This window comes from Janthinobacterium fluminis, from assembly GCF_028595325.1.
In the GTDB taxonomy this organism is placed as follows: Bacteria; Pseudomonadota; Gammaproteobacteria; order Burkholderiales; family Burkholderiaceae_D; genus Janthinobacterium; species Janthinobacterium fluminis.
Genome location: NZ_JAQQXR010000005.1, coordinates 1 through 55,072 on the forward strand (window position 1 = coordinate 1; position 55,072 = coordinate 55,072).

A 55,072-nucleotide genomic window follows, 5' to 3' on the forward strand; every position below is an offset into this window, starting at 1 on the left:
CCCAGGCGCCGGGGGCGGCGTCGGCGGCCGCCTCGGCCTGGGCGGAGGCGGCCAGCAGGCCCGCCTCGGCCGCGGCCAGGCGGCGCCCCAGGCGGCGCGCCCGCCACAGCGCGGCGCCGGCCAGCAGCAACGCCGCCAGCGCCGCCGCGTAGCCCGGCAGGGCCGGGTCGCGCGGCGGCTGGTAGAGGAAGCCGTCGAGGGAGAAATCGGCCGGCAGCATGCCCAGCGTCGTGTAGGCGGCGGCGATGGCGCGCCAGCGCTGCGGGTCGCTGTGGCCCAGCTCCGTCACGTTCTGCGCCAGCAGGGCCGTCATGTGCTGGGCTTCGTAGAGCAATTGCTCGCGGCTGTGGCTGTCCGGATAGCGCGCCCGTATCAGGTCGGCGATCTCGTCCTGGTGGGCCATCGCGTAGGCCCAGCCGCGCAGCGTCGCCGCGCGCAGCGCCTGGACGCGCCGCGGATGCTCGCGCAACTCGCTTTCGGTGGTGTACAGATTGTCGCCGTAAAAGTCGATGCCGGCCTGGCGCGGCGCGATCAAGTCGTAGCCGATGTGGCTGCGGTCGAGCACATACGGCGCCTCGTTCAGGTAGACGGTCATGGCGTCGACCTTGCCGCCGATCAAATCGTCGAAATTGTAGCTGTGCGTGACTTGGCGCACCTCGCCCAGATTGATGCCGCGGGCGCGGAAATAGGCGCGGATCTCATCGTCGCCGCTGGCGATCATCATGCGGCTGCCGGCCCACTGGCGGCGCGGGCTGCCGTCGTCGAGGCGGCGCACGGCCAGCGCCGTGGCCGAATGCTGGAAGATGGGCGCCAGCACGACGAGGGGCTGGCCGGCGCCGCGCTTGAGCAGCAAGTCACTGCCGCCGACGCCGTACTGGGCGGCGCCGTCGAGCACGCTGTGCACGGGGTCGCTGCCGGGCACGGCCTCGCGCAGCGTCACGTCGAGGCCGGCGGCGCGGTAATAGCCCTGCTCCTGGGCCGCGTAATAGCCGGCGAACTGGAACTGGTGGCGCCATTTCAGCTGCAGCGTGACCTTTTCCGCCGCTTGCGCGCCGCCGCCGGCCAGCAGCGCGCAGGCGAGCGCCCACAGCGGCAGGCGCCGGCGGCGGGACGCGCGGAGAGGCGGAGGGCGGCGTGGCGGCAAGAGCATCCCTTTCAAGGGCGGGGTACGGTTCAGGGGCTTTTTCCCGAGCAACTATAGCATCGAATATTTAGCCGCAGGGTTTACTTTTGCAAGCTTTCGCCACTCCGGAGCGATGGCCGACGTTTGGCGGCTTTGGGGGCGGTTTGGCCGGCGTAGCGTGACATTTCGTGAGAATTGCCGGGCCCGGCTCAAGCGAAGCTGCCGGCGAACTGGTAGCGGTGGCCCGGGTGCCACATGGTCGCGATCGACGCCACCTGGCCGCCGGAGCGGGTCTGGCGGCGCAGCACCAGGCAAGCCTGGCGCGTGTCCACGGCCAGCATCTCGGCGATGTCGCGCGGCGGCGACAGGGCCTCGATGCTGTAGGTGGCGCCCTGCAGCGGCGCGGCCGACATCAGGTACTCGTTCGGCGTGACCGTGGCGAAATCCTGCTGCATGTACTCGGGCGCGCACAGCGGGTTGACCCAGCGGTCCTCGACCTGGATCGGCACGCCGTTCTCGTAATGGACGATGAGCGAGTGGAACAGCGCCAGCTCGGGCGCCAGGTCGAACTGCCGGGCCAGCAGGTCGGAGGCCCGGGCCCGCTCCAGCAACTGCAAGCTGCTGCGGTGCACGTGGCCGCGGGCGCGGATCTCGTCGGCGATGCTCTTGATCTCAAGCAAAGTGGCCTGGTATTTCTGCTGGGCCACATAGGTGCCCGAACCCTGGCGGCGCGTCAGCACCTGCTCCGTGGTCAACTCGCGCACGGCGCGGTTGACCGTCATGCGCGAGACGCCGAACTGCTTGACCAGCGCCTGCTCGGACGGAATCACATCGCCCTCCTTCCAGCGCCCGGCGGCGATCTCGGCCAACAAATAGTCCTTGATGCGCTGAAAAATGGGGGTGTTTTCCTGCGAAACTTGATCGTCCAATATACTCTCCGAATGCCGCCTGCGGGCGGTGCCGGTAGCGATTCTAGCACCGCGGGGCGGCGCCGCGATTCAAAAGCAAGCGGCGGGATGAAACGGCGCGGCCGCTCCGCTATCATCCGGAGCTAGCCCACCAACCTCCGGGAGCAAGCCATGAGCAGCACCGCCTACGCCAGCGACGCGCAACGCTGGGCCGCCGTACAGCAGCGCGACAGCGGCGCCGACGGCGTCTTCTACTACTCCGTGCGCAGCACCGGCGTCTACTGCCGGCCCTCGTGCGCGGCGCGGCCGGCGCTGCGCCGCAACGTCGCCTTCCACGCCAGCCGCGAAGAGGCCGAGCAGGCCGGCTTCCGGCCCTGCCTGCGCTGCAAGCCGGACCAGCCGCCGCTGGCCGAGCGGCGCGCCGCCGCCGTCGCGCAAGCCTGCCGCCTGATCGACGCGGCCGAGCAGGCGCCGGACCTGGACGCGCTGGCGGCGGCGGTCGGCATGAGCCGCTTCCACTTCCACCGCATCTTCAAGGCGCAGACCGGCATCACGCCGAAAGCCTACGCGGCGGCGCGGCGCGGCGCGCGCGTGCGGGCCGAGCTGGCGCAGGGCGGCAGCGTCACCGACGCCGTCTACGCGGCCGGCTACAACTCCAGCGGGCGCTTCTACGCCGGCGCGGCGGGGCTGCTGGGCATGAGCCCGCGCGCCTTCCGCGCCGGCGGCAGCGGCGCGGCCATCCGCTTCGCCATCGGCGCCTGCGACCTGGGCGCCATCCTCGTCGCGGCCACCGAGCGGGGCATCTGCGCCATCCTGCTGGGCGACGACCCGGACGCGCTGGCGCGCGACCTGCAAGACCGCTTCCCGCGCGCCGAACTGCTGGGCGCCGAAGCGGACTTCGAACAGACGGTGGCGCGCGTCGTCGCCCTCGTCGAAGCGCCGGAAATCGGCCTCGACCTGCCGCTCGACGTGCGCGGCACGGCCTTCCAGCAGCGCGTCTGGCAAGCGCTGCGCGAGATCCCGGCGGGGCGCACCGTCAGCTACGCCGAACTGGCGGCGCTGGTGGGCGCGCCGAAGGGCGCGCGGGCCGTCGCCGGCGCCTGCGCGGCGAACGCCCTGGCCGTCGCCATCCCCTGCCACCGCGTCGTGCGCAACGACGGCAGCCTGTCCGGCTACCGCTGGGGCGTGGAGCGCAAACAAGCCCTGCTGGCCCGCGAGGCCGGCAAATAAACAACATTGGGGTCAGGTCTAGACATGGCGGTTTTTGTGTAAGCAACATTGGGGTCAGGTCTAGACATGGCGGTTTTTGGGCGGCGGAGGGCCCTTATTTCCGGAAAAAGTTTTTGGAAAATCGTGCTCTGTCCCCGAAAAAAGCGGTTGACTTAGTTGTATAGACAACCTATCCTGCAAGGACGCGAGGGGCGTTTCCGCCCACTCTCACCGCCCACCCGAGGAGACGATATGAGCAAAGAGATGCATAGCCTGGAGCAAGATCCCCGTTACGACGCCAGCCGCGAGGTGCGCGCCCCCCGCGGCACCGAGCGCGTCTGCAAGAGTTGGCAGGCCGAGGCCGCCTATCGCATGTTGCAAAACAATCTGGACCCCGAGGTGGCGGAGAATCCCAAGCATCTGGTGGTGTATGGCGGCATCGGCCGCGCCGCCCGCAACTGGGCCTGCTTCGACCAGATCCTCGCCTCGCTGCGCGAGCTGGAGGACGACCAGACGCTGCTGATCCAGTCGGGCAAGCCGGTCGGCGTCTTCCAGACCCACGAGAACGCGCCGCGCGTGCTGATCGCCAATTCCAACCTGGTGCCGAAGTGGGCCAACTGGGAGCATTTCAACGAGCTGGACCGCCAGGGCCTGTTCATGTACGGCCAGATGACGGCCGGCAGCTGGATTTACATCGGCACCCAGGGCATCGTCCAGGGCACCTATGAAACCTTCGCCGAGGCCGGGCGCCAGCATTTCGGCGGCGACTGGGGCGGCCGCTGGATCCTCACCGCCGGCCTGGGCGGCATGGGCGGCGCGCAGCCGCTGGCCGCGACGATGGCCGGCGCCGTCTCGCTGAATATCGAGTGCCAGCAGAGCAGCATCGACTTCCGCCTGCGCACCCGCTACCTGGACAAGCAGGCCGCCAGCATCGACGAGGCGCTGGAGCTGGTCAAGTACCACACCGAGCGCAAGGAGGCCATTTCCATCGGCTTGCTGGGCAACGCCGCCGAGGTGCTGCCGGAGCTGGTCAAGCGCGCCAAGGCCGGCGGCATCGTGCCGGACCTGGTCACCGACCAGACCTCGGCCCACGATTTGATCAACGGCTACCTGCCGCGCGGCTGGAGCGTGGCGGACTGGAAGGCGGCCCAGCAGGACCCGCAGCGCCACGCCCGCCTGACGGCCGCCGCCGCCGACTCCTGCGCCGCCCACGTGCAGGCGATGCTGGACTTCCACGCGATGGGCGTGCCCACCGTCGACTACGGCAACAACATCCGCCAGGTCGCCTTCGACCACGGCCTGGCCAACGCCTTCGATTTCCCCGGCTTCGTGCCGGCGTATATCCGGCCGCAGTTCTGCGAGGGCCGCGGCCCGTTCCGCTGGGTGGCGCTGTCGGGCGATCCTGAGGATATCTACAAGACCGACGCCAAGATCAAGGAGCTGTTCCCCGAGCAGACCCAGGTGCACCACTGGCTCGACATGGCGCGCGAGCGCATCGCCTTCCAGGGCCTGCCGGCGCGCATCTGCTGGCTGGGACTGGGCGAGCGCCACCTGGCCGGCCTGGCCTTCAACGAGATGGTGCGCAGCGGCGAGCTGAAGGCGCCCATCGTCATCGGCCGCGACCACCTCGACACCGGCTCGGTGGCCAGTCCGAACCGCGAGACGGAGAGCATGAAGGACGGCACCGACGCCGTGTCCGACTGGCCGCTGCTGAACGCGATGCTGAACACGGCCGGCGGCGCCACCTGGGTGTCGCTGCACCACGGCGGCGGCGTCGGCATGGGATACTCGCAGCATTCCGGCATGGTCATCGTCGCCGACGGCAGCGACGCGGCGGCCAAGCGCCTGGCGCGCGTGCTGGTCAACGACAGCGGCTCGGGCGTGATGCGCCACGCCGACGCCGGCTACGAGACGGCGGCCGCCTGCGCCAAGCGCAACGGCCTGAACCTGCCGATGATCAAGTAAGCGCCGCACACCTTATATATACCCATATCTAGAGAGAGACCATGAACAACACCACCACAAGCTGGACCCTGAAACCGGGCGCGATGACGCTGGCCGACCTGCGCGCCGTCTGGGCCGCGCCGGCCAGGCTGGTGCTGGCCGAGCAAGCCTATCCGGTGATCGAGGCATCGGCCGCCGCCGTGCGCGCCATCGTCGCCAAGGGCGACGCCGCCTACGGCATCAACACCGGTTTCGGCCTGCTGGCGAAGACCCGCATCCCCGACGACAAGCTGGAACAACTGCAGCGCAACCTGATCCTGTCGCACTCGGTGGGCACCGGCGAGCTGCTGTCGGACGCCGTGGTGCGCCTGATCATGCTGATGAAGATCGGCAGCCTGGCGCGCGGCTTCTCCGGCGTGCGCCCGCTGATCGTCGACACCCTGATCGCGCTGTACAACGCCGGCGTCATGCCGGCCATTCCGGCCAAGGGCTCGGTCGGCGCCTCCGGCGACCTGGCGCCGCTGTCGCACATGACGCTGGCCATGCTGGGCGTGGGCGAGGTGCGCGTCAACGGCGAGATCATGCAGGCCGCCGACGCGCTCAAGGCGGCCGGCATCGCGCCGGTCGTGCTGGCGGCGAAAGAGGGCCTGGCGCTGATCAACGGCACCCAGGTGTCGACCGGCCTGGCGCTGCACGGCCTGTTCATGGCCGAGCGCCTGCTCGAGGCGGGCATGGTCACCGGCGCGCTGTCGCTCGACGCCGCCAAGGGCAGCGACGCGCCGTTCGACGCCCGCGTCCACGCGGTGCGCGGCCAGCCCGGCCAGATCGCCGCCGCGGCGATGTACCGGCAGCTGGTGGCGAACAGCGCGATCCGCGCCTCGCACCTGGTCGGCGACGAGCGCGTGCAAGACCCGTACAGCCTGCGCTGCCAGCCGCAGGTGATGGGCGCCTGCCTGGACCTGATCGTCAACGCCGGCCGCACGCTGCTGATCGAAGCGAACGCCGTCACCGACAACCCGCTGATCTTCCAGGAAGCCGGCGACGGCCTGGCGAAGATCGTCTCGGGCGGTAATTTCCACGCCGAGCCGGTGGCCTTCGCGGCCGACACGCTGGCGCTGGCGATCGCCGAAATCGGCGCGCTGTCGGAGCGCCGCATCGCCCTGCTGATCGACGCCACCCTGTCGGGCCTGCCGCCGTTCCTGGTGCGCGACCCCGGCGTCAATTCCGGCTTCATGATCGCCCACGTGACGGCCGCCGCGCTGGCCTCGGAGAACAAGTCGATGGCGCATCCGGCCAGCGTCGACAGCCTGCCGACCTCGGCCAACCAGGAAGACCATGTCAGCATGGCCACCTACGCCGGGCGCCGCCTGGACGACATGGCGCACAACACCGCCGTCATCGTCGGCATCGAACTGCTGGCGGCCGCCCAGGGCATCGACTTCCACCGTCCGCTGAAGACCTCGCCGCACCTGGAGCATGTGCACCAGCAGTTGCGCCAGAAGGTCGCCTTCTTCGACGCCGACCGCTTCTTCGCGCCGGACATCGAGGCGGCCAAGCAGATGGTGGTGCGCGGCGAGTTGAGCGCCTCCTGCCACAGCCTGTTCGCCCCGCTGTACGCCTAAAACCCAAGCAGACCAGCCCGGGCCGCGGCGCTCCGGGCGCAAGGAGACTTTAGATGGACTTCCGATTTAACGCAGGCAGCATTCCCCTGCTGGTGTCGATGCCGCACGTCGGCACCGACATCCCGGACGAGGTCGCGGCCCGCCTCACGCCCGCCGCGCTGGACAAGGCCGACACCGACTGGCACCTGGTCGAGCTGTACGGCTTTCTGCGCGAGATGGGCGCCTCGACGCTGGCGGCGCGCTGGTCGCGCTACGCGATCGACCTGAACCGCCCGCAGGAAAACACCAATTTGTATCCGGGCCAGGACAGCACCGGCCTGTGCCCGCTCGACACCTTCCACAGCGAGCCGCTGTACCTGCCGGGGCAGGCGCCGGACGAGGCCGAGGTGCAAAGGCGCCTGCGGCGCTACTGGCAGCCCTACCACGATCAGTTGCGCGCGGAGCTCGAGCGCATGCTGGCCATCCACGGCACCGTGGTGCTGTGGGACGCCCATTCGATCGCCTCGGTGGTGCCGCGCTTTTTCGACGGCAAGCTGCCCGACCTGAACTTCGGCACGGCCGACGGCGCCAGTTGCGCGCCCGGCTTGAGCGCCGCCGTGACGGCGCCGGCGCTGGCGCAGCAGCGCTTCACGACGGCCGTGAACGGCCGCTTCAAGGGCGGCCACATCACGCGCCACTACGGCCGGCCCGGCGCCAACGTGCACGCCATCCAGCTGGAGATGTGCCAGTGCCTGTACATGGACGAGGCGGCGCCGTTCGGCTACCGCGCCGACCTGGCGGCGCAGGTGCAGGACCTGCTGCGCCAGATGACGACGGCCGCCGCCGATTGGGCGCGCCGGTGAGCGCGCTGTTCGCGCGCCACGCGCTGCTGCCGGACGGCTGGCAACGGGACGTGCTGCTGGAGTGGCATGAAAACGGCGACTTGCTCCAGGTGCGGGCCGGCGCGGCCCAGCCCGCCGGCGTCGAGGCGGCCGCCTACGTGCTGCCCGGCATGGTCAACCTGCATTCGCATTCCTTCCAGCGCGCGCTGGGCGGCCTGACGGAGAAGGCCGGCGACGGCCCGGACAGCTTCTGGACCTGGCGCGACCTGATGTACCGCTTCGCGCGCAATATCACGCCCGAGCATATCGAGGCCATCGCGGCCCAGTTGTTTACCGAATGCCTGCGCCACGGCTACACAGCCGTGTGCGAATTCCACTACGTGCAGCGCGATCCGGGCGGCGCCATGTACGCGCGCCCGGCCGAGACGGCCGAGCGGGTCATCGCCGCGTCGCGCCACAGCGGCATCGGCATCACCATGCTGCCGGTGCTGTACAGCTATTCCGGCTTCGGCGAAGTGGCCTTGAAGCCGGAGCAGAACCGCTTCAAGACCGGCCCCGACGACGTCCTGAACATCGTCGCCGCGCTGGAGCCGCTGCGCGACGGCCAGACCGAAGTCGGCTTCGCGCCGCATTCGCTGCGCGCCGCCACGGTGGCGCAGATCAACGAGGTGCTGGTGGCGCTGCCGCCGCAGCGGCCGGTGCACATCCACATCGCCGAGCAGCAGCAGGAAGTGGCGCAGTCGGTGGCCTGGTGCGGACGCCGTCCGGTGCAGTGGCTGCTCGACCAGGTCGCCGTCGACCGGCGCTGGTGCCTGGTGCACGCCACCCATCTGATGCGCGACGAGGTCGACAATCTGGCCGCCAGCGAGGCCGTCGCCGGCCTGTGCCCGACCACCGAGGCGAACCTCGGCGACGGCCTGTTCCCGCTGCCCGAGTTCATCGCCGCCGGCGGGCGTTTCGGCATCGGCAGCGACAGCCATATATCGCAGGGCGCGGTGGAAGAGCTGCGCTGGCTGGAATACGGCCAGCGCCTGCAGCACCGCAGCCGCAACGTCGCGCACACGGACGGCCAGCGCCACGTCGGCGACTTCCTCTGGCAGGGCGCCCTGCAGGGCGGGGCGCAGGCATCCGGCCGCCGCCTCGGCGCGCTGGCGCCGGGCAAGCGCGCCGACCTGATCGTGCTCGACGACGACCATCCCAACCTGTGCGGCGTCGCGCTGCAGGACGTGCTGGGCAGCTTCATCTTCTGCGGCAACGACAACCTGGTGCGCGACGTGCTCGCCGGCGGCCGCTGGGTGGTGCGCCAGCAGCGCCACGTGGCGCAGGACGCCATCACCGCGCGCTACAAGCGCACGCTGGCCGAACTGCGGCGGTTCTGAGCATGGCCCAGTTCATCGCCCATGCAAACCTGCTGGCCACGGCGTGGAAAAACGGCGCCGGCAGCACCACGGAAATCGCCGTCTTCCCGCGCGGCGCCGGCTTCGACGACTTCGACTGGCGCATCAGCCTGGCGAGCATCGCCCGCAGCGGCGCGTTTTCCGTCTTTCCCGGCATCGACCGCAGCCTGTGCCTGGTGAGCGGCGAGGGCGTCACGTTGACGCTGGACGGCGCGCGCCGCGTCGCCCTCAACGCCGCCAGTCCGCTGATCCGCTTTCCCGGCGAGGCGGCGGTGCACGCCGACGTCGCCGCGCTGACCACCGACTTCAACGTGATGACGCGGCGCAGCCGCTGCAGCCACCAGTTCGAGCGCCTCGCCGCGCCGGCCGAACTGGCGCGGCGCGGCCAGACCACGCTGCTGTTCGTCGCCGACGGCGCCGGCGTCGTCGCGCGCGGCGGCGGGCAGCAATTCAAGCTTGGCCGTTTCGACGCGCTGCTGCTCGACGCCGGCGACGCCACGCACTGGTCGCTGGACGCGGACGGCGGCGCGAGCGTGTTCGTGACCGACCTCATCACCTGACCAAAGAAGGCCGCAATCATGCAGAATTGGGACGTGCTCTACACGAATGTTCACCTGGCGACGATGGCCGACGGCTACTGCGAAATCCTTGACGGCGCCATCGCCGTCAAGGACGGCAGGATCGCCTGGCTGGGGCCGCGCGCCGAGCTGCCGGCCAGCGCCTGCCGCGTCGTCGACGGCGCGGGCTGCTGGCTCACGCCCGGCCTGATCGACTGCCACAGCCACATCGTCCACGCCGGCAACCGCAGCGACGAATTCGAGGCGCGCCTGAACGGCGCCACCTACGAGGACATCAGCAAGGCCGGCGGCGGCATCATGTCGACGGTGCGCGCCACCCGCGCCGCCAGCGACGCGGAGCTGCTGCGGCAAAGCCTGCCGCGCGTGGCCAGCCTGCTGGCCGAGGGCGTGACGACGCTGGAAATCAAATCCGGCTACGGCCTGTCGCTGGAGTCGGAAGAGAAAATGCTGCGCGTGGCGCGCCGCGTCGGCCAGGTGCTGCCGGTGACGGTGGCCACCACCTTCCTCGGCGCGCACGCGCTGCCGCCGGAGTACGCCGGCCGCGCCGACGACTACATCGACGCCGTGTGCGAACAGATGCTGCCGGCGCTGGCCGGCGCCGGCCTGGTCGACGCCGTCGACGCCTTCTGCGAGCGCATCGGATTTTCCGCCGCGCAGACCGAGCGCGTGTTCCGCGCCGCGCGCGCGCACGGCCTGCCGGTCAAGCTGCACGCCGAGCAGCTGTCGGACCAGGGCGGCAGCGAACTGGTGGCGCGCTACGACGGGCTGTCGGCCGACCACCTGGAGTACCTGACGCCGGCCGGCATCGCCGCGATGGCGCGGCACGGCAGCGTCGCCGTGCTGCTGCCGGGCGCCTACTACTTTTTGCGCGACACGCAGCCGCCGCCGGTGGCCGCGCTGCGCGCCGCCGGCGTGCCCATGGCCGTGGCCACCGACTGCAACCCGGGCACCTCGCCGATGACTTCGCTGCTGTTGGCGATGAACATGGTTTGCACGCTGTGGCGCCTGACGCCGCAGGAGGCGCTGGCCGGCTGTACCCTGCACGCCGCCCGCGCGCTGGGGCTGCAGGAGCAGGTGGGCAGCCTGGCCGTCGGCAAACGCGCCGACTTCGCGCTGTGGCGGATCGCCCGTCCGGCCGACCTGTCGTATGCGATCGGCTTTAATCCCTGCTGCGGCGTCGTCAATGGCGGCGTCTGGCGCGCGCCGGTGGTAAGCTTGCCGCTCTGACCAAAGCCCTTGCGTCGTCCGCCCGCCTGGCGCCGGCGGCGCCGCGACGCAGCGGCCGGTCGATACCTGCGGAGTACGCGTGCGCGCCAAACCTGTATTCGCCTGTTTCCTCGCCCTGATGCTGTGCGTCGGCGGCGCGGCGGCCGACACCCTCAAAATCGGCTCGAAGCGCTTCACCGAGTCCTACATCCTCGGCGAAATCCTGACGCAGACGGTGGCGCCGCTGGCGCCGGCCGAGCACCGCCAGGGCCTGGGCAACACGGCCATCGTGCTGGCCGCGCTGCGCGCCGGCGACATCGACGTCTACCCCGAATACATCGGCACCATCGCCGGCGAAATCCTCAAGCACGCCACGGCGGTTCCGCTGGCGCAGATCGAACGCGAACTGGCCCCGCTCGGCCTGGGCGTGGCGGTGCCGCTCGGCTTCAACAACAGTTATGCGCTGGCGCTGCGCGCCGACGCGCCCGCCATCACCCGCCTGAGCGAGCTGACCGGCCACCCCGGGCTGAAATTTGGCCTGTCGCATGAATTCATCGGCCGCGCCGACGGCTGGCCCGGCCTGGCGGCGCGCTACGGCCTGGCGCAGCGTCCGCGCGGCCTCGACCACGGCATCGCCTACACGGCGCTGGCGCAGCGCCAGGTCGACGTCATCGACATCTATTCGACCGACGCCAAGATCAGCCAGTACGGCTTGCGCGTGCTGGCCGACGACCTCGGCTACTTTCCCCGCTACGACGCCGTGCTGCTGTACCGGCTCGACGCGGTGCGCCGCCTGCCCGCCGCGTGGCGGGCGCTGCAGGGGCTGCAAGGGCGCATCAAGGAAGCGGACATGATCGCCATGAACGCGGCCGTCGAAATCGGCGGCAAGAGCTTCGCCGCCGTGGCGGCGGACTGGCTGGCGTCCGGCAAGGCGGCCGCGCCGCGGCAGGGCGGCGCGGCGGGGCCGGGGCTGCTGGCGAAAATCGTCGACGGCAATCTGTGGACGCTGACGCGCCAGCACGTCACCTTGGTGCTGCTGTCGGTCGTGCTGGCCTGCGCGGCCGGCATTCCGCTCGGCGTGCTGGCGGCGTACTCGCCGCGCCTGCGGCAAAGCGTGCTGGCGCTGGTCGGCGTGCTGCAAACCGTGCCCTCGCTGGCGCTGCTGGCGATGCTCATTCCGCTGCTGGGCCGGATCGGCACGGCGCCGGCGCTGGTCGCGCTGTTCGTCTATGCGCTGCTGCCCGTCGTGCGCAACACCTGCACCGGCATGCTGCAGGTGCCGCAGGGCCTGCGGCTGGCGGCGCTGGCGCTGGGCTTGCGCCGGCGCCAGCGCCTGCTGCATGTGGACTTGCCGCTGGCCCTGCCGGTGATTTTGGCCGGCGTCAAGACGGCCGCGGTGATGAGCGTGGGGACGGCGACGATTGCCGCCTTCATCGGCGCCGGCGGCTACGGCGAGCGCATCACCATCGGCCTGGCGCTGAACGATAACGATATGCTGCTGGCCGGCGCCATTCCGGCCGCCCTGCTGGCGCTGCTCACCCAGGGCTTGTTCGAGCTGCTGGAGCGCTATGCCGGCGCGCGCGGCTAGCGCCTACAGCGAGTGCAGCTTGGAACGCACGGCGACGACTTCCCGGTGCAAAATCTTTTCCGCATAAAAATCGTTCTCGCGTTGCGCCGCGATCGCCTGCAAGTCGCGCGTGTAGCGCGCCAGCCGCGAGCGCAGATAGGCCCGGTAGACGAGCGTGGCGATTGGATGGTCCGATATTTTCATGGTGCGGGCTCCCTGTCGGTAACGGAAGTTTTATTTTGTGGGAGGGTGGAGACGCGATCTTTGCGCTGCATCAATGACATCGGTGAAACAAAGGAGCAGGCGGACGCAACACAGTTTGAGGCCACGCAATGCACGCCGCCTCCGAACTGCCAGAATGGTCGTTCGTCCAGGGCCACCGTCCTGCCCTTATCCGCGTCACCCGAGGAGATCCGCATGCTTGTAACCGCAACATTTCTGCTGTGCGTAGCCTGCGTCAAGGCATATCAAATATGGCTGAGGTCGAAACAGGAGGCCGGCGCCAGCGTGGCCGCCCACCCCAGCGTCGGCATGCACGGTGCGCTCGTCGAACCGAGACGGTAAGCCGGCGGCGCGGCGCCCGTGCGCCATTCGGTAACTTTCTGTAACCTCGGCCCTTAGCCGGTAAGTAATTGTAAAGAGGCGCGTTTGCGCCATCGACGCGGGTTATATTGAACCCGTTGATTCAACCCCTCCCACCCAACTGACATTGGGTTTCTCCCACGGCGCGCTAGCACGTGGGTTTTTTTTTGCCGCAAGGTTCATGGCGCCTGCGGTGCCCCTTCCGGGGCGGGCGCCGGCGACAGCAGGGCCCAGGCCACGCTGGACAGGCACAGCAGCATGCCCAGCCATTCGCCGGGCCCCGGACGGTAGTGTTCCAGCTGGACCGACAGCAACACGGACAGGACGGGCGTGACGACGCCGATATACACGGCTTTTTGCGAGCCGATGCGGTCGATCAGCGTGAAATAGGCGCCGAAGGCGACCACCGAGCCGAACAGCGCCAGATACAGCAGGCCGATCCAGTAGCGCGGCGTCGCCGGCAGGCGCAGCGGCTGGCCGCTGAGGGCCACCCAGACGGCCACCATCGCGCTGCCCCACAGCATGGCCCACGCCATCGTCAACAACACATTCGACGACTGCTCGCGCACCTTGACGACGATCACATTGCCGATCGAACTGGCAATGGTCGCCGCCAGCGCCAGCGCGAAGCCCAGCATGAAGCGGCCGCTGCCGCCGTTCAGCATGTCTTGCCACGACGCCTCGATCGACGGATAGAACAGCAAGGTCACGCCGCACATCGCCACGGCCGCCGCGCACCAGGTGCGCCAGCTCAGCGCGGTGCCGAAGGCGACGCGGTTGCACAGGGGATTCCAGAACACCATCAGGGCGAACAGCACGCTGACCAGTCCCGACACCAGATATTGCTCCGAGCTGTAAGTGCAGACATAGCTGAAGCCGAACGTGGCGAAGCCTTGCAGCAGCAACCAGCGCTGGGTGCGCCAGGGCAGGCGCAGGCGGTCGCCGCGCGCCCGGCACCAGGCGAACAGGACGGCGGCCGCCAGGCCGAAGCGGTACATCACGGAGACGGCCGGCGCCACCTCGCCCAGTTGCAGCGTGATGGCCCAGAAGGTGGAACCCCAGATCAGGGTGGCGATGAGGAAGAGGAGGGGGGAGGACATCGGGGCAGTATACGGTTTGTCGCAACACTTTGCCCGGCGTCTAGCTTGGCGGCGATTCTGGCCGGTCCAGCAACAGTGGCTTGAGCGAGCGCAGTTGCGCGGCAGTCTGGCGCAAACGGCGGCATGCCTCAATTACCATTGTTAAAACGGCTATAAATTAATCCCCAGTGCAAGTAATGAAAGGTCGGTCATGCGCACCTCGCTCCCCTTCAAAGTGGCGACACTGCTCGGTTACGTTCTGGGCAGCACCGCACTTGTCGTCTTGCTGGCCGAGGGACGGGCGCCGGCGCTGCTCGCCGCCGGGCCGTTTGGCTAATTTCCGCGCTTGCCAGTTGGTTCAATGCGTGACGCGGGTCTTTCTGCCGTCCGACAACAGGCGCACCCGTTCGCCGGGACGGAACAGCTCGTCGGCATCCTGGGTGATCGCGCGCAGCTCGCCGCTGTCCAGGCGCACCGTGATTTCGACGCCGGCATGGCGCTTCATATTCGCCTCGACGTTGTCGCCGGCCAGGCCGCCGGCGACGGCGCCCAGAATGCCGGCCGCCACCGAGCCGTTGCCGCCGCCGACGGTCGAGCCGGCCAAGCCGCCCAGCGCCGCGCCCGTCAGCGCGCCGGTGCCGCTGTTGCCCTTGTCGATGCGCACTTCGCGCACGGATTCGACGGTGGCGATGCGCACCGTCTGTTCGTTCTGTGCTTGCCGGCTGGTATAGATGCTGCCGGAATTGGGCGCCACCACGCAGCCGGCCAAGCCCGCGGCCATGGTGGAAACGAGGGCCAGCGTCATCAGTGCTTTCATGCTTCACTCCATTCGACAAAATTTGTTATTTTTGGGCCGCGACGCAGTGCCCGGCGGCCGGATTACAGCATGCTTAGCTTAACGATAATCCGTTTTGCTAACTAGTTCTAAGAAGTAATAAACTGTTACCGCCGCGCTCTGTCCTGGGCTCAGTAGGCCAGTTTCAGGCGGCGGTACAGGAAACTCAGTACGAAGAGCGGGCCGATCAGCAGGAAGCGCAAGTCTTCCAGGAACGAGGGCTTCTTGCCCTCGATCTGATGGCCGATGAACTGGCCGATCCAGGCCAGCACGAAGATGGACAGCGACAGCGGCAGCACGGTGACCGGCGGCAGCGCCAGCAGCAATGCCAGCATGGCGGCCGTCATCAGCAGCATGCCGACGGCAAACGGCTTCGACAGCTGGACGTAGTAGTACAGCGAGGCCAGGCTGGCGGCGACGGCCAGCAGCGGGTGCAGCGTCCACAGCAGGCCGAGCAGGGTGAAGACGATCACCGGCACGCAGATGCAGTGGATCACTTCGTTGACGGGGTTCAAATGGCTTTCGCGGTAGCGGGCCAGCAGGATGTCGATGCTTCTTGGCTCGGGCATGGGGCGTCTCCGGTTGTGTCGGCTTGTTGCCGTGCTTGCAAATTCTACACCGGAACTGTGCCGCCTCCTCCGGCGGCAATATGACGCCCGCCCGCCGACGCAAACATCGCCGCACTGGGTAGAATGTCAAGATATGAACACCCTATCCAATATTGATGCGGAAGATCAACTGCCGCGAAAGCGCTGTTTCGCGCCCGTTGTCGATGCGCGCACCCGCCTGCTGGTGTTGGGAAGCTTGCCGGGCGAGAAGTCGCTGGCCCTGCAGGAATACTATGGAAATCGGCAAAATCGCTTCTGGTTCCTGATGTCGGAAGTGACCGGAGTGGAACTGGTGCCGCTCGACTACCCGGCGCGCCTGCAAACGCTGCTGGAGCATGGCGTCGGGCTGTGGGACGTGGTGGCCGAGGCGCATCGTCCGGGCAGCCTGGACAGCCGCATCCGCGACCGTGACGATAACGACTTGCTCGCGCTGCTAGCCCGCTTTCCCAATGTAATGGCGATTGCCTTCAATGGCGGCACGGCGGCACGATTGGGCTTGAAAGTGCTGGGCGAGCATGCCTCAAACTACCAAATCGTGCCGTTGCCATCCAGCAGCCCGGCCTATACCTTGTCCCCCGCCGAAAAATTGCTGCAATGGCGGGTGTTGGCGCGCATCCTCGATCCCGTGCCCGGCTGAGCGCGGGCGCGTCCGCGCCGCCGGCCCGCCCGTCACACGCCGGCAGCCGGCAAGGTCTTGCTGAACTGCGACACGCCGTTCAAGTCCAGCAGTTCCACCGTCATCGCCTTCGTTTGCGGGTCGATGTTGACCTCGCCGAAGAACTGGAAGCCGGCGAACGGCGAGGAGTTCTGCACCACGGGCCACTTGGAAAACACCTCGGTCGGGCCGAAGGTCTTGTCCAGCTTGCCCGGGCCGAAGGAGCCGGCGTTCATCGGCCCGGCGACGAATTCCCAGAACGGCGCGAAGTCGGTGAAGTGCGCCTTGGCCGGGTCGTAGTAGTGGGCCGCGCAGTAGTGCACGTCGGTGGTGATCCAGACCACGTTCCGGATCGCCTTGATGCTTTTGAGCAGGCGCGCCATTTCCAGTTCGCGCCCCGAGGCCGGGCCGTCGTTGCCGTTGGCGATGGCCTCCCACATGGCCACGCCCAGCGCGTCCTTGCCGTCGCCCACCTGCAGGCCGATCGGCATGTCGGCCGCGATCACCTTCCACGTCGCGGTCGAGGCCGCCAATTCGGCGATCAGCCAGTCCACCTGGGCCGTGCCGAGGAAGGCCGAGCTGGCGTCTTCGACGGTTTGCAGATTGGTGCTGTTCGGGCCGCGGTAGCTGCGCATGTCGAGCACGAACACGTCCAGCAGCGGGCCGTAGGACAGGCTGCGGTAGATGCGTTGCGGCTCGGACTGCTTGTAGTAGCGCATGGGCGCGTATTCGAGGAAGGCGCGGCGGCCGCGCGCGGCCAGCGTGGCCACGTTCTTCTCCGTGTAGCGGGCGTCGGCCGCCAGGTTCTTCGCGCCGCTGTAGTTGTTGGTCACCTCATGGTCGTCCCACTGCCAGATCTGCGGCACCTGGGCGGCGAACTTGCGGAAGTTCAGGTCCAGCGTGTTGTAGGCGTGGCGGCCGCGGTATTCCTTCAGCGTTTCGGCCACTTTGCTCACTTCCTCGGTGACGAGGCTTTTCCAGAGCTGGCCGTTTTCCGCCTTCACTTCGGCCAGGATGGGGCCGTCCGCGTAGACGGTGTCGCCGTTGTGGATGAAAAAATCCGGGTCGCGCTTGCGCATCGCCTCGTAGATCTTGACGCCGCCGAATTCCGTGTTGATGCCCCAGCCCTGGCCGGCGTTGTCGCCGCTCCAGTGGAAGCGCACCGGCCGCTTGCCGTCGGCCGCCGGCATGGTGCGGAACTGGCCGGCCAGGGTTTCGCTTTCGATGCGGCCGTTGTCCGGGTCGACGTAGCGCACGCGCACGAACACGGTTTGCCCCGCCGGCAGGCCCGTCAGGTCGACCCGCGTGGTGAAGTCGGTGGCCTCGCCGGCGTAGGGGCCGACGATGCGGCTGGCGTTGGCGAAGCGCTCGCTGGTGTCGTATTCGACGATCATTTGCGCTGTGCGGTCGCTGCGGCTCCAGATGACGGCCTTGTCGGCCGTGACGTCGCCGAACTGTATGCCCGAGAGCAGTTTCGGCCGCTCGGCCTCGTTGACGATGACGGCCGGCGCCGCGCTGCCGCCGCAGCCGCCCAGCAGCAGCGAACCGTTCAATGCCGCGCCGCCGGCCAGGATGCCGCTTTGCGAGAGAAAGCGGCGGCGTGAGAGGATGGATGTCATGCGGGGCTCCAGAGTGGCGTTGCCCCCGAGTGTAGGTGGTGCTTATGACATGTTGATGAATTGTCAGCGCTGCGCTTTGCAGGCTACGGCGAAGTCGACGTGGTAGTGCTCGTCGTGGCGCACCCACGGCCGGCGCTTCATGAACGTCAGATGCCGTTTCAGGTAGGGGCCGCGCGGCGTCGCCAGCAGCGCCGGCAGGTAGGCCGTGTCGAAGATCACCTGGGTGATGCCGGCGCCGCGCGCCTTGGCGGCTGCGTGCAACTGGTACAGATGCTCGGCGATGGCGGAGAAGTCGATGCGGTAGTCCTGGTAGCGGGCCTGGGCGTCGAACTCGATGTCATAGCCGAAGCGGTTTAGCGGGCTGGTCGGCAATGCCGCGGAGCGTCCCTCGCCGTTGCGCACGGGCACGAAGAAATCGACGGACAGCCCGTTCTGGTGGGTTTTATGCGGGCGGAAGCGGCCGCCGTCCGGCCCGCCCGTTTCACCGTAGACATAGGTCGTCGACGGGCTGGCCGCCGCCAGGGCCGCGTAGGCCGTCGTCAGGATGGCCGCCACCTCGGAGTGCACATAAGTGCGGCCGGCCGCCGCGGCCAGCGCGCTGTAGGCGCTGAAGTTGGCACCGCCGGCGGGCAGCTTGACGCCGCCTTCGAGGCGGCCATTGCTGACGCTGCCGTAGCATTGGCTGGCGGCGCCGGCCTGCGCCGGCAGGGCGCCGAGGGCGAGGGTGAGAAAGAGGGCGAGATGGCGCATGTCTGTTGCTGGCTGATCTGGTGGCGGGCCCGTATTGGCGCCGACGATTATAGCGAGCCCGGGCCGGGCTTGCCGTTCTCCCCGCCCGCTTAAATCCGCTCGCTCTCCTTGCGCACCACACGCCCGACGATCAGGCACTCGTTGCCGCGGCACATTTTGCGGTGGTATTTGCGCTGGTCGGGATTGTCCGAGGTTAACCACCACTGGCCGATGTCGCGCGACAGGCGCTTGACCACCGGCTCTCCCTCGTAGTTGACGGCGAACACGACACCGTCGGCCGGCTGCGTGTCGGCCGTGTTGACGATGACCACGTCGTCCTGGAACAGGGCCGGCTCCATGCTTTCGCCCTTGACCTTGATCGCCACCAGCCGCTCCGGCTGGAAGCCGTTGCGCTCGACCCAGGTGCGCGGCACGCTGATGATGCCGCCGTCATAGTTCTCCGGTTCGATGCTGAAGCCGGTGATGCCCGCCGACAGGCGCAGCCTGACCTTGCGGATTTGGCAGAAGCGCTCGTCGTCGCTTTCCGCCACCACCACGCTGCGCAGCCCCGCCAGTCCGGCCGCTTCGTCCGCCGGCGCGGCGCCCTGGTCGAAGTACATCGCGCCTATGCCCAAGTCGCTTTCCAGCTTGCGGGCGATTTTTTCGCTGAAGGCGCGGCCTTCGCGGTAGGTCGGCGACAGGATCTGTGAAATCCGCGCCTCGCTCCAACTACTCGCATCGGCAATATTTTTGCGCAAATTGCCGTATTTGTCCCGTAACAGGGCCAGCAGGCGGTCGCGTCTGTATTGATACATATCCATGTCCCTATTAGACCTTAAATTTATCGTTTGATAAATTACCAAATGCTTGACTTTAACATTACCAAACGCTAAAGTCGAGTCTTGAAGCGATGCCAGCCGCATTCAGGCGGGCTCAACAACAACAGGAGCACACGATGTACGAAGTAAGGCCAATCACGCGTCCGATTGACGCGCCCGGGGCGCCGGCGAAGGCGGCGGCACAGCACGAGACAAAGCCGGAGGGCTTGGCGGCCGCAGCCGCCCCGGACCGGGCGCGGTCCGCTTGAGCGGCGCGGCGCGGGGGACTGAGCACATGGACAGATACGGCCGCAGCAGGCGTTCGCGCGACCTCATCGTCGGCATCGCCCGCTTTATCGAGGAGCGGGGCGAGGCCAGCGCCGCCGAGGTGTTGGCGCACACGGGCACGAGCGCCGGCACCGTCAGCCGCTACCTGCGGCATATGTGTGAGGTCGGCATGCTCCATCTGGCGGCCCGGCACTGCACGCTGGCGGGCAGCCAGCGCGCCGCCGTGTATGCCTGCGGCCCGGCGGAGGAGGCCGGCGACTGCCTGGGCGCGCAGCGCGGCGTCACGCTGCGCGCCCAGTGGCCGCAGGGCAGGGCGGTGCGCGACCCGCTGGTGGCGGCCCTGTTCGGGCCGGCCGGCGCGGCGCTGTCCAAGGCGGCGTGAGGCCGGCCCGGCAGGCCATGCCAACGCGGCAAACAGAATTCAGCGCGCCACCGGCGGCGTGCCTAACAGGGAGAAACAATATGGGATTTGCGGAAAAATTTATTGCATCGTTGGGTTCGCGTGATCTGCGCGACGATGCCTTCCACCACGACCTGGACGTCATCGCCGCGGCCGCGCTGGCGGGCGACATCGGCGCGCTGCTGTGCCGCGTCAAATATGCCGACGGCACGGTGAATCGCCTGTTTGAGGGCAATGCGGGCAATCTGGCGCAACTGCTGCGTATCTGGACTTGCAAGGTCGGCGAGAAGGGCCGGGCGCGGCGCTGGGTCAAGACGAACACGGCCTGGGACGCGCAGGCGGCCAACACCCTGTACCGCCGGGTGGCGGAGGCATCGCTGGCGCACTGGCTGGACGGCAAATGCAAACCATGCGGCGGCACGGGCGTGGCGGCGCGGCATGCCGCCTGTCCGGCCTGCGCCGGCAGCGGCAACGCCGCCGTCACCTGCTCCGGCGGCTTCGAACGGGAAAAAATCAAGGACATGGTCAGCGAACTGGAGAACCTGATGCAGTCGCACCATGCGCGCGCGGCACGGCTGCTGGGGCGCCGTTGACGATGGGCGGCGGCCACGGCGGCGCCGCCAAATAAGCTTGAAAAAAGATTTGTGAAATATGTGTCGGCAAGAAAACGCAGGCCCTACAATGCAGACTGCTTCACGAAATTGTTTGTGCAGCCAAGGAGAGTACGATTTGAATTAAACCACCCGATTACCGACTTTCCCCACTCGTAATAGACGCGACAGCATCCGCGACACCGATAGGGGAAATTTGCGCCAATACCAGCCGCCCCACGCGGCTCGATTTGCGCACACATTTTGTTCCGGCTCACCGCGCACTATAGCCGCGGGAGCCAACACCGGGCCCGGCGCGTCACTGCGAGCGGGCCTTTTCATTTTCCACAGCAGTTCCCCAGATCGCCGCGGCGGTCTTTTTTTTAACCTTCAAGGGTAATACACATGGCATCGACAGCAAACGGCATTGACAGCGTCATCGTTATCAGCAAACAGTCCGCCGAAGGCAGCAAGGCATTGAGCGGCGGCGGCCAGGTCTATCCGCGGGTGACGGCGACCTTCGACACGGACGCCGACAAATATTCCAGCAACGAGATCGACCCCAGCCAGCAACAGGTCGACACCCGCCTGGGCAACTTCCGCACCTCCGGCGCCATCAAGGCCGAGGCCGCGTGCGGCACCTATGCGCCGCTGATGGCGGCGCTGCTGCGCCGCGACTTCAGCGCCGGCGGCGCGACGGCGGCGCAGACGACCATCGCCGCCGCCGCCGGCGGCCTGACCCGCTCGGCGGGTTCCTGGCTGGCCGACGGCTTCGACGCCGGCAACATCGTGCGCATCAGCGGCATGGCGGCGCCGGCCGCCGGCAACAACGCGAAGAACTTCTTCGTCACCTCCGTCACCGCGACCAATCTGAACGGCCAGTTCATGGACGGCTCGGCGATGGTCGCCAAGGCCGCCGGCGACACCGTCAGCGTCGCCGCCGCCGGCAAGCGTAGCTTCACCCCGCTCACCGGCCACACCACCGACTGGTTCACCGCCGAAGTGCAGGAAACGAAAATCGGCGTGAACCGCAGCTTCGTCGACCAGCTCGTCAGCAAGATGGACATCGCGGTGCAGCCGAACGGCATCGCGACGCTGGACTTCACGCTGATGGGTAAGGCGGAAGGCCCGTCCACGCCGGCGCCCTACTTCACGGCCCCGGCCGCCGCGCCCGTGACGGGCAAGTTCTCCGGCGCCACCGCGCTGCTGTCGGTGAACGGCATTCCCTCGCAGATCTGTACCGGCCTGTCGCTGTCGCTGGACGGCCAGGTCAAGGTCGACCCGGTGATCGGCTCGAAGTACGCGACGGCCGCCTCGCGCGGCAAGGTGCTCGGCTCCGGCCAGTTCACCGTGCTGCTGCAGGACGCCGCCTACCTCGACTACTTCAAGTCCGAGGCGGAAATCCCGCTGGCCTATGCGATGGCCTCGGGCACGGCGCCGCTGGCCGACGTGCTGGGCCTGGCGATGGGCCGCATCAAGATCACCTCGGCCAAGGTCGACGACGGCGAGAAGAACAAGATCGTCACCTGCGCCTTCGACGTGCTGCGCTACAAGGGCGCCGATGCCCAGCATGAGGCGACCACCGTGACGATCCAGGACAGCACGCTGTAAGCAAGGCGGGCGACGTTTCGCCCGCGCCGGGGCCGCCGCGACGGCGGCCCTTTTTCCATCCATTTTTTACATTGAAAGCAATCACCATGAACAACGCACAAAAAATCCAGGCCGGCTTCGACATCACCAATCTCTCCGGCAACGCCAAAGCGGTGACCTTCGACGTGCCCGTCATCGTCGACGCCGACGGCGAACCGGTGGCCGGCCTGACCATCGTCGGCAAAAACAGCGAGGAATACCGCGTCGCCAACAACGCCGTGCGCGCCGAGGGCTACAAGAAATCGGCGCGCCGCAAGACCGCGATCGACGCCTCGACCGACGAGGGCGCCGAGCAACTGGTGCAAGCCATCGACGGCAACCAGAAACGCCTGGCGCTGGCCGTCGTGACCGGCTGGTACGGCTTCACCCACGACGGCGCGCCGGCGCCGATGGACAAGGCGCTGCTCGAAGCGGCCTTCGACAAATACCCGACGTGGCAGGAAAAGGTCACGCTGGCGCTGGAAAATGACGCCAATTTTTTGAAGGTCTAATCGCCGCCCTGCTGCTCTACGCCGAGCATCATTTCGAGCGCTCGGCCAGGGCGGCGGACGGCAACGCCAAGGGCGCGCATCTGGACGCGGCCAAGCGGCATCCGCTGTACCGGGCGGCGGCGGAGCAGGCCGCGCCGCCGCTGCCGTACGAGCTCGCCCACATCTGGGAGTGGTTCGTCCAGCTCAACCGCAAGCGCCAGAACGGCATGGCGCTGAATCCGCTGTCCAGCGCCGAGATTCTCGCCTGGCAGCGGCGCCACCGCCTCGACATCGAACCGTTCGAGCACGCGGCGCTGGACCGCCTGGACGCGCTGTACCTGTCGCACCAGAGCGTCAAGGAATAGCGGCGCATGGGGAGCGCAAAAGACTGGGCGCAGGGCGCCGCAGCTGCTTGCAAGCGTGTCGGCGCCGGCCTTTGCGCTTTTTTTTGACCAACCCGCCCGCGCGGGTTTTTTTATGGGCCAAGCTATGCCAGATATTTCTGAACTTCGAGTAGTGATTAACACGCCGCAGGTGATCGAGGGCGCGCAGGCGCTGGAGGCCCTGGGCGACGCCAGTGTCCGCACGGCGGAACAGATCAGCAGCGGCAATGCGCAGTCGAATCGGGCCGCCAACGTCATGCGCGCGCAGGCCGAGGCGGCGCGCGATGCCGCCGCCGCCGCCGCCGCGCTGGGCGAGGACAGCCGCGCGGCCGCCACTTCCATGTACAACTCCGTCAAGGCGGCCAAGGGCCTGGCGGACGCCACCGCGAAACTCGGCGCCAGCCTGATGGAGGGCGACGTGAGCAAGGTGAAAGGCAGTTTGACCGAGTTTGCCCAAGAGTCGGGGCTGGCCGAGTTTGCGGTCCAGCGCCTCGGCAAAGGCGCCACCCTGGGGCTGAGCCTGGTCGCCGAGGCGGTAATGTATGTCGGCGAAGCCTATCTGAAGGGACGGGAGCAATCCGAGAAGTTCGCCAAATCGCTGCAACTGACGGGAAATTTCGCCGGTATCACCGAGGGGCAGTTCAATACCATGGCGCGTGCCATCGCCGACCTGGACAATGCCGGCATCAACAAGGCGCGCGCCGCGCTGCAAACGCTGGTGTCGACCGGCCAGTTCACCGGCGAAGCCATGCAATCGGTGGGCGCTGCCGCCGTCACGATGGCGGAGCTGACGGGGCAGCCGGCCGAGACGGTGGCCGCCGACTTCGCCAAGATGGCCGACGGCGTCGTCAAATGGGTCGACACGCACGACAGCCAATACAATATTTTGACCACGGCGCAGTATGAGCACATCCGCGCCCTGGAAGAAGAGGGGAAAACCCAGGAGGCTATGGCCCTGACCGGCCAGTTGTATAACGATGGTTTGCGGAAGCGGGCCGTCCAGCTGGATGGGCTTGGCAGTTTGCTCAAATCGGGAGCAAACCTGTGGGCCGAGTTCAACGACGCCATGTTCAGTAACGGACGTAAGAGAACCCCGGAGGACGATATCGCGCGGATTCAAGAGCGCGTTGTGGCAATGCGCAAAACCCGCATCGACTTCAATGGCGCCAATCCCAACAGGCGCATGAACGACGCCGAGTTGGAAAGCGCCATCCAGGTGCAAAGCGATTTGATCGTCGCCGCCCTGGGCAGGAAATCGGCCGCGGAAGCCAAGGCCAGTGCCGCCGGCGAGGAGGCGCGCCGCAATGCCGATGGCAAGCAGGCCAGCAAGGAAATCGAGGCGATGCGGCTGCGCCATCCCGCTAAGGGCAAGCAAGAACAGAGGGAGCTGAAAAAATACAATGACAGTCTGCTCGCCAAACAGGCGGCCGGCGTCAAGATGACACCCGAGGAACAGGCGAGCGATCGAGCCGCGATTCGCGCAAAGTACGCGGACAAGGCGCCGGGAGGTGGCGACGACGGGCAGGCAGCGCTGAACCGGCAGTTGAAGTCGATCCAGGCGTCGCTGGGGTTGGAGAAGGAGCGCCTGGCCCAAATGGCCGCATTGGCGGATGCGCAGCACCAGGGCAGCTTTGCCGCCGATGAGAGCTATTACGCCAGCAAGCGGCTGGGTTTGGAAGCAGCCGGGAAAGCCGAACTGGACGCGTATGACGCGCAATTGAAGGCGCTGCGTGCATTCCACGGCGCCAGCCAGAGCGCGCGCGAAGACAATCTGGGGAAAATCGAGGAAGCCGAGGCGGCCCGCACCCGACAGACCCTGAAAAGCAAGGGCGAGATCGCGCTGCTTGACGAAAACGAGCGGCAGCGCAAGGCGGCCATCGTGGCGCAGTCCGATGAAGCGGTCAACAACTTCATTGCGGGACTGGTCGCGGAGGCGGACCAGATGGAAGCGGCCAATACCGCGCATGAGAAGGCGCGCTCCGTCATCGAACTGGAGGCCATCGCTGTCAACAAACTGGCCATTGCCGAGACCGCGCGCAGCATCGCCGCCGCCGTGGCCAACGGCGAAAGCGAGAAGACCATCGAGGGCTACCAGGACCGGATCAACGCGCTGGAGCGCGAAAACAAGGCGCGCGAACGCATCGCTGCATCTTCGTCCAAGGTGGAGACGCAGAAGCAGGAGGACAGCATGTGGGCTGACACGGCCGGCTCCGCCAAGGAGTTGGCGCAATCGCTGGAGCAGTCCTTCGGCGGCGTCGGCGGCGCCATCGGCAAGATGACGATGGCATTGGTGGATTATCAGAAGGCGCAGCGCGACATCCAGCTTGAACTCGATGGCGTCAAGTCCAATACCAGCGATCCTGAAAAAATTAAAGAGGCCGAAACGAAAGCGGGCCGGGAATCGGCCAAGGTACAAGTCAAGCAGTACGCCGAGATGGCGCAAGCGGCATCCGCATTCTTTGACAAGAATTCTGCTGGCTACAAGGTCATGCAAAAAGCGGAACAGGCCTACCACGCCTATCAAATGGCGATGACGATCACGTCGACGGCGCAGAAGCTGCTGGCGGCGACAACCACGACCACTGCCGTGGTCGCGGGGAAAGGCGTTGAAGCGACGGCCATGGCCGCAGCGGCGGCCGTGGACACCAGCACTACCGGCGTTTCGGTGGCAAACTCGGCGACCAAAACGACGGCTTCGACTATGGCCGGCGCCGCCAAGGCATTTGAGCAGTTGGGGGTCCTCGGTTTCGTCGGTGCGGCAGCCATCATCGCCTTCATGGTGGCGATGGGATCGTCCAGCATGAGTGGCGGTGGCGGCGCCGTGCCGACGACCTTTGCGGAGCGGCAAAAAACCCAGGGCACGGGAACTGTGCTGGGCGACTCGTCGGCCAAGTCGGCATCGCTGTCCAAGTCGCTGGCGATTATCGAAGGTAATTCCTCGCTGGAGCTGGGCTATCAGAATGCCATGCTGGTGGCGCTGAAGAATATTGAGTCCGCGCTTAACGGCGCCGCCAAAGGCATCTTCCAGACTACCGGGCTGACGGGCGGCAGTGCGTTTGGCACGGTCAACGAGTCGACCAAATCGTTTTGGGGCTCCGACACCAGCACCACGATCACCGACACCGGCGTGCGCTTCAGCGGCTTGCTGGGTGACTTACGCAAGGGACGTGGCAAGGGCGTCCAATATGAGGACGTGACTCACACCAGCGACGGCGGCTGGTTCAGCGGCAATTCCAGCGACAGTTTCACGAACATCAAGGCGCTGAATGCTGTGGCATTGAAACCGTTCACTCTGATTTTCGATAACATCGGCGAGGTGCTGGTCAAGGCTGGCGTGCAGTTGGGATTGGATGGCGCCGGTTTGGCGGATGCGCTGAACAAGGTAGGTATTGATTTCTCGGTCAGTACGCGCGAGCTGAAGGGGCAGGACTTGATCGACGCCTTGTCGGCCGGCGTCAGCGTCGCGTTCGACAAGGTCACCGCGGCGCTGTTTCCGATCATCGAGGATTTTCAGAAGGTCGGCGAGGGCATGGGCGAAACCATGATACGGGTGGCGTCGAATTACTCCAGCCTTGATGCGATCTTGAGAAGCTTGGGCGGGACGTTCGGCCAGACCGGCATGGGGAGCTTGAAGGCCCGTGAAGGCTTCATCAATTTGTCAGGGGGCATCGACAAGCTGGCCAGTCAGACGGAGGCATTTTCGAGCGCCTTTCTATCCGAATCGGAACGCCTGGCCCCTGTCAGCAAGTATTTGGGCGAGCAGATGGCCTTGCTTGGCCTGGCTGGCATCAAGTCGAAAGACCAGTTCAAGGATGCCGTGCTCGGCCTGGCCCAATCCGGCCAATTGGCGACGGACAGCGGCGCCAAAAACTACGCTGCCTTGATGGCCCTGGTGCCCTTGTTCGCCCAGGTTTTCGACAGTTACCAGGAAACGATAGACAAGGCGCGCAGCGCCGTCGCAGAAGCATACAACGCCGAGTCCGACGCGTTGAAATCGACCGTCGACCGCTTGCAGGCGTTCAAGGCCGGCATCCTGTCGTTCCGCGATTCGCTGATGATGGGGAGCATGTCGACGCTGACGCCGGTGCAGAAACTGGCCGAGGCCCAGCGCCAGTACGAGTTGACGCTGGCGAAGGCGAAAACGGGCGACACCGCCGCGCAGGCGGCGCTCCAGGGGGCGGCCTCGGCCTACCTTTCGGCCGACCAGGTCATCAAGGCGTCCAGCGACTCGTATGCGGCCGATGCGGCCAAGGTGCGCGACGACCTTGCCGCGCTGGCGCTGCTGGCCGGTAGCCAGGCGTCGGATGCGGAGCGGCAGTTGGCGGCGCTGGACAAACAGGTGGCGGGCCTGATCGACGTCAACAAGTCCGTGCTCAGCACCCGCGAAGCCATCCTTGACCTGGGCGCCGCGCTGCGCGCCGCCGGCCAGGTCGACATCACCGCGGGACGGGTCAAGCCCGTGATGATGCCGCTGCAGCAGGCCGACGGCGATGTGCCCCTGTTCGAGGCGAAACGCTATGGCGCTCAGGCGAACCTGGGCGCCGACGCCCTCGTCGCCGAGATCCGCGGGCTGCGCGACGACAACCGCATGCTGCACGAGGAAATCAAGGGTCTGCGCGCCGATAAGGCGCAGCAGACCGGCGACACCATCGCCAGCATCGAGGGCGCCGCCGAACGCAACGCGGAAATGGTGAGCTGCGGCGCGAAAGAGGCGGCCAAGGTATCCATCTACGCACAACAAATGAAGGCGGAACTGGCATGAACGACGAACACTTCCTGGCCTGGCTGAAAAGCCCGGCCGCCATCCCCATCGTCCTGATCGAGGTCGAGGCCCGCGTGGCCGGCGCCGAGACGACGCGCTACCTGTCCACCGGCAGCTACGTCACGGCGCCGACGGACACGCCGGCCAACACCTGCTACGAGGCGATCGTCTCGACCGGCCTGGAGTTCTCCGAGCAGTTGTCGCTGAGCGGCGAGGCGGGGCTGTCGGCCGGCGACATCGAGATCCACAACCCGGCCGGCGTGCGCGACGGCTGGGCCAACGACGTCTGGGCCAACCGGCCCATCCGCGCCTGGGTCGGCGACCCTGGCTGGCCGCGCGCCGACTTCCGCATGATCTTCAACGGCATCGTCGCCGACATCGCGCCGAAGGGGGCCGACAAGCTGGCGCTGAAGCTGCGCGACAAGCTGCAGCGCCTGAACACGCCCGTCAGCGAGGCCAAGCTGGGCGGCGCCACGCCGAACGCCGACGCCCTGCTGCCGCTGTGCTGGGGCGAGACGCACAACGTCACGCCGCTGCTGAGCGATCCGGGCACGCTGGAATTCCAGGTGCACGGCGGCGCCGTCGAGCGCATCGACGAGGTGCGCGCCAACGGCGTGCCGGTCAGCGCCACGCTCGACAACGGCCGCGGCAAGTTCACGCTCAAGGTCGCCAACGCCTCGGCCGCCGTCACCGTCTCGCTCAAGGGCGAGACGGCGGGCGGCTACCGCAACACCGTGGCGGCGCTGGTGCAGCGCATCGTCACCGGCTACGGCAAGGCGGCCGACCGCTTCACGGCCGCCGACCTCGACAGCGCGAACCTGGCCGCCTTCGAGGCGGCGCATCCGCAGCCGGTGGGCCTGTACTTATCCGGCCGCACCAACGTGCTGAATGCCTGCCAGATGCTGGCCAACAGCCTGGGCGCGCAGATCGCCATGTCGCGCCTGGGCCGGCTGCGCCTGATCCAGCTGGCGCTGCCGGGCGCCGGCATGCCGACTGCCATCCACCCCTGGCACATGGTCGACGGCACGCTGGCGCCGACCAGCCGCACGGCCGTGGCGGCCGCCGTCAAGCTCGGCTTTTGCAAGAACTGGACGGTGCAGGACAAGCTCGACACCGGCATCCCCGTGCAGCACAAAGACTTGTACAAGAGCGAGTGGTTGACGACGACGCGGGCCGACGCCGCCGTGCAGGCGCTGTACCGGCTCGACGCCGAGCCCGTGCAGCAGGACACGCTGCTGCTGCGCAAGGTCGAGGCCGACGCGGAGGCGGAGCGCCGCCTCGCGCTGTGGCGGGTGCCGCGGACGATCTATGAATTTGAAGGAACGCCGGAAATGATGGCGCTGGAACTGGGGCAGGCCGTCACGCTGCATCACCGGCGTTACGGCATGGCCGGCGGCGCGCCCGGCGTGGTCGTTTCGCTGGCGCCGAACTGGCTTAACGCACACGTGAAAGTGGGGGTACTCGTATGACGACACAAATGCTCAACGACCGCGACGCGCTGATCCAGGCGACCTATCCGCGCTTCGAGGACCAGGGCTCGGGCAAGCTGGTGCTGCTGGTCGCCAGCGCGCAGCTGTTCAAGATGCCGGCCGCCGGCGGCGCCGACCCGGCGCCGATCACGCTGACGGCGCTGCCGCTGAACCTGCCGTCCGACGACATCGTGTTCGGCATCGTCGGCGGCACGCTGACGGGCACTGGCAACGCGCGCACGCTTACCTATGCCGCGATGACGGCGCCGACGGCGGCCATTACGGCCACCGTGACTCATCAGGGCGTGGCTTACACGGCCACGCAAGCCATCGTCAAGGTGGCCGACGGCGGTGCCGGCCCGCGCGGTTCGCAGACGTTGTACCTCTTTGGCGGGGCATGGTCGGACGCGGCGGCCGATGAGGCCACGACAGGGCCGAACCAGCTTGGCGACACCGTCACGATCTCGAACAACGGCACGTTCGCGCTGACGAAAACGTGGAATGGCACGGCCTGGGTGGCGCCGGGCGTGGTGATCGACGGAAAAATGCTGGTTACCGGCTCGGTGAGCGCGGCGGCGATCAATACCAATAACTTGACGCTCCGCGCTGCAGACGGAACATTGATCTTGGGGGCTGGGACGGCACTCGGTGGCACATATATTGCCAATGCAGCCATTACAACATCAAAAATTGGCGATGCGCAAATTACCAGCGCAAAGATCGCTGATGCGCAGATTACCAGCGCAAAGATCGCTGACGCTCAGATTACTGGCGCAAAAATCGCTGATGCTCAGATCACAGCGGCAAAGATTGGCGATGCAGAGATTACAAGCGCAAAAATTGCCAATGCCTCCATCACGAATGCCAAGATCGTAAATGCGGCTGTTGATACGCTACAACTGGCGGGGCAAGCGGTGACAATACCGCTGAGTGCAGCTTCTAAGTCATTGCCATGTAACGTGCCATTAACACTCACTATTACATCTACTGGTGCGCCAATTTTAATTTTAGGGTACTCCATGGGTATTGTGGCTGGAGTTTACCGTACTGTACTTGAAGAACAGGTAACCTTGTATCGGGACGGAAATATCATATTTACGACAATTGAAGATAAGTTCACGAGTTCGAAGAATGAAAATACGAGAAATTTTATATTCTTGGATCGCCCTGGAATTGGAGCATTTACCTATTCCATGGTTAGGTCTGGCGTATTTTTTTCTGATGGGGGTCATGTGGATCAATATGAAAGATTTCCAAGTAATGCGTTAGCGACGTTATTTTTGTTAGAAACAAAACGATGAAAAATTTCATTATTTATTCTGAGCTTGGTCAGATTTTACAATTTGGCAGTTGCCCAGATTCGATGCTGGCAATGCAGACATCCACAGGCCGAAAAGTTCTTCAATGTGAGGCCAATCCGTTGACTCAATGGGTGTCCGACGGGGTGTTGGTCGATAGGCCCGTATTTCATGTATCGACCTCGACTGAGAAAATTGTTGCTGATGGAACCAGCGAGGTTGTTATTGCGGGTTTGCCGGCGGGGACTGATGTTCGCGTGCTTGGCCCAGTGTCTAGCTCTATCACTGCCGATGGGAGCGATATCGTGATGACTTTTCTTTCGCCCGGCGATTACACGATCAGGGCAGTTCTCTTTCCATTCCAAGACTATGAGGTGATTATTCATGCGACTTGACGTTTCCCCATTTCCAACGGCTGATCTTGCCCGGGCGTGGGCGCGTAACGAAATTGATGTCGCCGCCGGCGTCGCGCGCTCGCGGCATATCACGATTGCACCTGCTCAGGACGCCGTTTATGCGGCGAAATACGCCGATGCGCTGGCGTTTGCCCGGGCTGGTTATCCAGCCGCCAAGATCGATGATTATCCCTGGATCAAGGTCGAAGCGGAATCGACCGGGAAAATGTTCGCCGCTGCTGCCGATGGAATTAGGGCGGGCGCTGACCCATGGCATATGCATGTCGGCCCCACTCTGGAGGGCCTGCGCATCGGCGGCAAGGCTGCTTTGGCGACCATCACCTCGACGGCGGCCATCGTCGCGCACGCGCGCGCCGTGGTGCTACAGCTCAGCAAAATTTAGGAATCCAATGACTAATCTTCAAATAATTTCAGACAACGCCGCCGACCGCGCCACGCTGAGCGTGTCGAGCCAGGCCGGCGGGCTGGGCGCGGCCAATCTGCTGACCGACATCAAGGGCCAGGTGTGGCGCGCGGCCGGCACGTCGGCCACGCTCACCGCCGTCTGGCCGGCCGGCGAGCGCATCGGCGGCGTGCATCTGCCGTTCTGCAACCTCAGTAGCGGTGCGACGGTGCGCGTGCGCGGCTACACCTGGGCGACGGACGCCGCGCCCGTCTTCGACACGGGGGCGGTGTTCGCCTGCCCGGCGCTGCCGCTGGGCGTGTGGGAGTGGGGCGCGCCGCTGGGCGTGAACGCGTTCGCCTACGGCGGCGGGGCGCACGGCCGCGTCTGGATCGAGCCCTCGCATGTCGTGCAGAAGCTCGTCATCGACATCGTCGACGCCGGCAATACCGCCGGCTACATCGAGGCCGCCCGCCTGGTCTGCGGCCGTAGTTGGTCGCCCGAGCACAACGCCGACTACGGCGCGCCGCTGACGGTGCTCGACCGCAGTACGCAGTACCGCAACGGCGCCGGCGACCAGATGGTCGACCGTGGCACCCAGCACAGAAAGTTGTCGCTGAGCCTGTCGTCGATGACGCCGCAAGACCGCGAGGCGCTGTATGCGATCGCCCGCGGCAATGGCATGGCCAGGCCGCTGCTGCTGAGCCTCTACCCGGGCGACGCCGACCCGCTGCTGGAGCAGGCGCACCAGGTCTATGGCCGCCTGGTCGCGGCGCCCGCGATGAGCACGCCGAACTTCTTGCGTTACGCCACCCAACTCGACTTTGAGGAAATCTAATGGAACGTTTTTATGATGGACAGCAGGACTATGTGGCGCAGCTGAACCGGATGGATGCGCAGTTTGACGCGGCGCTGGGCGCCGTGCCGGCGCCGGCGGCCAGCGCGGCCGCCGCTGCCATGTCGGCCGCCGCCGCGCTCACCTCCGAAAACCATGCGCGCGCCTCCGAGCTCGGCGCGGCCGGCAGCGAAGCCGACGCCTCGGCGAGCAAGCTGGCCGCCGCCGCCGCGCTGAAATCGTTCGGCAACCGCTACCTGGGCACCAAGCCGGCCGCGCCGACGCTGGACAACGACGGCGGCGCCCTGCTGGCCGGCGCCGCGTACTGGGACCTCGCTCTCAACGGCGGCTGCCTGCGTGTCTGGGCGGGCGGGAAGTGGAATACGGTGCCGGCCAATGTCGCCTCGGCCGTCGCGTTCACGCCGTCCGGTGGCATTGCGGCGACCGACGTGCAGGCTGCCTTGGCCGAGCTGGATGTGGAAAAAGTTGCGGTAGCGGTTTTGGCTGCTGGCGGCGGTGCTGCTTCTGTTGGCCTTACGCCTTCCGGCGGTATTGCGGCGGGCAATGTGCAGGCGGCCCTGGCCGAGCTCGACGCCGAGAAGGAGCCCGTGATAGCGCCCGGCACGGCGGTGCAATACTGGCGTGGCGATAAGTCCTGGCGCGACTTGGCTACCGACGTGCGCGGCGCCGTGCTGAGCGGCCTGTCGCTGGCGTCAGGCGCCGCTGTGGCCGCCGCCGACACCATCCTGGTGGCGATGGGTAAACTGCAGAAACAGCTCGCCGACCTGGCCGCGAGCAAGGTCAACATCGCCAATCCCGCAACGATGGGGGCGCTGGCCCATACGGGAGACGTGGCCATCAGCGGCAGCCTTGCGGCAGCAGGCGCCATTACGTCTTACGGTACGATCCATGCCGGCAGAATGGGGATGGGCGATCAGGGGTACTTTGTGGCGCTTAGTCCCAGCAACGACGCCTACCTTCGCCTCTGGAACAATGGCGGAGTCAGCTACCTGCACTCCACCTACTCGGCGACTGCCGGCGCCAAGCCCTTTGTTATTTCGGTAGGCAGTAACATTACTCCTGTCGCAACGTTCCGAGGCGGCGAAATGTTGCTCGACGCCTCATTGATTATTCGCAGCAAATCGAGCGGATGGAGCCACTTTTCTGCTGACATTGTAGCCCAGTCCTACATGACGTTTGCGTGTGCCGGGGCAAGTGGTAGCGGGCCGGCGGCAGGTTTTATCGGCACCGACGGCGGCGCTGCGTTTGGCGTGGGAACGGGGGCAAACTTTGGCATTCGGGCTACCAAGGACCTCATTCTGGAATCAGACACCGGGATTATTCGGCCCGCGACCGACGGGCATAGCAACCTGGGCATTGGGGCCTGTCGCTGGGGCGTGATTTATTCGACCACCGGCGCGATCAACACGTCGGACGCCCGCGAAAAAACGCCGGTGCGCGGCCTGACGGCGCAGGAGATTGCCGCCGCCAAGGCGCTGGCCAGCGAGATCGGCGCCTACCGCTGGCTGTCCGCAGTGGCCGACAAGGCTGGCACCGCCCGCGACCATATCGGCATGACGGTCCAGCGCGCCATCGAGGTGATGACGCAGCACGGCCTGGACCCGTTCCGCTACGGCTTCATCTGTTTTGACGAGTGGGCCGAGGCGGAGAACGTTGACACGGGCGTGCCAACGCCGGCGGGCAGCCGCTACGCGTTTCGCTATGACGAACTGAATATGTTCCTCGCGCGCGGCTTCGAGGCGCGCCTGGCGGCCCTGGAGGCGGCCTGAGCACTATCCGCCACTGCTGCAAGCGCGCCACCTCCGGGTGGCTTTTTTATTTCGACGACCTGGGAGGTATTTATGGCTGAGCTAGCAAGCTCCACCGTCGGCATCGCCATCGCCGCCGGCACCATCACGTTGACGGGCTCTATCCTCGGGGTGCAGTACGACGCGTTGCTGGCCGGCTTCTTCGGCGGCCTCGTGTCGCTGTCCTACCTGCCGGCGATGAGCCTGCCGCGCATCGCCGGCAGCGTCGTCGGTTCCTCGCTGATCGCCGGCTGGTTTGCGCCCGTGCTCAGCGTGGCGGCGGCCAACTATCTGCCCTTCGTCGCCGGCGCCGGCGAGTCGGCCATCCGCATCGCGGCCGCGGCGGCCCTGGGCCTGTGCGCCCAGGTCCTCATTCCGGCCGCGTTCGCGTGGCTGCGCCGCCGCGGAGAGCCGCAATGACGGGCGCCGGCATGGTCGTGGCCGCCATCGTGCTGCTGCGCGGCTTGTACGCGGCCAACCACATGTGCCGAAAAACCGCCTTGCCCGTCCGCGCCGCCTGGGTGTTGCTGACGGTCGGCGCCGCCGCCGTGCTGCTGCAGGGCGGCGCGCCTGTCTAGGAGATACAACGATGACTCTTGAGCAGCTTTTGGCCATCATGCCGCTGGCCCGGCAGCGCGCCGGCCTGTTTTTCCCCGCGCTGAACTCGGCGATGGCGGAGTTCGGCATCAACACGCCGGCGCGCCAGGCGTCCTTCCTGGCGCAGCTGGGCCACGAGTCGGGCCAGTTGCGCTACGTGCGCGAGTTGGCCAGCGGCGCCGCTTACGAGGGCCGCGCCGACCTGGGCAACACGGTGGCCGGCGACGGCGTGCGCTACAAGGGCCGCGGCCTGTTGCAGATCACGGGCCGCGCCAACTATGCCGCCTGCGGCCGGGCGCTCGCCCTGGCTTTGGTCGAGCGCCCGGAATTGCTGGAGCTGGTGCCGCACGCTTGCCGCTCGGCCGCCTGGTTCTGGCAGTCGCGCGGCTTGAACGAACTGGCCGACGCCGGCGACCAGTTGCGCATCACGCGCCGCATCAACGGCGGCAGCACGGGGCTGGCGGAGCGCCTGGCGCTGTTCGCGCGGGCCAGGGCGGTGCTCGCGTGAGGCCGTATGCTTTGCTGGCGGCGCTGGTGCTGGCGCTGGCTGGCGCCGCCCTGGGCGGCGCGTACTGGTACGGGCGCCTGGAGGGGCGGGCCGAGGGCGTGGCCGAGATCGCCGCGCTGCGCCTGCGCGTGGCCGGCAAGGATGCGGAGATCGCGGCGCACAACGCCGCGCTGGCGGCGCTGGAGGCGGCTGCCGGCCGCCGCGCCCGGGTCGCCGCCGCCGCGCTGACGCTGGCGCAAGAGCGGGCCGCCGCCGGCCGCCGGAACGCGGCGCGCCTGCTGGCGCTGGCGCCGAGCGGGGATGCCTGCGCCGACGCCGAGGCCTTGATTGCCCGGGAGATGAAATGAGGCCCCTGTTGTTGCTCGTCCCCGTCCTTGCGCTGGCCGCCTGCGCGGGACCGGCGCCGCTGCGGGTGCCGCTTGCCGTGCCCTGCATCGGCGCCGTGCCGCCGGCGCCGCTCTTGCCGGTCGTGCCGCAACAGGGCATCTTCGAGCAGGCCAAGGCCCTGCTGGCGCGCGAGCGCCTGCGCGACGCTTACGAGGACGAGCTGCGGGCCTTGCTGGGCGCCTGCGCGGACCACGGCGACGCGGCCGGGCCTTGACGGCGGATGCCGGCGACGCCGTGCCGGCTGGGGGCGGCTGTCCTCAGGCGTGGCCGACGCCCGGCGCCCGGTGCAGCAGGGCGCCCCAGCGCCGCTCGTAGAACGGCGCCACGCTGTCGAGGAAGTAGTCGCTCAGATTGTCCTCGCCGGCCTCCACCAGCGTCAGGTCGACCGGCTCGCCGGCCGGCGCGCTGCGGCCGGCGACGTTGCCGGCCTCACGCATCAGGCCTTCGGTGTCGCCGTCGGCATCGATGCCCACCAGCAGGTGCGGGCGACTGTCGAGCGAGGGCGCCAGCATCAGCACCAGGTAGGCGGCCTTGACGTTGCCGTGGCCGGCCAGCAGGGTCGTCAGCGCGTCGACCAGTTTGCCGGGGTAGCGCTGCGGCTGGCCGAGGAACACCTGGGTGGCCTCGGCAATGCGGTGCGGCACGAGCGCGGCGCCGTCGCGCAGCATCGCGTCGACTTCCTCGGGCAGGAACTCCTTGCCGTACAGCGATTTCGGGTTCAGCACCAGCGCCGCGCCCTTGGTGATCTCGAACAGGGCGCGGGCCGACAGTTGCAGGTAATTGCAGTCGGCGTCGACGGCGTGCTGCAGCGCCGCCACGGAGCTGAAAAAGGGAATGATGGTGCTGCCGTCGCTGCGGGTCCAGTTTTGGATCGCGATGCATGCGCCGGCGTCGGCCTTGTCGCGCGGTCCCGCCTCGGCTTCGCCGACGACGTAGACGTCGGCGTCGAGCAGCGCCCGGTAGAAGGCCGCGCGCTGGGCCGGATCGTCCGCCGCCAGGCGCAGCGAGCGTTCCAGATGGCTTTCGGCACTGTGCATGCGACCTCCGTTGACGGCGATGAAGAGCGGCGGAAGCGCGCGGCGCCCCCATGATGAGGGCAAGTCTAGCGCCGATGGGCGGGCGCGGATTTGTCGTCGATCAGAGCTTGCCGCCGGCGTCAGGGCTGCGGCTGGTAGGGCGTTTCTTCCAGCGCCAGGCCGGCCTCGTCGAAGCGCCGCGCCACCGCCACCGCGCGCACGCCCAGCGTGCCGAGGGCGTCGCCGACGTCGTCCACTTCCATTGCCAGGTCGGCGGCCAGGTCCAGCGGTTTTTCCGACGAGGCCAGCAGCGCGCCGGCCGCGTCGTAGAGGTTGACGCGCAACACCATGTCGCCGTGCACGTCGGCCGGGCCGACGACGGCGCGCACGCGCTCGGGCGCCACGCCGTGCCGCTGCAGCGCCGCGTTCACTTCCGCCATCATTTGCAGCATGAAGTATTCGGCCATGCCCTGTTCCTTGCCGCCGTGGAAAAGGTCCTGGTACAGGAAGTTGATTTCCAGCGCGGCGCCGGGGCCGGCCAGGCAGCGCCGCAGCAGCGGCTCGACCTGCAGCGTCCACGCCTGGTAGCGCTGCATGCGCGCGGCGAAATACGCGTCGGCCGCCGCCTCTTCCTCGGGCGCCTGGTAGAACGGGTCGTCGGCGCGCTTGAGCGCGAAGCCGAGCAGGAAGCGCAGCTCGACGGCGGCGTCCTGCGGGCCGAAGGCGGCGCCGCTCCAGCCGGCGATGCTGCGTTCCAGCGCCGGCGTCGCCGTCACCTTCTTGTCCGTCATCGAGGCCCAGGCGTCGCGCACCATCTCGTTCAGGTGGCTGTAGCTGATGCTGTCGATTTCCGCGAGGTCGTAGGCGTGGTTCATCAGCACCACCTTGGCCTTCGGGCTTTCCAGGCCGGCCTGCTGGAAGCTGCGCACCAGTTGCTCGAACGCGTCCTGGTCCTGGAAGCCCTGTTCCTCCTTCAGGCCGCCGCCGCTGTGGACGAACAGCGGCACGACGAAGGCGTTGATTTCCATCGTGGGCGCGCCCTCGCGGCGCACCAGCACGGTCGAGGCCGCCTCCTCGATGTGGCCGCGCAGGTATTGGTAGGCGCCGACGTCGGCGAACTTGGCGCGCTCGATGGCCTCGTACAGCACCTCGTCCTTCTTCTGGTTCAGGTTCTTGCGGATCAGGCGCTGCAATTCCACGTCCTTCTGCTGCAGCAGCGCGCTCTGGCTGTCGCTGTCCTCCTGCTCGGCCAGGTCGAGGGCCAGGTCGCACAGCGATTGCGTCACCGCCTCGTCTTTGTCTTCGGCGGTGTCGCTCGATTTGCGGGGCACGGGGCGCTTGTTTTTTGGCATGGTGGTCATCGTATCGGGAAAAAGGGAGGGCTGTTGCGTGGCGCCGGCGGCGCCGGACTTCAGTGGTCGGTGCCGAACATGTCGTGCAGTTCGTCGAGCAGCTCGTCGGTTTCTTCCTGGGTCAGGCCGAGGTGCCGGCAGGCCAGCGCGCCGCCCTTGTCCCACTCCAGCGAGGTGCTGTTGCCGTGGTAGCGCTGGATGCCTTTTTCGGCCAGCAGCGAGGCCGCCACCAGCGAGCGGATGGCGTCGTCGGTGGCCGGGTCGTCCAGCACGCGGTAGTCGTGGTGCAGCAGGATGGCCCAGGAGACGTCGGCCGACAGGCCCCAGTTGCGCGCCAGCAGGCAGCCGATGGCCGCGTGGTTGGTCTGGTGGCGGGCGTCCTCGACGACGGTGAAGCAGTTCTCGGCGTCGTTGCTGGCGGCCGCGTAGGTGTCGATGTAGTCGGGGAAGCGGTTCATCAGCAGCGGCACGCCGATGTCGCAGAACAGGCCGAAGGTGTGGGCGATGTCGGGCGGGGCGATGCGCAGTTTGCGCGAGGTGAACACGAGGGCGCGCGCGCGCTTGGCCGAGACGTCCCAGAATTCGTTGAGCGGGACGCCCTCGGCCTCGACGGCCTGGCGCGCCAGCATGCCGGTGATCAGCGCGCTGCACTGGTTCACGCCGAGGAAGTTGATGCCCTGTTCGACCGACTTGGCCTTGCGCGCGGCGCCGTAGAACGGCGAGTTGGCCAGCTTCAGCAGGGCGCCGGAGATGCCGACGTCGTTGGCGATGATCTTGGCGATGCGCCGCGGCGACGGGTCGCGCTCGCCCAGCTCGCGCTGCAGGTCAATGAGCAGGCTGGGGCGCGGCGGGATGCGGACCGAGCGCATCAGGGCTTCGACCGGATCGTCTGCGGCGGCTAGCGCCTGGGCTGCAACTTTCGTCATCGTCTTCTTCGGGATCAACTGTGTGGGGGGCGGGCGCCGCGGCCGGGCGGGCCGCCGCTGCCGGCTGTGGCCGAACCGCGCCAGACTCGATTATCGCCGTTTACTGGCGGCAAATGCTCCAATTCCGCCGCGCCGGGTCGAAAAAAGCCATATTTTTGCTTGGTAGTAATATCAATTCGATAATCCTGCGCCCCTTCGGGCAAGAAACGGGCGGGCGAGGCGGGCCAAACCGCGCCGCGAAGCCGCCCCCCGGCCGCGCCGCCGCCGCTCCGGACGGGCCGTTTCAGGCGCCGTGCCGGCGCTGCGGCCACGCCGGGGCGCTGCGCCGGTCGGCGTTGGCGCCGCCGCGCAGCGGGCCGCCGGCCGCGCGCCGCTCCAGGTCGGCCTTGGCCTGCGCCCGCGCCACCACCACGGCGGCGGCGCCCGGCTTGTCGATGGTGAACACCCGCGCCGCCTGCGCCAGCCGCGCCGTCTGGTCTTGCAGGCTGGCGGCCGCCGCCGCGGCCTGCTCGACGAGGGCGGCGTTCTGCTGCGTCACGTCGTCCATCTGGCCGACCGCCTGGTTGACTTCGACGATGCCCTCGGCCTGCTCGGCGCTGGCGCCGCTGATGCGGGCGATGACGTCGTTCACCTGCTGCACCGAGGCGACGATGTCGGCCATGCTGGCGCCGGCCTGCTGCACCAGCACGCTGCCGTCGTCGATGGTGCCCACCGACGTGGCGATCAGGGTCTTGATTTCCTTGGCGGCGGCGGCCGAGCGCTGCGCCAGGTTGCGCACCTCGGCGGCGACGACGGCGAAGCCGCGGCCCTGCTCGCCGGCCCGGGCCGCCTCGACGGCCGCGTTCAGGGCCAGGATGTTGGTCTGGAAGGAGATGCTGTCGATCACCGAGGTGATGTCGACGATCTGCCGCGAGTGCGCGCGTATCGTCTCCATCGTCGTCATGGCCTGGCCCATGGCCGCGCCGCCGCGCTGCGCCAGCGCCGACGCGCCGGCCGCCAGCTCGCAGGCGCGGCCGGCGTTGGCGGCGTTCTCGGTGACGGCCAGCGTCAGGCTGGCCATCGCGCTGGCCGTCTGTTGCAGGGCGCCGGCCTGCACCTCGGTGCGGTTGGACAGGTCCATATTGCCCTCGGCGATTTCCTGCGAGGCTTGGTCGATCGAGTCCACGGCCGCGACGATGGTGCGCAGGGTCTGGTTCAAATTGGCGATGCTCTGGTCCAGCACGCGCGAGGTCTGGGCGATTTCGTCGCGGCCGTCGTTGCGCACGCCGCCGATCAGGCTGCCCGAGGCCAGTTCGCGCACGACGTCGGAAATCAGGGCGATGTCGCGCTGCATGGCCTGGCGCACCCAGATCGTCACCATCAGCGACAGCGCCGTCGACAGCAGCACCAGCACGGCCATGCCCAGGCCGAGGGCGTGGAACTCGGCCTTGGCGTGCTGGTGGGCGCGGGCGCTCAAGCTCTGCTCCAGCGCCGCCAGCTGTTCGAGCTGCTCGTTGAGCGCGACAAACTGTTTTTCCGCCTTGGCCATCGAGTTCGCGGCGATCGACAGGTCCATCTGCGCCAGCTCGATGGTTTCGACGACGGCCTTGTGGTAGCCGCCCAGCGCCGCCCGCGAGGCGCCCAGCGGCGCGGCCTCGTCGGCCGAGGCGTCCTTGGCCAGGCGCGCCAGTTTGGCGTCGATGGCGGCGTGGCCGGCCTTGATCTGCGCCACCAGGGCGTCGAGCCGGGTCTGCGCGAAGCTGCCGCTGATCCACGACAGCAACTGGTAGGTTTGCGCGTGGACGTATTTGGCGTCGCCGGCCACGTCGGCCGCCGCTTTCAGGCGGGTGATGTGCACCTGGGCCATGTTTTCCATCGAGCGGTTCTGCCGCACCATGCCGTAGAAGGCGCTGCCGGCCGTGATGACCAGCAGCAGCAGCACCAGGCAGGGCGCCAGCAGCAGCTTCGGACCGATACTCAGATTTTTTAACATCGTCTGCTCCCGCCAGTGACCACCGGAGGCTGCCGCGTGGCGGTAGCCGCGTTCATTTTTTATAGATGCCCGCCTCCAGCACGACGTCGCCGACGCGCAGGATGTAGGTGGTCTTCGGCTCGATCTTGCCGGTGGTCGGGTTCTTGTACTGGTAGTCGACCCAGCCCTTGCCCTTCTTCTGCGCCAGCTCGATGATTTCGCGGCGGTAGCGCTTGCCGTTGGCGTCGGGCACGTCGGTCAAGTCCTTGCCGACGATGGAGGGATTGACCGGGTGGGCCAGCACGATGCCGGTGTTGATGTCGCGCATGTCGACATACAGCGCGCCCTGGATGAAGTCCGGGTCCTTGGCGCTGATTTTCTTGATCATCTCGTCCTTGCCGTGCGCCTTCATGAAGGCGGCGCCCCGTTCGGCCATCGCGATGGCGTCCTTTTCCGTCGGGTCGGCGCTGGCCAGCGCGGCGGACATGGCCAGGCACAGCAGCGTGCCGGTGACTAAGCGTTGCATGATTTCTCCTAGGCGTCGTGGGGGGAGGCGCACGCGGGCGCAAAGTTGCCCACGTGCATGTTGTAATGTACCCCGGCCGGCGGCCGGCCGGATTGCGCTAGCACAACCGGGCGCGTCGGGCGCCGGTGTTTGATTTCCGCATGGAAAACAATTGATGTGCGACAACACCACGGAGGCGCGCCGCCCCTACCATCGTTTCATGGCCGGCGCTGTGCGGCGCGGCCCTTCCCCCGACCCCTGATAGGAGCACACCATGTCCACCCTGCCCGTTGCCGCGAAATTCAAACCCTACACCCGCCAGACCATCGACCAGTCGCGTCAATGGGGCTGGCTCGACGCGTCCCAGCAGGAGGCCGTGCAAGTGCTGTCGCATGTGCTGCCGTTTCGCACCAACGAGTATGTGATGGACCAGCTGATCGACTGGAACAACATCCCCGACGACCCGATCTACCGCCTGACCTTCCCGCACCGCGACATGCTGCCGGCGGCCGAGTACGAGCAGCTGCGCGAGCTGGTGCTGCTGCGGCGCGACCCGCAAGCCATCGCCCGCTATGTGCACGCGCTGCGCCTGCGCATGAACCCGCACCCGGCCGGGCAGATGACGCACAATGTGCCGCGCGTGAACGACGCGCCGCTGCACGGCCTGCAGCACAAGTACGACCAGACCGTGCTGTTTTTCCCCAGCGCCGGGCAGACCTGCCACGCCTACTGCACCTTCTGCTTCCGCTGGCCGCAGTTCGTCGGCATGGAAGACATGAAGTTCAACGCCAGCCAGTCCGACGAGTTGGTGTCCTACCTGAAGATGCACCCGGAAGTGACCGACGTGCTGATCACCGGCGGCGACCCGATGATCATGAACACGCGCTCGCTGGCGTCCTACATCGAGCCGCTGCTGGCGCCGGAGCTGGCGCACATCCAGAACATCCGCATCGGCACCAAGTCGGTCGCCTATTGGCCGCAGCGCTTCGTCTCGGACCGCGACGCCGACGAGCTGCTGCGCCTGTTCGAGCGGGTCGTCAAGGCCGGCAAGAACCTGGCCGTGATGGCGCACTACAGCCACGCCGTCGAGCTGCGCCAGGACATCGCCCAGCAGGCCGTCAAGCGCATCGTCGGCACCGGCGCGACGGTGCGCATGCAGGGGCCGCTGATCCGCCACATCAACGAAGACCCGCGCGGCTGGGCCGAGCTGTGGCAGACCGGCGTGCGCCTGGGCGCCATCCCCTACTACATGTTCGTCGAGCGCGACACGGGGCCGCGCGCCTACTTCCAGCTGCCGCTGGCGAAGGCCCACGAAATCTTCCAGGCCGCCTACCAGATGGTGTCGGGCCTGTCGCGCACGGTGCGCGGGCCGTCGATGAGCGCCTTTCCCGGCAAGGTCGTCATCGACGGCATCGTCACGCTGGGCGGCGAGAAGGTGTTCGCGCTGCAGTTCCTGCAGGCGCGCAACCCGGACTGGGTGCGCAAGCCCTTCTACGCCAAGTTCGACCCGAGCGCGACCTGGATGGACGACTTGAAGCCGGCCTTCGGCGAGACGAAATTCTTCTTCGAGGCGGACGCCGCCGCCGAGCGCAAGGTCATCCCGCTGCTGCCCGCCGGCCGCGCCCACGCCGACAGCCGCTGCGCCGACAGCCTGCAGGCCTGAGGCTTCGATCCGCCCGCGCCGCGCCGTGCCGCGGCCGGGCGGCACTTACCAAGGAGAGCGTCACCATGGCCACACTCAAGCAGGAATGGCCGGCCGGGCAGTTGCCCGCCGCCGCCGTGTTCTTCCAGGTGTTTCTGCCGTTCGCGCTGGGGCACTACCTGTCCTGCCTGCTGCGCACGGCGAACGCCGTGCTGACGCCGCAACTGGTGGCGGCGCTGGGCCTGAGTTCGCTGCAACTGGGGGTGCTGAGCAGCGTTTTCTTCTTCGCCTTCGCGCTGGCGCAACTGCCCATCGGCATCGCGCTGGACCGCTACGGCCCGCGCCGCGTGCAGTCGACGCTGCTGGTGGTGGCGGCGCTGGGCGTGCTGCTGTTCAGCCGCGGCGAGAGCTTCGCCGCGCTGCTGTGCGCCCGCGCCATCATGGGCCTGGGCCTGGGCGGCAGCTTCATGGCCGCCGTCAAGGCGATCTCGACCTGGGTGCCGGCGGCCCAGCTGACGGCCGTGCACGGCTACCTGATCGCCATCGGCGGCCTCGGCGCGGCCTCGGCCACGCGCCCGCTGCAACTGGCGCTGCAGGCGTCCGACTGGCGCGGCGTGCTGGCCTGCCTGGCCGTCGCCACGCTGCTGGTCAGCCTGCTGGTGCGGCGCTGGGCGCCGGCCGCGCCGCCCTCGCCGCACCGGCCCGTCACGCTGGCGTCGCTGCGCGACGTCTACCGCAACCCCGCCTTCCGCGAAACCGTGTCGCTGATGCTGCTTCCGCACACGGTGTTTTTCGGCATACAGGGCCTGTGGATAGGCAAGTGGCTGGCCGACGTCGTGCGCCTGCCCGACGGCGCGCTGGCGACGCTGCTGATGCTGGGCATGGGCGCCGTCATCGTCGGCGCCGTCGGCGTCGGCAAACTGGCCGAGCGGGCGGCGCGGCGCGGCATGCGCACGCTCGACGTGGCCGCCGGCGGCATCGTCGTCTTCGTCGCCATCCAGTGCGCCTTCGTGCTGAACTTCGCCCCCAGCCTGCTGCTGCTGTCGGTCGGCTTCACGCTGGTGGGCACCTTCACCGGCCTGGAATACGCGATCGTCTCGCAGAGCGTGCCGGCGGCGCTGGCCGGGCGCGCCGCAACCTGTTTGAACCTGCTGATCTTCATCGGCGCCTTCGCGGTGCAGGCCGGCTTCGGCGTGATCCTCTCCTTCTGGACGCCGAACGCGGCGCAGCAGTACCCGGTGCAGGCCTATCAGGCCGCCTTCGGCGTGTTGGTGGCCCTGCAGTTGCCAGGTCTGGTCCGCTTCTTCCTGCGCCGCTACCGCGCCGCCGCGGCGGCATCCGGTAAAATGGCACGCTGCACGGCAATCACCTCACTCGAAGGAAGCATATGAAACTGGTCCGTTACGGCCGCCCCGGCAAGGAAAAACCCGGACTGATCGATGAAGAAGGCAAGCTGCGCGACCTGTCCGGCGTCATCGCCGACATCGACGCCACCCAGTTGTCGGACAAGGCGCTGCGCAAACTGGGCAAGATCGAGGAGAGCACGCTGCCGCTGGTGCGCGGCAATCCGCGCTTCGGCGTGCCGCTGGCGCGCGTCGGCAAATTCATCGGCATCGGCCTGAACTACGCCGACCACGCGGCCGAAGCGGGCTTGCCGGCGCCGGCCGAACCGATCGTCTTCATGAAGGCGGTCAGTTGCCTGAACGGCCCGGACGACGCCGTGATGCTGCCGAAAGGCTCGAAAAAAACCGACTGGGAAGTCGAACTCGGGGTGGTCATCGGCAGCCGCGCGCGCTACGTCAGCGAGGCGGACGCGCTCAGCTTCGTGGCCGGCTATTGCGTCGTCAACGACCTGTCCGAGCGCTCCTTCCAGCTTGAGCGCGGCCCGCAGTGGGACAAGGGCAAGGGCTGCGACACCTTCGGCCCGGTGGGGCCGTGGCTGGTCACGCGCGACGAAGTCTATGACGTGCAGCGCCTGGACCTGTATCTGGAGCTGAACGGCAAGCGCATGCAGACCGGCAGCACCGAAACGATGATTTTCAGCGTCGCGCAGATCGTCAGCTATGTCTCGCAATTCATGACGCTGGAGCCGGGCGACATCATCGCCACCGGCACGCCGCCGGGCGTGGGCGCCGGGCGCAAGCCGCAGCGCTTCCTGAAAAAGGGCGACAGCCTGCGCCTGGGGATCGCCGGCCTGGGCGAGCAGCAGCAGGACGTCATCGCCTATCAGGCGGTGTAACAAGCGCGGCGCCGGTTGCGCTCAGCGGCCGGCGTAGCCGGCGCCGGCCAGCGCGTTGGCCAGCGCGTCCTCCAGCCGCGAGACGATCTCCGACAGGTCGGCCTCGCTGGCGATGAAGGGCGGCGCCAGCAGGATGTGGTCGCCGCGGCGGCCGTCGACGGTGCCGCCCATCGGATACACCATCAGGCCGCGCGCCAGCGCGCATTCCTTGACGGCCGCGTGCAGTTTCAGCTCCGGCTCGAAGGGCTGCTTGCCGTCGCGCTCGCGCACCAGCTCGATTCCCAGCAGCAGGCCGCGGCCGCGGATGTCGCCCACGTGCGGGTGCGCGCCGAAGGCCGCGCGCAGGCGCGCCATCAGCGAGGCGCCGCGCTGCGCCGCCGCCTCGACCAGGCGCTCGCCGGCCAGCACTTCCTGCACCGCCAGCGCGGCCGCCGCCGCCACCGGGTGGGCCGTGTAGGTGTGGCCGTGCTGGAAGGCGCCGCTGCCCTCGCGCAGGCGCGCCACGATGTGGCGCCGCGCCAGCACGGCGCCGACCGGCTGGTAGCCGGCGCCCAGCCCCTTGCCCAGCGCGACCAGGTCCGGCAGCACGCCCTCCTGCTCGATCGCGTACAGGCTGCCGCAGCGCCCCATGCCGCACATGACCTCGTCTATCATCAGCAGCAGGCCGTATTTGTCGCACAGCGCGCGCACGCCCTTGAAGTAGCCGGGCGTCGGCGGCACGGCGCCGGCCGTGGCGCCGACCACGGTTTCGGCGCAAAAGCCCAGCACCCGGTGCGGGCCGGCGGCGACGATGGCCGCCTCCAGTTCGGCCAGCAGGGCGGCCGTGTAGTCGTCCTGGCTCTGGCCGGGCGCGCGGCCGCGGTATTCGTAGCAGGGCGCCACGTGCGGCACGTCGATCAGCAGCGGCGCGAACGGCTGGCGGCGCCAGGCGTTGCCGCCCAGCGCCAGCGCGCCCAGCGTGTTGCCGTGGTAGCTCTGGCGCCGCGCGATGAAGACGCCGCGCTCGCCCTGGCCGGATTCGACGGCGTACTGGCGCGCCAGCTTCATCGCCGTCTCGACCGCCTCCGAGCCGCCCGACACCAGGTACACGGCGTCGAGGTCGCCGGGCGCGTCGGCCGCCAGCCGCTCGGCCAGCGCCTCGGCGGGCGCGCTGCTGAAAAAGCCGTTGTGGGCGTAGGCGAGCTGGGCGATCTGGCGCTGCATCGCCGCCAGCACGTGCGGGTGGGCGTGGCCCAGCGACGACACGGCGGCGCCGCCGCTGGCGTCGAGGTAGGCTTTGCCGTCGCTGTCGAACACGTGCATGCCGCGGGCGCCGACGGCCAGCGCCGGGGTGTGGCGCAGGCTGCGGTGGATGATGTGGCTCATGGCGTCCTCCTGACGGTAGGGGCGTCGCGGCGGGTGTTGCGTGCGGCGCCGACTTGATGACAATAAACGCGATCGGCGCCGATTTCTTTGATTTTTTCCGGTACATGTGCGAATATTTTCGAACGGCAAGTGCGACGCCACCCTTTCCCTCCCACCCGCCCACTCCCCATGACGGATCGCCTCGGCCCCATTCCCTTCGAGCAGCTCAGCGACGCGCAGCGGGCGGCGGCGCAGGCGGTCATCGACGGCCCGCGCGGCGCGCTGTACGGCCCCTTCGTGCCGCTGCTGCGCAGCCCGGAACTGATGGCGGCGGCGCAGCGCATGGGCGAATACCTGCGCTACCGCAGCGCGATCGGCGTGCGCCTGTCGGAGCTGGCGATCCTGGTCACGGCGCGGCAGTGGACCCAGCAGGTCGAATGGGCCATCCACGCGCCGCTGGCGCTGGCGAACGGCATCAAGCAGGACACCATCGACGCCATCGCCGCGCGCCGCCGCCCGGCCGCGATGGCGGCCGACGAGACGCTGGTGCACGATTTCTGCCTGGAGCTGCACCAGCGCCGCCAGGTGGCCGAGCCGACCTACGCGGCCGCGCTGGCGCTGTTCGGCGAGCAGGGCGTCGTCGACCTGATCGGCATCAACGGCTACTACACGTTTTTGTCGATGGTGATGAACAGCGCCCAGACGGCCGTGCCGGCGTCGCCGGCCGCGCCGCTGCCGGAGTAGCGGCCGGCGGGCGCGGCGAAAAATTGGTGAAAATGAGCTTGTTGCGCAATATATAATTGCCTTCCATTCATTTCGAAGACCATCAATGCGCACACGTCCTTCACCTTTTCTCGGCAGCCTCTTGCTGGCGCTGAGCCTGTCCCTGCCCGGCGCCGCCGTCCACGCCGGCGGCGCGCCCCAGGAAAGCGCCGCCGCCGCGCCCGGGCTGGAAAACTCGGTCGTCAAAGTGTTCTCCACGCTGCGCCGCCCGGACCCGTACAAGCCCTGGACCAAGGCCGCGCCGCAGGACGTCACCGGCTCCGGCGTGGTGATCGAGGGCCGCCGCATCCTCACCAACGCCCATGTGGTCGGCTACGCCAGCCAGGTGCAGGTGCAGGCCAACCAGGCCGGCGACAAGGTGTCGGCCAGCGTCGTCGCCATCTCGCGCGGCATGGACCTGGCCGTGCTCAAGCTGGACGACGAATCCTTCTTCAACGGCCGCCCGGCGCTGCCGCGCGCCAACGTGCTGCCGGAGGTGCGCGACGCCGTCTTCGCCTACGGCTACCCGACCGGCGGCACCTCGCTGTCGATCACCAAGGGCATCGTCTCGCGCATCGAATTCGTCCCCATCCACTACCCGGTGTCGGGCCTGCGCGTGCAGATCGACGCCGCCGTCAACCCCGGCAACAGCGGCGGCCCGGTGATCGCCGGCGACAAGATGGTCGGCCTGGCCTTCGCCGGCGCCAGCAACGCGCAGAACATCGGCTACATCATCCCGAACGAGGAGATCGAGCTGTTCCTGCGCGACGTCGCCGCCGGCCGCCAGGACGCCAAGCCGGCCATGTTCGACACCATGCAGACGCTGGAAAACCCGGCCATGCGCCGCTTCCTCAAGCTCGACAAGTCGGTCGAGGGCGCGGTGGTGGTGCAGCATGCCGGCCGCGGCGACGCCGCCTATCCGCTCAAGGAGTGGGACGTGGTCACCCGCATCGGCGACTACCCGGTCGACAACCAGGGCATGGTCAAGCTGGGCGCCAACGCGCGCGTGCGCTTCCAGTACCGGGTCCAGCAACTGGCGAAGAACGGCTTCGTGCCGCTGACCGTCGTGCGCAACGGCAAGCCGCTGACTGTGCAGCTGCCGGTGGCGCCGGCGCGGCCCCAGCTGATACCCAGCCTGCAGGGCGCCTACCCGTCGTTCTTCATTTATGGGCCGATCGTGTTTTCGCGCGCCACGGCGGAGTTCATGGCCGGGCCGGCCAGCAATCCCGGCACGCTGCAGGCGATGAGCTTCGTCGCCAATCCCCTGGTGACGCGGCGCGGCGACGAGCCCGACGCGGAGCACGAGGAACTGGTCGTCGTCAGCTCGCCGTTTTTCCCGCACAAGCTGGTGGCCGGCTATAACAACCGCTCCGGTTCGGTGCTGCAGTCGCTCAACGGCGTGCCGGTGCGCAGCCTGGGCCATCTGGTGGCGCTGCTGCGCGACAGCCAGGACGAGCTGCTGACGCTGCGCTTCGACCAGCGCGGCGTCGAAACCATCGTCCTGCCGCGCCAGGAGGTCATGGCGGCGACCGAGGCCATCCTCAGCGACAACGGCATCCGCGCCCAGGGCTCGGCCGACATGCTGGAGGTGTGGCAGCAGAAAAAAACCGCCGCCCAATAAGCAAAGGCCCGCGCGATGCGGGCCTTTTTTTGGCTGCCGGCGCGGCCTCAGGCCAGCACGCGGCGCAGCCAGGCGCCGATGTCGTCGACCTCGTCCTGGCACAGCGAATGCTGCATCGGGTAGTCGTGCCACTCGACCTGGTAGCCGAGCGCCTGCAGCGCCTCGCGCGACTGGCTGGCGCGCAGCAGCGGCACGACCGGGTCGGCGGTGCCGTGCGCCAGGAAGATCGGCGCGTGCTGGCCGGCCGGATGGCGCTCGGCGGCCGTCTTGTCGGCCAGCGGCAGGTAGCCGGACAGGCACAGCAGGCCGGCCAGCGGCTCGGGGTGGCGCAAGCCCGTTTGCAGGGCCATCGCACAACCCTGCGAGAAGCCGGCCAGGACGATGCGTTGGGCCGGGATGCCGCGCGCCTTCTCGCGCGCGATCAGCGCCTCGATCTGCGCCTGCGAGGCGCGCAGGCCGGCCTCGTCCTCGCGCCGGGTCAGGTCGGTGGCGACGATGTCGTACCAGGCCCGCATCACATAGCCGCCGTTGATCGTCACCGGCATGGTTGCCGCGTGCGGAAAGACGAAGCGGATGCCGGGCAGGCCAGACAGGTCCAGCTCGCGCACCAGCGGCACGAAGTCGTTGCCGTCGGCGCCCAGGCCGTGCATCCAGATGACGGCGGCGGCGGGGTTCGGCGCCGTCTCGATTTCGATGTGTTCCAACAGATTGCTCATCACTTTTCCTCGGGGGTGGTGGGCGCCGCGCGCAGCGCATTTTTCGGGCGGAAGGCTTTGCAGACGGCCGCGTCGGTTTCCATATAGGGGCCGCCGATCAGGTCGACGCAGTAGGGCACGGCGGCGAAGATGCCGCCGACGAGCTGGACGCCGGCGGCGTCCTTCAAGCCCTCCAGGGTTTCCTTGATGGCCTTCGGCTGGCCCGGCAAATTCATGATCAGGGCGGCGTGGTCCGGCGTTTCGCGTATCACCGCCAGCTGGCGCGACAGGATCGCCGTCGGCACGAAGCGCAGGCTGATCTGCCGCATCTGCTCGCCGAAGCCGGGCATTTCCTTGCTGCCGACGGCCAGCGTCGCCTCGGGCGTGACGTCGCGCCGGGCCGGGCCGGTGCCGCCGGTGGTCAGGACCAGGTGGCAGCGGGCCGTGTCGACCAGCTCGACCAGCGTCGCCTCGATTTGCGCGCGCTCGTCCGGGATCAGCCGCGTTTCGAGGCGGAAGGGCGTCGTCAGCGCCGTGCCGAGCCAGTCGCGCAGGGCCGGAATGCCCAGGTCCTGGTAGACGCCGCCGCTGGCGCGGTCGGAGATCGACACCAGGCCGATCACCAGTTCATCTTGATTGCTTGTCATGGTTTACCCGTCGTAAAAACCACAAAACCGGGCTGGTCCCGGTTTTGTCGCATGGTCCAGGCGGCCGCGCCAGCCGGGGACGGAGCCCGCGCGGGGCCGTCCTCGCTGGCCGCCGCGCTTATTCCTCGTCCTGCTCCTGCTCCTGCGCCTCGTCGTCCGCGTCCGCGTCGTCCTTGCCGGCCGCCGATTTCTTGGCGATCTGCTTGAGGATCTGGAAAATCTCGCGGTAAGCCTTGGGCGGCTTGTTCTCGGCCTGCTCCTTGCGGGCGTTGCGGATCAGCGTGCGCAGGTGCTGGGCGTCCAGCTCGGGATTCTCCGACAGCAGCGTGGTCAGCGCCTTGTCGTCCGTCAACAGCTTCTCGCGGCGGCGCTCCATCGCGTGCATGATGGCCGTGTCGGACTTCGACAAGCCCTTCCAGCTGTCGATGGTGCGCTGGATCGCCGCCACTTCGGCCTCGTCCAGGGTGCGCATCTTCTTGCCGACGTATTGCAACTGGCGGCGGCGGCCTTCGTGGTCCTTGATCAGCTGGCATTCGAGGATGGCGTCGCGCACGTCCTCGGGCATCGGCACGCGCTTGACGCGGTCGCGCGCTTCGTTGACCAGCTCTTCGCCCAGCTTTTGCAGGACGGTCATTTGGCGTTTGAGCTCCGATTTCGACGGACGCTCGTATTCCTGCTCGAATTCGGAGGATTGGAAGCCGCAAGCTCCCCGGTTTGGATTTGGCATGATAAGTCGATTTGGCGTGCTGCCATATCTGTAAACTGTAAACGACTGCTATGATAACTGTTTTAACGGTCTTCCGAAGAAAACAGCTCATGAACGACTCCGTATTTACCCACAGCCAGGACCAATTGAAGCAACTTGCGCGCGATGTGTTGTCTTTTGCGCGAGAGAAGGGCGGCACCGACGCCGCCGTCGAAATTAGTGAAGGCGGTGGCTTGTCGGTTTCCGTTCGCAAGGGCAAGGTCGAGACGATCGAGCAGAACAAGGACAAGGGCATGGGCGTGACGGTCTTCGTCGGCCAGAAGCGCGGCAACGCCAGCACCTCGGACTTTTCGCCGGCGGCCCTGCGCGCCACGGTCGACGCCGCCTACAACATCGCCCGCTTCACGGCTGACGACGACTGCGCCGGCCTGGCCGACGCCGACATGCTGGAAATGGCGCCCCGCGACCTGCAGCTGTTCCACCCCTGGCTGATCTCGGCCGAGGAGGCCGTGGCGCTGGCCCAGCGCGCCGAGGCGGCCGCCTTCGCCGTCGACCCGCGCATCACCAACAGCGAGGGCGCCGGCGTGCACGTGCAGCAGTCGCACTTCGTGTCGGCCAACTCGCGCGGCTTCATCGGCGGCTATCCGTTCTCGCGCCACACGCTGTCGGTGGCGCCCATCGCCGGCAAGGGCGCCAAGATGCAGCGCGACGACTGGTACTCGTCGGTGCGCGACGCCAGCAAGATGGCGGCGCCCGAGGCGATCGGCCGCTACGCCGCCGAGCGCGCGCTGGCGCGCCTGAACGCCCGCAAGCTCGACACGCGCAACTGCCCCGTGCTGTTCGAGGCGCCGCTGGCCGTCGGCCTGCTGGGCGCCTTCGTCCAGGCCACCTCGGGCGGCGCGCTGTACCGCAAATCGACCTTCCTGCTCGACTCGCTGGGCAAGCAGGTGCTGCCGGCGCACATCCAGATCGTTGAAGATCCGCACATCATCGGCGGCGTCGGCTCGGCCCCGTTTGACGAGGAGGGCGTCAGGACGCAGCGCCGCGACGTCGTCAAGAACGGCGTCGTGCAGGGCTACTTCCTGTCGACCTACTCGGCGCGCAAGCTCGGCATGCAAACGACGGGCAACGCGGGCGGCTCGCACAACCTGTCGCTGACGTCGACGAAAACCCGGCGCGGCGACGACTTCGTCGCGATGCTGAAGAAAATGGGCACGGGCCTGCTGGTGACCGAGCTGATGGGCCAGGGCACCAACTACGTGACGGGCGACTATTCGCGCGGGGCCTCCGGCTTCTGGGTGGAAAACGGCGTGATCCAATACCCCGTCGAGGAAATCACCATCGCCGGCAACATGCGCGACATGCTGAGCCAGATCGTCGCCGTCGGCACCGACGTGCTGCTGCGCGGCACCAAGCAGACCGGCTCCATCCTGATCGAAAACATGGTCGTCGCCGGCAGTTAAACCCCCTGGGTAGGGGACAGACCACGATTTTCGAAACCCCTGAGCCGGGGACAGACCACGATTTCCGGGAAAGCTTTCTCGAAAGCTTTCCCGGAAATCGTGGTCTGTCCCCATGTGTCTCTGCGCCGCCGCAGAATATTTCCGTTGCACGCCACGTCTCCCACCTCTACACTAGCCCCGGCATATCGCATGCTGCAGCGTTTTCTTCGTGACGTAAAACTTCGGGAGACACACAATATGGAACGTCGTTCCTTTCTAAAAAAAGCGGCAGTGGGCGCATCGGCAGGCGCCATCGCGGCACCGGCCCTGGCCCAAGCGCTACCTACCATCAACTGGCGCCTGGCGTCGAGCTTCCCCAAGTCCCTGGACACCATTTTCGGCGCCTCCGACACCTTCACCAAGCGCATCGCGCAACTGACCGGCGGCAAGTTCAACATCCGCTCCTACGCGGCCGGCGACATCGTCCCCGGCCTGCAGGTGATGGACGCCGTCCAGGCCGGTACGGTCGAATGCGGCCACAGCGCCTCCTACTATTACTTCGGCAAGGACGCCGCCTTCGCCTTCGACTGCGCGGTGCCCTTCGGCCTGACCTCGCGCCAGCACACGGCCTGGTTCGACCAGGGCGGCGGGCGCGAGCTGACGCGCGAATTTTTCAAGGGCTACGGCATCATCAACTTCCTGGGCGGTAATTCCGGCACCCAGATGGGCGGCTGGTTCCGCAAGGAAGTCAAATCCGTGGCCGACTTGAAGGGCACGAAGATGCGCGTCGGCGGCTTCGCCGGCCGCGTGCTGGAGCGCCTCGGCCTGGTGCCGCAGCAACTGGCCGGCGGCGACATCTACCCGGCCCTGGAAAAGGGCACGATCGACGCGGCCGAGTGGGTCGGCCCCTACGATGATGAAAAGCTGGGCTTCTACAAGGTCGCGCCGTATTACTACGCGCCGGGCTGGTGGGAGGCGGGCGCCTCGTTCTCGTTCTACGTCAACATCAAGGAATGGGAAAAGCTGCCGAAGGAGTACCAGGCGGCGATCGAGGCGGCCTCGTATGAGGCCCACGTCGTCATGCAGGCCGAATACGACGCGCGCAATCCGGCGGCGCTGGCGCGTTTGCTGAAGAACGGCGTGAAGCTGCGCAACTTCCCGAAAGACACGATGGACGCCTGCTACAAGGCGGCCAACGAGGTGATGGAGGAGGAGGCGGCAAAGAACGCCAAGTTCAAGAAGATCTATGAGCCATGGAAGCGTTTCCGCCAGGACCAGAACCAGTGGGCTTCGGTGGCCGAGGCGACCATGCAAAACTACCTGATCAGCGCCGGCCGCAAATAAAGCCGCCGCCGTTCCCGCCCAACCCGCAGCCATTGCGGGTTTTTTTATGCGCCTGTTTGTTTCATTTGGGCATAAATATTGATCTAAGTAGGTGTTCGGCGATAACTAAAATGTTAATATAAATGCTTATGTATTTGTATTTACTTTGTTGAAAGGATAGTCCGAACATGAAGCAAAATTTTTCCCTGCGCAGTCTCGCCGCCGCGTCGCTGCTGGTTTGCGCCGCCGCCGCGCCGGCGTATGCCGCCGTTATTGATTTTGACGACATCGTGGTCCCGCCGACCTCGAATCACATGGATACCACCGTCCTCGACTATGCTTACCAGGGCTTTACCTGGTCTGGCGGGGCGGGGGGCTACAGCTGGCTGGTTTCGCCGGCGGCTGCCGCACCCTATTTAAGTTTTCCGGGCGTGGCGACGCATTCCGGGCCTAATTTTGCGTGGACAAATGGCTCTAGCGATGTGTCCCTGTCGGCCTCCCACACCTTCAATGTCGACAGCTTCTGGGCGCGCGATCTGAGCGGCACGGACCAGGCCGTCGCGCACGGCTATCTGAACGGCGTGGAAATCTTCACCCGGACGCTGCGGATGGCCGATACGTATCAGCAGTTCAATCTGCATTTCAATGGCATCGACACGCTGACCCTGACCAACCATGGCAATTTGTTGATCGACGATATCAGCATCTCGGCCGTGCCTGAGCCGACCAGCTACGCGATGCTGCTGGGCGGCCTGGCGCTGTTGGGCGGGATCGCGCGCCGCCGCAAGGGCGCCGCCGCGCAATAAGGTGCGCCGGGCAGCAGTCAGCCCGTCAAGCGCCACCAGCCCCGCCGAGCGTCGCGGGGCTTTTTATTAATTGTCTACATTGATTGACTTGCAATATTTGAGATGTTAGCATTTTTTCTTCCTCAATTTGAAAGTCCATCATGCCGCGCCTGCCCGCCCTCATCCTTTCCCTCAATTTGCTGTTGTTGGCCGGCGTGACGCAGGCGGCCCCCAATCTGTTGAGCAACGGCTCGTTCGAGCAGCCCGGCATCCATAGCCAGTACGCCCTGTACAGCAGCGGCTCCAAGGCCATCGCCGGCTGGACCGTCGTGGGCGCCGACGTCCAGCTCACGCGCACCGAGTTTGTCCCCGCCGCCGACGGCAAGAACTGGGTCGACCTGACCGGCGTCTACGGCTACGACAAGGGCTTGCGTTCGGATGCCGTGCGCACCACGGCCGGCCAGCATTACCGGCTGTCGTTCGACCTGGGCGACTACTATTTGGCGGGCTTCCAGACGGCGACGCTGGCGGTCAGCATCAACGGCGCCCCGCAGACGCTGTTCACCAACGTTT

General features: G+C 67.3%; 54 protein-coding genes (1 of these 54 cut by a window edge). 36 read left to right on the forward strand and 18 right to left on the reverse strand.

The genetic code is table 11. From position 1 onward, the window contains the following. The coding region (locus OIK44_RS13330) for an ABC transporter substrate-binding protein (RefSeq protein WP_273671253.1) at positions 1–1,144 on the reverse strand (1,144 nt) is incomplete at its 3' end. Between the two features lie 188 nt (positions 1,145–1,332). Beyond that, on the reverse strand, positions 1,333–2,052 hold the full coding sequence (gene hutC, locus OIK44_RS13335; RefSeq protein WP_273671255.1) for a histidine utilization repressor: 720 nt from the start codon (positions 2,050–2,052) through the stop codon (positions 1,333–1,335). A gap of 150 nt (positions 2,053–2,202) precedes the next feature. Here hutC and ada point away from each other — a divergent pair, with 150 nt between their 5' ends. The 8 genes from ada to OIK44_RS13375 all read left to right on the forward strand — a co-directional run bounded on the left by ada (position 2,203) and on the right by OIK44_RS13375 (position 12,396). Further along, positions 2,203–3,261: a bifunctional DNA-binding transcriptional regulator/O6-methylguanine-DNA methyltransferase Ada gene (gene ada / locus OIK44_RS13340; protein ID WP_273671256.1), complete on the forward strand. Its 1,059-nt coding sequence runs from the start codon at positions 2,203–2,205 to the stop codon at positions 3,259–3,261. A 231-nt stretch (positions 3,262–3,492) separates the two neighbouring features. Beyond that, positions 3,493–5,205, forward strand: coding sequence for a urocanate hydratase (hutU, locus tag OIK44_RS13345; protein WP_273671257.1), 1,713 nt, complete (start codon positions 3,493–3,495; stop codon positions 5,203–5,205). Positions 5,206–5,246: 41 nt separating this feature from the next. Next, entirely contained in the window at positions 5,247–6,806 is a 1,560-nt protein-coding gene (gene hutH, locus OIK44_RS13350; protein ID WP_273671258.1) for a histidine ammonia-lyase, read from the forward strand. A gap of 53 nt (positions 6,807–6,859) precedes the next feature. Continuing rightward, positions 6,860–7,648 carry an N-formylglutamate deformylase gene (hutG, locus tag OIK44_RS13355; RefSeq protein ID WP_273671259.1) on the forward strand — a complete coding sequence of 263 codons (789 nt, stop codon included), beginning with the start codon at positions 6,860–6,862 and terminating at the stop codon, positions 7,646–7,648. After that, positions 7,645–9,006, forward strand: a complete 1,362-nt coding sequence (locus tag OIK44_RS13360; protein WP_273671260.1) for a formimidoylglutamate deiminase — start codon at positions 7,645–7,647, stop codon at positions 9,004–9,006. The genes hutG and OIK44_RS13360 overlap by 4 nt, the downstream gene beginning before the upstream one ends. A gap of 2 nt (positions 9,007–9,008) precedes the next feature. Then, the gene (locus OIK44_RS13365) at positions 9,009–9,584 is read left to right on the forward strand and encodes a HutD/Ves family protein (RefSeq protein ID WP_273671261.1); all 576 of its coding nucleotides are present in this window, start codon (positions 9,009–9,011) and stop codon (positions 9,582–9,584) included. Positions 9,585–9,602: 18 nt separating this feature from the next. Then, a complete protein-coding gene (hutI, locus tag OIK44_RS13370; RefSeq protein WP_273671262.1) occupies positions 9,603–10,829 on the forward strand; it encodes an imidazolonepropionase in 1,227 nt (408 codons plus the stop codon). A gap of 118 nt (positions 10,830–10,947) precedes the next feature. After that, positions 10,948–12,396 carry a glycine betaine ABC transporter substrate-binding protein gene (locus OIK44_RS13375; protein WP_273671976.1) on the forward strand — a complete coding sequence of 483 codons (1,449 nt, stop codon included), beginning with the start codon at positions 10,948–10,950 and terminating at the stop codon, positions 12,394–12,396. A gap of 3 nt (positions 12,397–12,399) precedes the next feature. Here OIK44_RS13375 and OIK44_RS13380 read toward each other — a convergent pair whose 3' ends face one another. Both OIK44_RS13380 and OIK44_RS13385 read right to left on the reverse strand, forming a co-directional pair. Further along, entirely contained in the window at positions 12,400–12,579 is a 180-nt protein-coding gene (locus tag OIK44_RS13380; RefSeq protein ID WP_273671263.1) for a hypothetical protein, read from the reverse strand. Between the two features lie 557 nt (positions 12,580–13,136). Continuing rightward, a complete protein-coding gene (locus OIK44_RS13385) occupies positions 13,137–14,057 on the reverse strand; it encodes a DMT family transporter (protein ID WP_273671264.1) in 921 nt (306 codons plus the stop codon). 190 nt (positions 14,058–14,247) lie between these two features. Between OIK44_RS13385 and OIK44_RS13390 the strand changes: the two genes are divergently transcribed. Then, on the forward strand, positions 14,248–14,373 hold the full coding sequence (locus OIK44_RS13390; protein ID WP_273671265.1) for a hypothetical protein: 126 nt from the start codon (positions 14,248–14,250) through the stop codon (positions 14,371–14,373). A 21-nt stretch (positions 14,374–14,394) separates the two neighbouring features. Here OIK44_RS13390 and OIK44_RS13395 read toward each other — a convergent pair whose 3' ends face one another. Beyond that, positions 14,395–14,853: an outer membrane lipoprotein gene (locus OIK44_RS13395; RefSeq protein ID WP_273671266.1), complete on the reverse strand. Its 459-nt coding sequence runs from the start codon at positions 14,851–14,853 to the stop codon at positions 14,395–14,397. 149 nt (positions 14,854–15,002) lie between these two features. Then, entirely contained in the window at positions 15,003–15,440 is a 438-nt protein-coding gene (locus tag OIK44_RS13400; protein WP_273671267.1) for an Mpo1 family 2-hydroxy fatty acid dioxygenase, read from the reverse strand. Between the two features lie 133 nt (positions 15,441–15,573). On the opposite strand from OIK44_RS13400, the gene OIK44_RS13405 reads away from it, so the two are divergent. Continuing rightward, positions 15,574–16,116, forward strand: a complete 543-nt coding sequence (locus OIK44_RS13405; protein ID WP_273671268.1) for a DNA-deoxyinosine glycosylase — start codon at positions 15,574–15,576, stop codon at positions 16,114–16,116. A gap of 32 nt (positions 16,117–16,148) precedes the next feature. Here the strand turns inward: OIK44_RS13405 and OIK44_RS13410 are convergent, their stop codons facing one another. From OIK44_RS13410 to OIK44_RS13420, 3 genes are all read right to left on the reverse strand, one after another. Beyond that, a complete protein-coding gene (locus OIK44_RS13410) occupies positions 16,149–17,753 on the reverse strand; it encodes an alkaline phosphatase D family protein (protein ID WP_273671269.1) in 1,605 nt (534 codons plus the stop codon). Between the two features lie 63 nt (positions 17,754–17,816). Further along, positions 17,817–18,503: a penicillin-insensitive murein endopeptidase gene (locus OIK44_RS13415; RefSeq protein WP_273671270.1), complete on the reverse strand. Its 687-nt coding sequence runs from the start codon at positions 18,501–18,503 to the stop codon at positions 17,817–17,819. An 89-nt stretch (positions 18,504–18,592) separates the two neighbouring features. Next, complete coding sequence (locus tag OIK44_RS13420) at positions 18,593–19,297, reverse strand: S24 family peptidase (RefSeq protein WP_273671271.1); 705 nt, start codon at positions 19,295–19,297, stop codon at positions 18,593–18,595. Between the two features lie 298 nt (positions 19,298–19,595). Between OIK44_RS13420 and OIK44_RS13425 the strand changes: the two genes are divergently transcribed. The 17 genes from OIK44_RS13425 (at position 19,596) to OIK44_RS13505 (ending at position 35,757) form a co-directional block, all read left to right on the forward strand. Further along, positions 19,596–19,970: a helix-turn-helix domain-containing protein gene (locus OIK44_RS13425; RefSeq protein ID WP_273671272.1), complete on the forward strand. Its 375-nt coding sequence runs from the start codon at positions 19,596–19,598 to the stop codon at positions 19,968–19,970. A gap of 80 nt (positions 19,971–20,050) precedes the next feature. Next, a complete protein-coding gene (locus OIK44_RS13430) occupies positions 20,051–20,581 on the forward strand; it encodes a hypothetical protein (protein ID WP_273671273.1) in 531 nt (176 codons plus the stop codon). Positions 20,582–20,983: 402 nt separating this feature from the next. After that, positions 20,984–22,189: a phage tail tube protein gene (locus OIK44_RS13435; protein ID WP_273671274.1), complete on the forward strand. Its 1,206-nt coding sequence runs from the start codon at positions 20,984–20,986 to the stop codon at positions 22,187–22,189. Between the two features lie 86 nt (positions 22,190–22,275). Then, entirely contained in the window at positions 22,276–22,719 is a 444-nt protein-coding gene (locus OIK44_RS13440; RefSeq protein ID WP_273671275.1) for a hypothetical protein, read from the forward strand. A gap of 104 nt (positions 22,720–22,823) precedes the next feature. After that, positions 22,824–23,063, forward strand: a complete 240-nt coding sequence (locus tag OIK44_RS25705) for a phage tail assembly chaperone (RefSeq protein WP_420213849.1) — start codon at positions 22,824–22,826, stop codon at positions 23,061–23,063. Between the two features lie 112 nt (positions 23,064–23,175). Next, positions 23,176–27,843, forward strand: a complete 4,668-nt coding sequence (locus OIK44_RS13450) for a phage tail length tape measure family protein (protein ID WP_273671277.1) — start codon at positions 23,176–23,178, stop codon at positions 27,841–27,843. Further along, complete coding sequence (locus OIK44_RS13455; RefSeq protein WP_273671278.1) at positions 27,840–29,312, forward strand: hypothetical protein; 1,473 nt, start codon at positions 27,840–27,842, stop codon at positions 29,310–29,312. Before OIK44_RS13450 ends, OIK44_RS13455 begins: the two co-directional genes overlap by 4 nt. Beyond that, entirely contained in the window at positions 29,309–30,613 is a 1,305-nt protein-coding gene (locus tag OIK44_RS13460; RefSeq protein WP_273671279.1) for a hypothetical protein, read from the forward strand. Before OIK44_RS13455 ends, OIK44_RS13460 begins: the two co-directional genes overlap by 4 nt. Further along, complete coding sequence (locus OIK44_RS13465; protein WP_273671280.1) at positions 30,610–31,005, forward strand: hypothetical protein; 396 nt, start codon at positions 30,610–30,612, stop codon at positions 31,003–31,005. Before OIK44_RS13460 ends, OIK44_RS13465 begins: the two co-directional genes overlap by 4 nt. Next, complete coding sequence (locus OIK44_RS13470; protein WP_273671281.1) at positions 30,995–31,408, forward strand: hypothetical protein; 414 nt, start codon at positions 30,995–30,997, stop codon at positions 31,406–31,408. Before OIK44_RS13465 ends, OIK44_RS13470 begins: the two co-directional genes overlap by 11 nt. Positions 31,409–31,415: 7 nt before the next feature. After that, positions 31,416–32,246 (forward strand): hypothetical protein, encoded by an 831-nt coding sequence (locus OIK44_RS13475; RefSeq protein WP_273671282.1) that lies wholly within the window; start codon positions 31,416–31,418, stop codon positions 32,244–32,246. Further along, positions 32,246–34,033 carry a tail fiber domain-containing protein gene (locus OIK44_RS13480; RefSeq protein ID WP_273671283.1) on the forward strand — a complete coding sequence of 596 codons (1,788 nt, stop codon included), beginning with the start codon at positions 32,246–32,248 and terminating at the stop codon, positions 34,031–34,033. The genes OIK44_RS13475 and OIK44_RS13480 overlap by 1 nt, the downstream gene beginning before the upstream one ends. Before the next feature lie 72 nt (positions 34,034–34,105). Next, positions 34,106–34,471, forward strand: coding sequence for a restriction endonuclease (locus OIK44_RS13485; RefSeq protein WP_273671284.1), 366 nt, complete (start codon positions 34,106–34,108; stop codon positions 34,469–34,471). Continuing rightward, positions 34,468–34,629, forward strand: coding sequence for a hypothetical protein (locus tag OIK44_RS13490; RefSeq protein ID WP_273671285.1), 162 nt, complete (start codon positions 34,468–34,470; stop codon positions 34,627–34,629). Before OIK44_RS13485 ends, OIK44_RS13490 begins: the two co-directional genes overlap by 4 nt. Positions 34,630–34,640: 11 nt before the next feature. Next, positions 34,641–35,156, forward strand: a complete 516-nt coding sequence (locus tag OIK44_RS13495; RefSeq protein WP_273671286.1) for a glycoside hydrolase family 19 protein — start codon at positions 34,641–34,643, stop codon at positions 35,154–35,156. Continuing rightward, the gene (locus OIK44_RS13500; RefSeq protein ID WP_273671287.1) at positions 35,153–35,503 is read left to right on the forward strand and encodes a hypothetical protein; all 351 of its coding nucleotides are present in this window, start codon (positions 35,153–35,155) and stop codon (positions 35,501–35,503) included. Before OIK44_RS13495 ends, OIK44_RS13500 begins: the two co-directional genes overlap by 4 nt. Beyond that, entirely contained in the window at positions 35,500–35,757 is a 258-nt protein-coding gene (locus OIK44_RS13505; protein ID WP_273671288.1) for a hypothetical protein, read from the forward strand. The genes OIK44_RS13500 and OIK44_RS13505 overlap by 4 nt, the downstream gene beginning before the upstream one ends. A 43-nt stretch (positions 35,758–35,800) precedes the next feature. On the opposite strand, the gene OIK44_RS13510 is transcribed toward OIK44_RS13505, so the two are convergent. The 5 genes from OIK44_RS13510 to OIK44_RS13530 all read right to left on the reverse strand — a co-directional run bounded on the left by OIK44_RS13510 (position 35,801) and on the right by OIK44_RS13530 (position 41,314). After that, positions 35,801–36,580 carry an enhanced serine sensitivity protein SseB C-terminal domain-containing protein gene (locus tag OIK44_RS13510; protein WP_273671289.1) on the reverse strand — a complete coding sequence of 260 codons (780 nt, stop codon included), beginning with the start codon at positions 36,578–36,580 and terminating at the stop codon, positions 35,801–35,803. Between the two features lie 119 nt (positions 36,581–36,699). Further along, complete coding sequence (locus tag OIK44_RS13515) at positions 36,700–37,911, reverse strand: DUF2863 family protein (RefSeq protein ID WP_273671290.1); 1,212 nt, start codon at positions 37,909–37,911, stop codon at positions 36,700–36,702. Between the two features lie 59 nt (positions 37,912–37,970). After that, positions 37,971–38,837, reverse strand: coding sequence for an HDOD domain-containing protein (locus tag OIK44_RS13520; protein ID WP_273671291.1), 867 nt, complete (start codon positions 38,835–38,837; stop codon positions 37,971–37,973). Positions 38,838–39,120: 283 nt separating this feature from the next. Then, entirely contained in the window at positions 39,121–40,809 is a 1,689-nt protein-coding gene (locus OIK44_RS13525; RefSeq protein ID WP_273671292.1) for a methyl-accepting chemotaxis protein, read from the reverse strand. A 52-nt stretch (positions 40,810–40,861) separates the two neighbouring features. Next, entirely contained in the window at positions 40,862–41,314 is a 453-nt protein-coding gene (locus OIK44_RS13530; protein ID WP_273671293.1) for a cache domain-containing protein, read from the reverse strand. A 253-nt stretch (positions 41,315–41,567) separates the two neighbouring features. On the opposite strand from OIK44_RS13530, the gene OIK44_RS13535 reads away from it, so the two are divergent. From OIK44_RS13535 to OIK44_RS13545, 3 genes are all read left to right on the forward strand, one after another. Continuing rightward, complete coding sequence (locus OIK44_RS13535) at positions 41,568–42,956, forward strand: KamA family radical SAM protein (RefSeq protein WP_273671294.1); 1,389 nt, start codon at positions 41,568–41,570, stop codon at positions 42,954–42,956. Positions 42,957–43,021: 65 nt separating this feature from the next. After that, positions 43,022–44,326 (forward strand): MFS transporter, encoded by a 1,305-nt coding sequence (locus OIK44_RS13540; protein ID WP_273671295.1) that lies wholly within the window; start codon positions 43,022–43,024, stop codon positions 44,324–44,326. Further along, positions 44,323–45,174 (forward strand): fumarylacetoacetate hydrolase family protein, encoded by an 852-nt coding sequence (locus tag OIK44_RS13545; RefSeq protein WP_273671296.1) that lies wholly within the window; start codon positions 44,323–44,325, stop codon positions 45,172–45,174. The genes OIK44_RS13540 and OIK44_RS13545 overlap by 4 nt, the downstream gene beginning before the upstream one ends. A gap of 21 nt (positions 45,175–45,195) precedes the next feature. On the opposite strand, the gene OIK44_RS13550 is transcribed toward OIK44_RS13545, so the two are convergent. Then, positions 45,196–46,539, reverse strand: coding sequence for an aspartate aminotransferase family protein (locus OIK44_RS13550; protein WP_273671297.1), 1,344 nt, complete (start codon positions 46,537–46,539; stop codon positions 45,196–45,198). A 168-nt stretch (positions 46,540–46,707) separates the two neighbouring features. Between OIK44_RS13550 and OIK44_RS13555 the strand changes: the two genes are divergently transcribed. Further along, on the forward strand, positions 46,708–47,262 hold the full coding sequence (locus OIK44_RS13555) for a carboxymuconolactone decarboxylase family protein (protein WP_273671298.1): 555 nt from the start codon (positions 46,708–46,710) through the stop codon (positions 47,260–47,262). A gap of 85 nt (positions 47,263–47,347) precedes the next feature. Beyond that, positions 47,348–48,901, forward strand: a complete 1,554-nt coding sequence (locus OIK44_RS13560; protein ID WP_273671299.1) for a S1C family serine protease — start codon at positions 47,348–47,350, stop codon at positions 48,899–48,901. Positions 48,902–48,948: 47 nt separating this feature from the next. Here OIK44_RS13560 and OIK44_RS13565 read toward each other — a convergent pair whose 3' ends face one another. The 3 genes from OIK44_RS13565 to yjgA all read right to left on the reverse strand — a co-directional run bounded on the left by OIK44_RS13565 (position 48,949) and on the right by yjgA (position 50,970). After that, positions 48,949–49,617, reverse strand: a complete 669-nt coding sequence (locus OIK44_RS13565) for an alpha/beta hydrolase (RefSeq protein WP_273671301.1) — start codon at positions 49,615–49,617, stop codon at positions 48,949–48,951. Then, positions 49,617–50,243, reverse strand: coding sequence for a molybdopterin adenylyltransferase (mog, locus tag OIK44_RS13570; RefSeq protein ID WP_273671302.1), 627 nt, complete (start codon positions 50,241–50,243; stop codon positions 49,617–49,619). The genes OIK44_RS13565 and mog overlap by 1 nt, the downstream gene beginning before the upstream one ends. Positions 50,244–50,361: 118 nt before the next feature. Continuing rightward, positions 50,362–50,970, reverse strand: a complete 609-nt coding sequence (gene yjgA, locus OIK44_RS13575; RefSeq protein ID WP_273671303.1) for a ribosome biogenesis factor YjgA — start codon at positions 50,968–50,970, stop codon at positions 50,362–50,364. An 89-nt stretch (positions 50,971–51,059) separates the two neighbouring features. Between yjgA and pmbA the strand changes: the two genes are divergently transcribed. From pmbA to OIK44_RS13595, 4 genes are all read left to right on the forward strand, one after another. Beyond that, positions 51,060–52,412, forward strand: a complete 1,353-nt coding sequence (pmbA, locus tag OIK44_RS13580; RefSeq protein WP_273671304.1) for a metalloprotease PmbA — start codon at positions 51,060–51,062, stop codon at positions 52,410–52,412. A gap of 237 nt (positions 52,413–52,649) precedes the next feature. Next, entirely contained in the window at positions 52,650–53,735 is a 1,086-nt protein-coding gene (locus tag OIK44_RS13585; RefSeq protein ID WP_273671305.1) for a TRAP transporter substrate-binding protein, read from the forward strand. 167 nt (positions 53,736–53,902) lie between these two features. After that, a complete protein-coding gene (locus OIK44_RS13590; RefSeq protein WP_273671306.1) occupies positions 53,903–54,520 on the forward strand; it encodes a PEP-CTERM sorting domain-containing protein in 618 nt (205 codons plus the stop codon). A 140-nt stretch (positions 54,521–54,660) separates the two neighbouring features. Continuing rightward, positions 54,661–55,072 carry the 5' portion of a PEPxxWA-CTERM sorting domain-containing protein gene (locus OIK44_RS13595; RefSeq protein WP_273671308.1) on the forward strand. It continues 236 nt past the right edge of the window, so the window shows 412 of its 648 coding nt (coding positions 1–412); its start codon is at positions 54,661–54,663; its stop codon lies off the right edge, out of view.

Bases quoted from the DNA above. Each gene is read 5' to 3' on its own strand.
- ada (WP_273671256.1), top strand. From the start codon at position 2,203: ATGAGCAGCACCGCCTACGCCAGCGACGCGCAACGCTGGGCCGCCGTA.
- hutU (WP_273671257.1), top strand. From the start codon at position 3,493: ATGAGCAAAGAGATGCATAGCCTGGAGCAAGATCCCCGTTACGACGCC.
- hutH (WP_273671258.1), top strand. From the start codon at position 5,247: ATGAACAACACCACCACAAGCTGGACCCTGAAACCGGGCGCGATGACG.
- hutG (WP_273671259.1), top strand. From the start codon at position 6,860: ATGGACTTCCGATTTAACGCAGGCAGCATTCCCCTGCTGGTGTCGATG.
- OIK44_RS13365 (WP_273671261.1), top strand. From the start codon at position 9,009: ATGGCCCAGTTCATCGCCCATGCAAACCTGCTGGCCACGGCGTGGAAA.
- hutI (WP_273671262.1), top strand. From the start codon at position 9,603: ATGCAGAATTGGGACGTGCTCTACACGAATGTTCACCTGGCGACGATG.
- OIK44_RS13375 (WP_273671976.1), top strand. From the start codon at position 10,948: ATGCTGTGCGTCGGCGGCGCGGCGGCCGACACCCTCAAAATCGGCTCG.
- OIK44_RS13380 (WP_273671263.1), bottom strand. From the start codon at position 12,579: ATGAAAATATCGGACCATCCAATCGCCACGCTCGTCTACCGGGCCTAT.
- OIK44_RS13385 (WP_273671264.1), bottom strand. From the start codon at position 14,057: ATGTCCTCCCCCCTCCTCTTCCTCATCGCCACCCTGATCTGGGGTTCC.
- OIK44_RS13390 (WP_273671265.1), top strand. From the start codon at position 14,248: ATGCGCACCTCGCTCCCCTTCAAAGTGGCGACACTGCTCGGTTACGTT.
- OIK44_RS13395 (WP_273671266.1), bottom strand. From the start codon at position 14,853: ATGAAAGCACTGATGACGCTGGCCCTCGTTTCCACCATGGCCGCGGGC.
- OIK44_RS13400 (WP_273671267.1), bottom strand. From the start codon at position 15,440: ATGCCCGAGCCAAGAAGCATCGACATCCTGCTGGCCCGCTACCGCGAA.
- OIK44_RS13405 (WP_273671268.1), top strand. From the start codon at position 15,574: ATGAACACCCTATCCAATATTGATGCGGAAGATCAACTGCCGCGAAAG.
- OIK44_RS13410 (WP_273671269.1), bottom strand. From the start codon at position 17,753: ATGACATCCATCCTCTCACGCCGCCGCTTTCTCTCGCAAAGCGGCATC.
- OIK44_RS13415 (WP_273671270.1), bottom strand. From the start codon at position 18,503: ATGCGCCATCTCGCCCTCTTTCTCACCCTCGCCCTCGGCGCCCTGCCG.
- OIK44_RS13420 (WP_273671271.1), bottom strand. From the start codon at position 19,297: ATGTATCAATACAGACGCGACCGCCTGCTGGCCCTGTTACGGGACAAA.
- OIK44_RS13425 (WP_273671272.1), top strand. From the start codon at position 19,596: ATGGACAGATACGGCCGCAGCAGGCGTTCGCGCGACCTCATCGTCGGC.
- OIK44_RS13430 (WP_273671273.1), top strand. From the start codon at position 20,051: ATGGGATTTGCGGAAAAATTTATTGCATCGTTGGGTTCGCGTGATCTG.
- OIK44_RS13435 (WP_273671274.1), top strand. From the start codon at position 20,984: ATGGCATCGACAGCAAACGGCATTGACAGCGTCATCGTTATCAGCAAA.
- OIK44_RS13440 (WP_273671275.1), top strand. From the start codon at position 22,276: ATGAACAACGCACAAAAAATCCAGGCCGGCTTCGACATCACCAATCTC.
- OIK44_RS13450 (WP_273671277.1), top strand. From the start codon at position 23,176: ATGGGCCAAGCTATGCCAGATATTTCTGAACTTCGAGTAGTGATTAAC.
- OIK44_RS13455 (WP_273671278.1), top strand. From the start codon at position 27,840: ATGAACGACGAACACTTCCTGGCCTGGCTGAAAAGCCCGGCCGCCATC.
- OIK44_RS13460 (WP_273671279.1), top strand. From the start codon at position 29,309: ATGACGACACAAATGCTCAACGACCGCGACGCGCTGATCCAGGCGACC.
- OIK44_RS13465 (WP_273671280.1), top strand. From the start codon at position 30,610: ATGAAAAATTTCATTATTTATTCTGAGCTTGGTCAGATTTTACAATTT.
- OIK44_RS13470 (WP_273671281.1), top strand. From the start codon at position 30,995: ATGCGACTTGACGTTTCCCCATTTCCAACGGCTGATCTTGCCCGGGCG.
- OIK44_RS13475 (WP_273671282.1), top strand. From the start codon at position 31,416: ATGACTAATCTTCAAATAATTTCAGACAACGCCGCCGACCGCGCCACG.
- OIK44_RS13480 (WP_273671283.1), top strand. From the start codon at position 32,246: ATGGAACGTTTTTATGATGGACAGCAGGACTATGTGGCGCAGCTGAAC.
- OIK44_RS13485 (WP_273671284.1), top strand. From the start codon at position 34,106: ATGGCTGAGCTAGCAAGCTCCACCGTCGGCATCGCCATCGCCGCCGGC.
- OIK44_RS13490 (WP_273671285.1), top strand. From the start codon at position 34,468: ATGACGGGCGCCGGCATGGTCGTGGCCGCCATCGTGCTGCTGCGCGGC.
- OIK44_RS13495 (WP_273671286.1), top strand. From the start codon at position 34,641: ATGACTCTTGAGCAGCTTTTGGCCATCATGCCGCTGGCCCGGCAGCGC.
- OIK44_RS13505 (WP_273671288.1), top strand. From the start codon at position 35,500: ATGAGGCCCCTGTTGTTGCTCGTCCCCGTCCTTGCGCTGGCCGCCTGC.
- OIK44_RS13510 (WP_273671289.1), bottom strand. From the start codon at position 36,580: ATGCACAGTGCCGAAAGCCATCTGGAACGCTCGCTGCGCCTGGCGGCG.
- OIK44_RS13515 (WP_273671290.1), bottom strand. From the start codon at position 37,911: ATGCCAAAAAACAAGCGCCCCGTGCCCCGCAAATCGAGCGACACCGCC.
- OIK44_RS13520 (WP_273671291.1), bottom strand. From the start codon at position 38,837: ATGACGAAAGTTGCAGCCCAGGCGCTAGCCGCCGCAGACGATCCGGTC.
- OIK44_RS13525 (WP_273671292.1), bottom strand. From the start codon at position 40,809: ATGTTAAAAAATCTGAGTATCGGTCCGAAGCTGCTGCTGGCGCCCTGC.
- OIK44_RS13530 (WP_273671293.1), bottom strand. From the start codon at position 41,314: ATGCAACGCTTAGTCACCGGCACGCTGCTGTGCCTGGCCATGTCCGCC.
- OIK44_RS13535 (WP_273671294.1), top strand. From the start codon at position 41,568: ATGTCCACCCTGCCCGTTGCCGCGAAATTCAAACCCTACACCCGCCAG.
- OIK44_RS13540 (WP_273671295.1), top strand. From the start codon at position 43,022: ATGGCCACACTCAAGCAGGAATGGCCGGCCGGGCAGTTGCCCGCCGCC.
- OIK44_RS13545 (WP_273671296.1), top strand. From the start codon at position 44,323: ATGAAACTGGTCCGTTACGGCCGCCCCGGCAAGGAAAAACCCGGACTG.
- OIK44_RS13550 (WP_273671297.1), bottom strand. From the start codon at position 46,539: ATGAGCCACATCATCCACCGCAGCCTGCGCCACACCCCGGCGCTGGCC.
- OIK44_RS13555 (WP_273671298.1), top strand. From the start codon at position 46,708: ATGACGGATCGCCTCGGCCCCATTCCCTTCGAGCAGCTCAGCGACGCG.
- OIK44_RS13560 (WP_273671299.1), top strand. From the start codon at position 47,348: ATGCGCACACGTCCTTCACCTTTTCTCGGCAGCCTCTTGCTGGCGCTG.
- OIK44_RS13565 (WP_273671301.1), bottom strand. From the start codon at position 49,617: ATGAGCAATCTGTTGGAACACATCGAAATCGAGACGGCGCCGAACCCC.
- mog (WP_273671302.1), bottom strand. From the start codon at position 50,243: ATGACAAGCAATCAAGATGAACTGGTGATCGGCCTGGTGTCGATCTCC.
- yjgA (WP_273671303.1), bottom strand. From the start codon at position 50,970: ATGCCAAATCCAAACCGGGGAGCTTGCGGCTTCCAATCCTCCGAATTC.
- pmbA (WP_273671304.1), top strand. From the start codon at position 51,060: ATGAACGACTCCGTATTTACCCACAGCCAGGACCAATTGAAGCAACTT.
- OIK44_RS13585 (WP_273671305.1), top strand. From the start codon at position 52,650: ATGGAACGTCGTTCCTTTCTAAAAAAAGCGGCAGTGGGCGCATCGGCA.
- OIK44_RS13590 (WP_273671306.1), top strand. From the start codon at position 53,903: ATGAAGCAAAATTTTTCCCTGCGCAGTCTCGCCGCCGCGTCGCTGCTG.